Annotated in this window: 41 protein-coding genes and 3 pseudogenes; 14 read left to right on the top strand and 30 right to left on the bottom strand. The window is 71.3% G+C overall.

From position 1 onward, the window contains the following. Positions 1–419: 419 nt before the first annotated feature. The 14 genes from ABZZ79_RS20700 to ABZZ79_RS20635 form a co-directional block, all read right to left on the bottom strand. The gene (locus ABZZ79_RS20700; protein ID WP_356690732.1) at positions 420–1,451 is read right to left on the bottom strand and encodes a glycoside hydrolase family 6 protein; all 1,032 of its coding nucleotides are present in this window, start codon (positions 1,449–1,451) and stop codon (positions 420–422) included. Between the two features lie 112 nt (positions 1,452–1,563). Then, on the bottom strand, positions 1,564–2,226 hold the full coding sequence (locus ABZZ79_RS20695; protein ID WP_356690730.1) for a class F sortase: 663 nt from the start codon (positions 2,224–2,226) through the stop codon (positions 1,564–1,566). 5 nt (positions 2,227–2,231) lie between these two features. Further along, positions 2,232–2,792, bottom strand: a complete 561-nt coding sequence (locus ABZZ79_RS20690) for a hypothetical protein (protein ID WP_356690728.1) — start codon at positions 2,790–2,792, stop codon at positions 2,232–2,234. A gap of 106 nt (positions 2,793–2,898) precedes the next feature. Next, on the bottom strand, positions 2,899–3,678 hold the full coding sequence (locus ABZZ79_RS20685; protein WP_356690726.1) for an HAD-IIA family hydrolase: 780 nt from the start codon (positions 3,676–3,678) through the stop codon (positions 2,899–2,901). A gap of 80 nt (positions 3,679–3,758) precedes the next feature. After that, positions 3,759–5,252 carry an alkaline phosphatase family protein gene (locus tag ABZZ79_RS20680; RefSeq protein WP_356690724.1) on the bottom strand — a complete coding sequence of 498 codons (1,494 nt, stop codon included), beginning with the start codon at positions 5,250–5,252 and terminating at the stop codon, positions 3,759–3,761. A gap of 98 nt (positions 5,253–5,350) precedes the next feature. After that, positions 5,351–6,403, bottom strand: a complete 1,053-nt coding sequence (locus ABZZ79_RS20675; RefSeq protein WP_356690722.1) for a 2-aminoethylphosphonate ABC transporter substrate-binding protein — start codon at positions 6,401–6,403, stop codon at positions 5,351–5,353. A 53-nt stretch (positions 6,404–6,456) separates the two neighbouring features. Continuing rightward, positions 6,457–7,254, bottom strand: a complete 798-nt coding sequence (locus tag ABZZ79_RS20670) for an ABC transporter permease subunit (RefSeq protein WP_356690720.1) — start codon at positions 7,252–7,254, stop codon at positions 6,457–6,459. Next, entirely contained in the window at positions 7,241–8,047 is an 807-nt protein-coding gene (locus ABZZ79_RS20665) for a 2-aminoethylphosphonate ABC transporter permease subunit (RefSeq protein WP_356690809.1), read from the bottom strand. Before ABZZ79_RS20665 ends, ABZZ79_RS20670 begins: the two co-directional genes overlap by 14 nt. Positions 8,048–8,267: 220 nt before the next feature. After that, on the bottom strand, positions 8,268–9,320 hold the full coding sequence (locus ABZZ79_RS20660) for an ABC transporter ATP-binding protein (RefSeq protein WP_356690718.1): 1,053 nt from the start codon (positions 9,318–9,320) through the stop codon (positions 8,268–8,270). Beyond that, positions 9,317–9,997: a phosphonatase-like hydrolase gene (locus tag ABZZ79_RS20655; RefSeq protein WP_356690716.1), complete on the bottom strand. Its 681-nt coding sequence runs from the start codon at positions 9,995–9,997 to the stop codon at positions 9,317–9,319. The genes ABZZ79_RS20660 and ABZZ79_RS20655 overlap by 4 nt, the downstream gene beginning before the upstream one ends. Beyond that, positions 9,991–11,115 carry a TIGR03364 family FAD-dependent oxidoreductase gene (locus tag ABZZ79_RS20650; RefSeq protein WP_356690714.1) on the bottom strand — a complete coding sequence of 375 codons (1,125 nt, stop codon included), beginning with the start codon at positions 11,113–11,115 and terminating at the stop codon, positions 9,991–9,993. Before ABZZ79_RS20650 ends, ABZZ79_RS20655 begins: the two co-directional genes overlap by 7 nt. A gap of 161 nt (positions 11,116–11,276) precedes the next feature. Next, complete coding sequence (locus ABZZ79_RS20645) at positions 11,277–12,032, bottom strand: GntR family transcriptional regulator (protein WP_356690712.1); 756 nt, start codon at positions 12,030–12,032, stop codon at positions 11,277–11,279. Between the two features lie 69 nt (positions 12,033–12,101). Beyond that, positions 12,102–13,079 carry a hypothetical protein gene (locus ABZZ79_RS20640; protein ID WP_356690710.1) on the bottom strand — a complete coding sequence of 326 codons (978 nt, stop codon included), beginning with the start codon at positions 13,077–13,079 and terminating at the stop codon, positions 12,102–12,104. 138 nt (positions 13,080–13,217) lie between these two features. Continuing rightward, positions 13,218–14,576 carry an ROK family transcriptional regulator gene (locus tag ABZZ79_RS20635; RefSeq protein WP_356690708.1) on the bottom strand — a complete coding sequence of 453 codons (1,359 nt, stop codon included), beginning with the start codon at positions 14,574–14,576 and terminating at the stop codon, positions 13,218–13,220. 739 nt (positions 14,577–15,315) lie between these two features. Between ABZZ79_RS20635 and ABZZ79_RS20630 the strand changes: the two genes are divergently transcribed. Beyond that, positions 15,316–16,431, top strand: coding sequence for a Gfo/Idh/MocA family oxidoreductase (locus ABZZ79_RS20630; protein ID WP_356690706.1), 1,116 nt, complete (start codon positions 15,316–15,318; stop codon positions 16,429–16,431). Next, positions 16,428–16,940, top strand: a complete 513-nt coding sequence (locus ABZZ79_RS20625; protein WP_356690704.1) for a heme-degrading domain-containing protein — start codon at positions 16,428–16,430, stop codon at positions 16,938–16,940. Before ABZZ79_RS20630 ends, ABZZ79_RS20625 begins: the two co-directional genes overlap by 4 nt. A 323-nt stretch (positions 16,941–17,263) precedes the next feature. Here ABZZ79_RS20625 and ABZZ79_RS20620 read toward each other — a convergent pair. The 4 genes and pseudogenes from ABZZ79_RS20620 to ABZZ79_RS20605 form a co-directional block, all read right to left on the bottom strand. After that, a pseudogene (locus ABZZ79_RS20620) lies at positions 17,264–17,365 on the bottom strand (2-hydroxyhepta-2,4-diene-1,7-dioate isomerase); the annotation flags it as partial. A gap of 85 nt (positions 17,366–17,450) precedes the next feature. Then, on the bottom strand, positions 17,451–18,146 hold the full coding sequence (gene yidC, locus ABZZ79_RS20615) for a membrane protein insertase YidC (RefSeq protein ID WP_356690702.1): 696 nt from the start codon (positions 18,144–18,146) through the stop codon (positions 17,451–17,453). A gap of 80 nt (positions 18,147–18,226) precedes the next feature. Beyond that, positions 18,227–18,523, bottom strand: coding sequence for a DUF6412 domain-containing protein (locus ABZZ79_RS20610; RefSeq protein ID WP_356690700.1), 297 nt, complete (start codon positions 18,521–18,523; stop codon positions 18,227–18,229). A 57-nt stretch (positions 18,524–18,580) separates the two neighbouring features. After that, positions 18,581–19,386: pseudogene (locus tag ABZZ79_RS20605) on the bottom strand (class E sortase). 219 nt (positions 19,387–19,605) lie between these two features. On the opposite strand from ABZZ79_RS20605, the gene ABZZ79_RS20600 reads away from it, so the two are divergent. The 4 genes from ABZZ79_RS20600 (at position 19,606) to ABZZ79_RS20585 (ending at position 23,336) form a co-directional block, all read left to right on the top strand. Then, positions 19,606–20,625 (top strand): SEC-C domain-containing protein, encoded by a 1,020-nt coding sequence (locus tag ABZZ79_RS20600; RefSeq protein WP_356690698.1) that lies wholly within the window; start codon positions 19,606–19,608, stop codon positions 20,623–20,625. A gap of 90 nt (positions 20,626–20,715) precedes the next feature. Then, positions 20,716–21,117 (top strand): very short patch repair endonuclease, encoded by a 402-nt coding sequence (locus ABZZ79_RS20595; RefSeq protein ID WP_356690807.1) that lies wholly within the window; start codon positions 20,716–20,718, stop codon positions 21,115–21,117. After that, on the top strand, positions 21,114–22,085 hold the full coding sequence (locus ABZZ79_RS20590; protein WP_356690696.1) for a DNA cytosine methyltransferase: 972 nt from the start codon (positions 21,114–21,116) through the stop codon (positions 22,083–22,085). The genes ABZZ79_RS20595 and ABZZ79_RS20590 overlap by 4 nt, the downstream gene beginning before the upstream one ends. Before the next feature lie 87 nt (positions 22,086–22,172). After that, positions 22,173–23,336, top strand: coding sequence for a DNA cytosine methyltransferase (locus tag ABZZ79_RS20585; protein WP_356690694.1), 1,164 nt, complete (start codon positions 22,173–22,175; stop codon positions 23,334–23,336). A gap of 8 nt (positions 23,337–23,344) precedes the next feature. On the opposite strand, the gene ABZZ79_RS20580 is transcribed toward ABZZ79_RS20585, so the two are convergent. Genes ABZZ79_RS20580 through ABZZ79_RS20570 form a run of 3 tightly spaced genes read right to left on the bottom strand, consistent with a single transcriptional unit; the run spans position 23,345 to position 27,341 of the window. Then, complete coding sequence (locus ABZZ79_RS20580) at positions 23,345–24,226, bottom strand: DUF6339 family protein (RefSeq protein ID WP_356690692.1); 882 nt, start codon at positions 24,224–24,226, stop codon at positions 23,345–23,347. Continuing rightward, the gene (locus tag ABZZ79_RS20575) at positions 24,223–25,215 is read right to left on the bottom strand and encodes a hypothetical protein (protein ID WP_356690690.1); all 993 of its coding nucleotides are present in this window, start codon (positions 25,213–25,215) and stop codon (positions 24,223–24,225) included. Before ABZZ79_RS20575 ends, ABZZ79_RS20580 begins: the two co-directional genes overlap by 4 nt. A gap of 5 nt (positions 25,216–25,220) precedes the next feature. Continuing rightward, a complete protein-coding gene (locus ABZZ79_RS20570) occupies positions 25,221–27,341 on the bottom strand; it encodes a helix-turn-helix transcriptional regulator (protein ID WP_356690805.1) in 2,121 nt (706 codons plus the stop codon). A 581-nt stretch (positions 27,342–27,922) separates the two neighbouring features. Between ABZZ79_RS20570 and ABZZ79_RS20565 the strand changes: the two genes are divergently transcribed. The 4 genes from ABZZ79_RS20565 to ABZZ79_RS20550 are packed head-to-tail and all read left to right on the top strand — an operon-like array spanning position 27,923 to position 39,679. Beyond that, positions 27,923–32,683, top strand: a complete 4,761-nt coding sequence (locus tag ABZZ79_RS20565) for a DEAD/DEAH box helicase family protein (protein ID WP_356690688.1) — start codon at positions 27,923–27,925, stop codon at positions 32,681–32,683. Then, a complete protein-coding gene (locus ABZZ79_RS20560; protein WP_356690686.1) occupies positions 32,680–34,593 on the top strand; it encodes a UvrD-helicase domain-containing protein in 1,914 nt (637 codons plus the stop codon). Before ABZZ79_RS20565 ends, ABZZ79_RS20560 begins: the two co-directional genes overlap by 4 nt. Continuing rightward, a complete protein-coding gene (locus ABZZ79_RS20555) occupies positions 34,590–37,844 on the top strand; it encodes a helicase-related protein (RefSeq protein WP_356690684.1) in 3,255 nt (1,084 codons plus the stop codon). Before ABZZ79_RS20560 ends, ABZZ79_RS20555 begins: the two co-directional genes overlap by 4 nt. Continuing rightward, the gene (locus tag ABZZ79_RS20550; RefSeq protein ID WP_356690682.1) at positions 37,841–39,679 is read left to right on the top strand and encodes a DUF1998 domain-containing protein; all 1,839 of its coding nucleotides are present in this window, start codon (positions 37,841–37,843) and stop codon (positions 39,677–39,679) included. The genes ABZZ79_RS20555 and ABZZ79_RS20550 overlap by 4 nt, the downstream gene beginning before the upstream one ends. Before the next feature lie 50 nt (positions 39,680–39,729). Here the strand turns inward: ABZZ79_RS20550 and ABZZ79_RS20545 are convergent, their stop codons facing one another. Beyond that, a complete protein-coding gene (locus tag ABZZ79_RS20545; RefSeq protein ID WP_356690680.1) occupies positions 39,730–40,359 on the bottom strand; it encodes an ATP-binding protein in 630 nt (209 codons plus the stop codon). Positions 40,360–40,574: 215 nt separating this feature from the next. Between ABZZ79_RS20545 and ABZZ79_RS20540 the strand changes: the two genes are divergently transcribed. Both ABZZ79_RS20540 and ABZZ79_RS20535 read left to right on the top strand, forming a co-directional pair. Further along, positions 40,575–41,423, top strand: a complete 849-nt coding sequence (locus ABZZ79_RS20540) for a helix-turn-helix transcriptional regulator (RefSeq protein WP_356690678.1) — start codon at positions 40,575–40,577, stop codon at positions 41,421–41,423. A 2-nt stretch (positions 41,424–41,425) separates the two neighbouring features. After that, on the top strand, positions 41,426–41,650 hold the full coding sequence (locus tag ABZZ79_RS20535; RefSeq protein ID WP_356690676.1) for a DUF397 domain-containing protein: 225 nt from the start codon (positions 41,426–41,428) through the stop codon (positions 41,648–41,650). Here the strand turns inward: ABZZ79_RS20535 and ABZZ79_RS20530 are convergent. Together ABZZ79_RS20530 and ABZZ79_RS20525 are read right to left on the bottom strand one after the other, a co-directional pair. Further along, entirely contained in the window at positions 41,644–42,642 is a 999-nt protein-coding gene (locus ABZZ79_RS20530; RefSeq protein ID WP_356690674.1) for a zinc-dependent alcohol dehydrogenase family protein, read from the bottom strand. The two genes, ABZZ79_RS20535 and ABZZ79_RS20530, sit on opposite strands and share 7 nt — an antisense overlap. Before the next feature lie 146 nt (positions 42,643–42,788). After that, the gene (locus ABZZ79_RS20525) at positions 42,789–43,253 is read right to left on the bottom strand and encodes a DUF2267 domain-containing protein (protein WP_356690672.1); all 465 of its coding nucleotides are present in this window, start codon (positions 43,251–43,253) and stop codon (positions 42,789–42,791) included. A 253-nt stretch (positions 43,254–43,506) separates the two neighbouring features. Here ABZZ79_RS20525 and ABZZ79_RS20520 point away from each other — a divergent pair, with 253 nt between their 5' ends. Next, complete coding sequence (locus ABZZ79_RS20520; protein WP_356690670.1) at positions 43,507–43,809, top strand: hypothetical protein; 303 nt, start codon at positions 43,507–43,509, stop codon at positions 43,807–43,809. A 236-nt stretch (positions 43,810–44,045) separates the two neighbouring features. Here ABZZ79_RS20520 and ABZZ79_RS20515 read toward each other — a convergent pair. The 3 genes and pseudogenes from ABZZ79_RS20515 to ABZZ79_RS20505 form a co-directional block, all read right to left on the bottom strand. Beyond that, positions 44,046–44,483, bottom strand: a pseudogene (locus ABZZ79_RS20515) (helix-turn-helix domain-containing protein); the annotation flags it as partial. Between the two features lie 114 nt (positions 44,484–44,597). Continuing rightward, positions 44,598–46,097 (bottom strand): MFS transporter, encoded by a 1,500-nt coding sequence (locus ABZZ79_RS20510; RefSeq protein WP_356690668.1) that lies wholly within the window; start codon positions 46,095–46,097, stop codon positions 44,598–44,600. A gap of 65 nt (positions 46,098–46,162) precedes the next feature. Then, positions 46,163–47,425: a DUF445 domain-containing protein gene (locus ABZZ79_RS20505; protein WP_356690803.1), complete on the bottom strand. Its 1,263-nt coding sequence runs from the start codon at positions 47,423–47,425 to the stop codon at positions 46,163–46,165. 275 nt (positions 47,426–47,700) lie between these two features. Here ABZZ79_RS20505 and ABZZ79_RS20500 point away from each other — a divergent pair, with 275 nt between their 5' ends. Continuing rightward, a complete protein-coding gene (locus tag ABZZ79_RS20500) occupies positions 47,701–49,095 on the top strand; it encodes an SGNH/GDSL hydrolase family protein (RefSeq protein WP_356690666.1) in 1,395 nt (464 codons plus the stop codon). 477 nt (positions 49,096–49,572) lie between these two features. Here the strand turns inward: ABZZ79_RS20500 and ABZZ79_RS20495 are convergent, their stop codons facing one another. The 3 genes from ABZZ79_RS20495 to ABZZ79_RS20485 all read right to left on the bottom strand — a co-directional run bounded on the left by ABZZ79_RS20495 (position 49,573) and on the right by ABZZ79_RS20485 (position 52,127). Then, on the bottom strand, positions 49,573–50,250 hold the full coding sequence (locus tag ABZZ79_RS20495; RefSeq protein WP_356690664.1) for a DUF1707 domain-containing protein: 678 nt from the start codon (positions 50,248–50,250) through the stop codon (positions 49,573–49,575). A 105-nt stretch (positions 50,251–50,355) separates the two neighbouring features. Then, positions 50,356–51,366, bottom strand: coding sequence for an ATP-binding cassette domain-containing protein (locus ABZZ79_RS20490; RefSeq protein ID WP_356690662.1), 1,011 nt, complete (start codon positions 51,364–51,366; stop codon positions 50,356–50,358). Next, complete coding sequence (locus tag ABZZ79_RS20485) at positions 51,363–52,127, bottom strand: ABC transporter permease (protein WP_356690801.1); 765 nt, start codon at positions 52,125–52,127, stop codon at positions 51,363–51,365. Before ABZZ79_RS20485 ends, ABZZ79_RS20490 begins: the two co-directional genes overlap by 4 nt. Between the last annotated feature and the right edge of the window lie 181 nt (positions 52,128–52,308).

The following is a 52,308-nucleotide window of genomic DNA, read 5'->3' as shown; positions in this document are numbered from 1 at the left end:
GTTCGCGCCGTTCCCCGCGCCCCCAGGAACTTGCTTCCGCGGGAATGTTGTCGGGTGCCGGTCGATTGTGGTTGTTCGCGCCGTTCCCCGCGCCCCCAGGAACTTGCTTCCGCGGGAATGTTGTCGGGTGCCGGTCGATTGTGGTTGTTCGCGCCGTTCCCCGCGCCCCTGAGAGCGCGCTTCCGCGGGAATGTTGTCGGGTGCCGGTCGATTGTGGTTGTTCGCGCCGTTCCCCGCGCCCCTGGGAGCGCGCTTCCGCGGGATTGCTGTCGGGTGCCGGTCGATTGTGGTTGTTCGCGCCGTTCCCCGCGCCCCTGAGAGCGCGCTTCCGCGGGAATGTTGTCGGGTGGCGGTCGTTCGTGGGTTCTCGCGCCGTTCCTCGCGGCCCTTGAAGGGGGGTTTCTGCGGTCGGGGTTCGTTCAGCCCTTGGACAGTTTCAGGGCGTAGTCGGACCACCATTCGCCCGCCTTGGGGCCGCCCTTGCATTCGCCGTCTGATTCTCCTGGGCGTTTGACCCAGAGGTAGGCGTCGACGAGGGGGTCGGCGGTCTTGGTGGTGGGGGTTTCGCCGAGGGCGCGGCCCGGGGGGTTGCACCAGCGTTCGGACTCGTCGCCCTCGGCGTAGGGGCCGTTGCCGTTGCGGCTGGTGTCGATGACGAACGGCTTGTCGCCGACCTTGGCGGAGAGCTGCTTGCCGTAGGCGATGGAGTCCTGGGTCGTGTAGAAGTTCGACACGTTGACGGCGAAGCCGTCGGCCTGGTCCACTCCCGCCCACTTCAGGGGCTCGAAGATCTGGTCGGGGTGGCCCCAGCCGGCGTTGCCGGCGTCGAGGTAGACCCGGGTGGCGGGCAGCGCGCCCAGCTTGCCGAGGGCGTACTTGAGGAGGTCGTAACGCTCCTCGTGGAACTCATCCGGGGTGCAGCCGTCGACCAGGTGCAGGACGGCGTCCGGCTCCAGGACGACCGTGGCGGGCCGGTCCTCGATGCCCTTGGCGACGCCGTCGATCCAGTCGCGGTAGGCGTTGCCGTCGGCGGCGCCACCGCCGGAGTACTGGCCGCAGTCGCGGTGCGGGATGTTGTAGAGGACGAGCAGGGCCGTGCGGTCGGCCTTCTCGGCGGCCTCGGTGAAGCCGCGCGCCTCGTCCTCGGGGCTCTCGGGGCTGATCCACTCGCCCATCGGCTGCTCGGCGATCTTCCGGATGCCCTGCGCCTCGGGCTTCTTGCCGTCCTTCTCGAACGACGCGACCTGACCCGCGGCCTTGCTGTCCGGGTTGACCCAGAACGGGTCGGCGGCCTTGGGCTGCTGGGTTATCCGGGCCGCGCCCGGGTCGTCACCGGAGTCCCCGCCGTCCCCGGAGGAGCAGCCCGCGATCAGCAGCGCCGCCCCCAACGCCGCCGTGGACACCCGCGCTCCGCAGGCGCGCCGGTGCCCCGCCCCCCTCTTGCCAGACATCGAACTCCCCCTCGAAGTGCACTGTTCCAAGGCTCAATCCTGACATAGGAGCCGGGAGGGCCACGAGGTCGGCCGAGCCTTGTCCATGAGCCGTTACACCTCGGTACGCAGGTCATACGCCGGTGCCCGTGAGATACGCCGAGACGATCACGTTGGCCGTGTAGCTGCGGCTGGCCCGGTCGAAGGTGCCGCCGCAGGTGATCAGCCGCAGCTCGGCGCGGCCCTTCTCACGCACGCCGTAGGCCTCGCGGGCGTCGAAGTGGTCGCGGGCGACGACGTCGATGTCGTCGACGGTGAACTCGGCGACCGTGCCGTCGTCCCGGACCACCCGGACCGTCTCGCCCGGCACCAGCGCGCTGACCTTGTAGAAGACGGCCGGGCGGGTCTCGGTGTCGACATGGCCGACCAGTACCGCGGCCCCGGGCGCCCCGGGCGCGGCGCCGCCCGCGTACCAGCCGACGACGCCGGGCTGGTCGAACGGCGGCGGGTCGACGGCCCCTTCCCGGTCGAGGCCGCGGGCCACGACCGGGGCCTGGATGCCGAGGCCCGGGATGTCGACGCGCTGCGGGAGGGCGTCGCCGAGGGGCTTCACCGCGGCCGGCAGCTCGCCCGGGGGGCGGCCGACCGCGGCCATGTCGCCGGTGGCGGGGGCCGCGGTGTCCTGGCGGACACCGGTGATCTGGTGGCCCCACAGCCACAGGGCGAGCAGCAGGACCGCCCAGGCCAGGCCCGTCAGGAGCCGGCCGGTGCCGGGGGCGCGTTCGTGACCGGACATGGCGGTCACTTCCGTCCGCGGCTCCGCCGGGCCTCGGAGGTCTTGCCGGAGCGGGCGAAGCCGAGGGCGCGGGGCAGCAGGACGACGGCCGCGGCGGCGATGCCCGCGAGGAGCAGCCCGGTGATCGTCTCGGCGATGCCGGGCTCGGCGGTGCGGGCCTCGGCGGACACGAGGTGCGCGGCCGCTCCGCCGCCGCCCGCGCGCACGGGGGCGATCGGGGAGGCGGGGGTGGACGGCTGTGTGGCGACGGTGATCGAGCCCTTGCCGCGCAGTTCGCCGCAGGTGATCGTCACGGCGTAGGAGCGGGGCTCGGCGTCGGAGCGCACCTGGGTCTCGCCGGTGAGGGTGCCCTCGGAGCCGGTGAGGCGGGCGTCGGAGACGAAGGCGGGAGAGGCGGCGGTGCCGGTCTTGCCGGAACATCCGGTGACCTTGAACTCGACCTCGGCGCCGGGTGCCGGGGACTGGGGCCGGATCGAGACACCGGGGTCCGCCGCGTGGGCGGCCGGGGTGCCGAGTGCGGTGAGGCCGAGGACCGCCGCACAGAGAGTGACGCGTAGGTAACTCATCGTTGGAACCTCCAGATATCTGGAGACTCCCCCGCCCGGCCGGACCACGCATCCCAGGGCGGGGTCCGGCTGCTCCGAATGGGTGGGTTCGCCTGGTGGGCGGGTTTCAGATCCGCTCGACGAGGTCCGCGATCGAGTCGACGACCCGGGACGGGCGGTACGGGAAGTTCTCGATCTGGCCGGGGCCGGTCAGCCCGGTGAGGACCAGGTAGGTCTTCATCCCGGCCTCGATGCCCGCCAGCACGTCGGTGTCCATGCGGTCGCCGATCATGGCGCTGGTCTCGGAGTGGGCGCCGATGGCGTTGAGGCCGGTCCGCATCATCAGGGGGTTGGGCTTGCCCGCGAAGTACGGCCGCTTGCCGGTGGCCTTGGTGATGAGGGCGGCGACGGCGCCGGTGGCCGGGAGCGGGCCCTCGGTGGAGGGGCCGGTCTCGTCGGGGTTGGTGCAGATGAACCGGGCGCCGGCGTTGATCAGGCGGACGGCCTTGGTCATGGCCTCGAAGGAGTAGGTGCGGGTCTCGCCGAGGACGACGTAGTCCGGGTCGTGGTCGGTGAGGACGTAGCCGATGTCGTGCAGCGCGGTGGTCAGACCGGCCTCGCCGATGACGTAGGCGGTGCCGCCGGGGCGCTGGTCGTCGAGGAACTTCGCGGTGGCCAGCGCGGAGGTCCAGATGTTCTCCACCGGCACGTCCAGGCCCATGCGGTTCAGTCGGGCGTGCAGGTCGCGCGGGGTGTAGATGGAGTTGTTGGTCAGCACCAGGAAGGGCTTGCCTGAGTCGCGGAGCTTCTTCAGGAACGCGTCGGCGCCCGGGATCGGGACGCCCTCGTGGATCAGGACGCCGTCCATGTCGGTGAGCCACGACTCGATGGGCTTGCGGTCTGCCATGTTGCTTCGGTCTCCTGGCGTTGCGTACGGGCACTGCTGGGGGCGCCGGAACCACGGCGTACCGACGCCCCCAAGAGTAGTCAGGAGCTGGTGATTCGTACCCCGTCGATCACCCAGTACCAGTTGTTGCCCGCGGTGTAGCGGAAGCGGACGCGGGCGGTGGTCACGCCCGCCGGGACCTGGAGGGTGACGGTCTCGGTGCGCGAGGGGACGTCCGCGGTGTAGGTGCGGACGAGGACCGGGGCGGCGCCGTCGTAGGAGACGAACACCTCGCCCTTCTGGGGGGCCTCCTGGCGGTAGTAGGTGGTGTAGCTGAGGGTGGCGGTGGTGCCGCCGGTGACCGGGTAGGCCGGGCTGACCAGGGTGGAGTCGAAGGTGCCGGTGAACGCCTTGTCGCACCACTCGTCGCCGTCGGCGACCGCGAAGACACCGCGGGCCCGGACGTTGGACTCGCGCTCCTGGTCGCGCTGGGACTGGGTCCAGAACTCGTCGGTGGTGAAGGACCAGCCGCGCCACTCGGTCATCCCGCCGCCGCCCATCGCGGAGTTGTCGACCGACCAGCCGGCCGGCGGGGTGTGGGTGTAGCCGAGGATCGTGGCCGGGATGCCGGTCTCGTCGGTGCGGGTGCTCAGTTGGGCCCGCAGGGCGTCGAAGTCGTCGGGCTGGGGCTGCTGGAGCGGGCGGCCGTCCAGGTTCCAGGCCGGGTTGAGGGCGATGCCCAGGTGGGCCAGGGCCGAGGCGGCGACGTCCGGCATCTTCACGTCGTAGCGCGTCGAACCGGGGGTGATGCCGGGGCCGGTGGCGATCAGGAAGGTCTGGCGCTCCTGGAGCGTGGAGCCGCCGTGGCCGCCGGCGTCGGTGTGGCCGTGGTCGGCGGTGACCATGATCAGCCAGTCCTCGTTCGCGTACGTCGGACGGGCCCGGACCGCGTCGACGATCTGGCCGACCTGGCCGTCCGCCGTGTTGATCGCCGCGAGGTACTGGTTGCTCGCGGCCCCGTAGCTGTGCCCGGCGTGGTCGATGTTGTCGATGTGCACGAACGCCGCGTCCGGGTTGCCGTAGCGCAGGGTGGCGACCGCGCGGGAGGTGGTGCCCGTGTCGTACTCGGCGCTCGGGGTGGAGACCCGGGTGTCGACCTTCGAGGAGAAGATCGTGTCGGTGATCGGGGCCCAGGAGGCGACGGCGTACGTCGTCAGGGCGGGGTTGGCGTTCTCGACGCGGGTGAGGAAGTCGGGGTACTGGGCGAAGCGGCTGCCGGTGAAGGTGTTGTCCTTCACGTTGTGCTTGTCGGGCCAGACGCCGGTGATCAGCGTCGACCAGCCGGGGCCGGAGCTGGTGGGCGCGAGCGGGTTGGCGTAGATGCTGCTGGGGGCGGTCAGGCCCTCGGCCATCAGGGCGTCCAGGCGGGGGGCGTTGGCGTCCTTGATGCGGGTGAGCAGGGCGCCGTCGAGGCCGATGACCAGCACCTTGGGGGTGCGGACGGCGGCCCTGGCGACCCCGGCGAGCGGGCCGGCGGCCGCGGCGACGGCCGCGGCGGAGAGCAGGAGGGAGCGGCGGGAGAGGTGGGACGACACGTGATACTCCGTGGGGTTATGGGGTAGCGCGGAGGTCGTGCGGGCGTACGGACGTGCGGGCGTGCGGGGGGGTGCGGGGGCGTTGCTGCGGGGCGGGCTCAGCTGCCGGTCGCGGACTTCCAGGCGTCGACGTAGGCGCTGAGGTTCTTGTCGATGTCGGCCCAGTCCGGCTCGAAGATCTCGACGCCGTCCATGAGCTTGTCCAGGGCGATGGCGTTGGCGTCGGTGGCCTTGATGTCCTGGCGGGCGCTGAAGCCGCCGCCGATCTCGCTGACCTGGCGCTGGGCCTTCTGGCCGAGCATGAAGTCGAGGAGCTTCTTGCCGTTCTCGGTGTGCGGGGCGTCGGTGACCAGGCCGCCGGCGTAGGGCAGGGCGAAGGTGGTGGGCTTGCCGCCCTCACGGGCGGGGAACCAGATGCCGAGGTTGGGCATGTCCTTGGCCTGGGCGAAGTTCATCTGGACGTCGCCGTTGGCGACGAGCAGTTCGCCCTTGTCGACCTTGGGCGCGAGCTTGCCGGTGGAGGCGGACGGGCCGACGTTGTTGGACTGGAGCTTGCCGAGGTAGTCCAGCGCGGGCTGCTGGCCACCGAAGTCGTGCATGGCCTTGATCAGGACGGCCGTGCCGTCACCGGCCACGCCGGGGGTGGAGTACTGGAGCTTGTTCTTGTACGAGCTGTCGAGCAGTTCCTCCCACGTGGTGGGGGCCTTCGACAGCTCCTTCTTGTTGTAGATGAAGCCGAAGTAGTTGTTGACGACCGAGGTCCAGGTGCCGTCGGCGGCCTTGTCGGCGCCGCTGACCTGGTCGGAGCCCTTCGGGGTGTACTTCTGCAGCAGACCCTTGCCGTCGGCCTGCTGGATGAAGGGCGGCAGGGTGACGAGGATGTCGGCCTGCGGGTTGCTCTTCTCGCGGACGGCGCGCTGCACCATCTCGCCGGAGCCTCCCTCGACGTACTCGACCTTGATGCCGGTCTCCTTCTCGAAGTCCTTGAAGACCTGGTCGTACCAGCCGTCGCCGTTCTCCCCCTTGAGGCCGTCGGCGCTGTAGACGGTGACGACGTTCTCCTCGGAGGCGGCGGTGTTGCCGCCACAGGCGGTGAGCGGGGCGGCCAGCAGGGCCAGGGCGGCGATCGGCTTGAGGGCGTGCTTGGGCATGACGAGACAAACTCCTTGCGTGGATGGGCAGAACTGCGGTGGGTCCGCAGGGGTCAGCGGTAGGAGGCGCGGTTGCGCAGACGGTTGACGGCGAGCAGGACGAGCAGGGTCGCCGCCATCAGGACCACGGCGAGCGCGGACCCTGCGAACAGGGCGCCGCGGTCGGTGGCCGCGTAGATGAGGACCGGAAGCGGGGTCCAGTCGGGCGGGTAGAGCATCATCGTGGCGCTCAGCTCGCCCATGGACAGGGCGAAGCAGAGGCCGGCGGCGGCCGTCAGGGACGGCAGCAGCAGGGGCAGCCTGACCCGCCACAGCACGTACGAGGGCCGGGCGCCGAGAGAGGCGGCGGCCTGTTCGTAGACGGGGTCGAGGCGGACGATCGCGGCGGACACCGACTGGTGGGCGAAGGCGGTGACCAGGACGGTGTGGGCGAGGATCACGATCTCGCGGGTGCCGTTGAGCAGGAACGGCGGCTTGGAGAAGGCCACCAGGATCGCGAGGCCGACGACCACCGAGGGCACGGCGACCGGCAGCACGAACAGGGCGTCCATGACCCGGCGGTAGCGCTTCCTCAGCGCGGCTGCGGCGAGCGCGGCCCAGGTGCCGATGGCCAGGGCGAGCAGGCTCGCGGCCAGGGCGGTGACCAGGCTGGTGGTGAGCGCCTCAAGGGCCTCGCCGCGGGTGGCGGCGTCGTAGTGGCCGGTGGTGAAGCCGGAGGGCAGCGCGCTGGACCAGTTGGTCGCGAGGGACGCGGCCAGGACCACCAGCAGGGGCAGGGCGAACAGGGGGAGGAAGAGGACGAGGAAGACGGCCCATACGGCCCACCTCGCCCCGCGGCTATGCACCAGCACGGCGGCTCACCACCCGGTAGAGGCCGTACAGGCCCACGGAGATCAGGACGTTGACGACGGCGACCACACAGGCGCCCGGGTAGTCGGACTCCAGGATCGCCTTGCCGTAGACGAGCATCGGGAGCGTGGTGACGCCCTTCGCCCCGGTGAACAGGACGATGCCGAACTCGTTGAGACACAGCACCAGTACGAGGCTGCCGCCGGCGGCGAGGGCGGGCAGGGCCTCGGGGAGGATCACCTGACGGATGATCCTAGGCGCCCGGGCACCCAGGGAACTCGCCGCCTCCAGCTGGGCCGTCTCCAACTGGGCGAAGGCGGCGAGCAGCGGCCGCATCACGAACGGGGTGAAGTACGTGATCTCCGCGAGCAGCACGCCCCAGGGCGTGTTCAGGAAGGCGAACGGCCCCTCGGCCGCCCCGGTGACGTCCGTCCACAGGCCGTTGGCCATGCCGACCGTGCCGTAGACGAACAGCAGCGCCAGCGTGATCAGGAAGGACGGGAAGGACAGGAAGACGTCGATGAACCGGGAGACCGCCTTGGCGCCGGGGAACGGCACGAAGGCGACGACCAGCGCGAGGGCGAAGCCGAGCACCAGACAGCCGGCGGTGGCGGCCAGGGCCAGCCAGACGGTCGTCCACAGTGCCTCGCGGAACGCCTCGGAGGCGAAGACGTCGGCATACGGCTCGAAGGACGTGCCGCCGGTGTCCGGTTGCAGCGACTGCTGGACGACCAGGGCGAGGGGGTAGAGGAAGAACACGGCGAGGAGCGCGACCGGGGGCAGTGCCCACAGCAGTCTCCTGGCCGTCGCCGACGCCTCGGACGTCTTGTTCGGCTCGGTCGGCCCGGTCGGCTCGGTCGGCTGGGTCGCTTCGGGCGTCTTTGCCCGCGCGGGTGCCTCGGCCACCAGGGCGGGCGCTCCGCCGGCGGTGCCGGGCCGTGCCGTCGGCCGTCCGCCGCGCCGTCGTGGCTGGTCGCCCAGTTCCCCGCGCCCCGCCGGGGCGCTTCCCTCCTGCTCAGTCATGGCCCGCTCCGGCCGCCAGCAGGATGCCGTCCTCGGGCGCGAAGTGCAGGGTGACCGTCTCGTCGAGGGCGGGCGGGGTGCGCAGTTCACGCAGGTCCGCCATGACCCGGTGGCCGTCGACGTCGACGTAGAGCCGGTGGGTGGAGCCGCGCCACTGGATCTCCCGTACGGTCCCGGTGAGCGGGTTGGGACCGTCGCCGAGGCCGACGAGGTGCGGGCGCAGGCACAGCGTGGCGCGGGCGCCGGGGGCGACGCCGGAGGTGTTCACCTTCAGTTCGCGCCCGCCGAGGGCGACCCCGCCCGCCTCAACGGTCACCGGCAGCAGGTTGGCGTTGCCGACGAAGGAGGCGGTGAACTCGTTGGCCGGGGCCCGGTACAGCTCCTGCGGGGTGCCGCAGGCCTGGAGCCGGGCCTTGTCCATGACCGCGATCCGGTCGGCGAGGGTGAGCGCCTCGACCTGGTCGTGGGTGACGTAGAGGATCGACACGTCCGGCAGTTCGCGGTGCAGCCGGGCGAGTTCGGCGAGCATGCCGGAGCGCAGCTGGGCGTCGAGCGCGGACAGCGGCTCGTCGAGCAGGAGCACCTCGGGCCGGATGGCCAGCGCGCGGGCGATGGCGACGCGCTGCTGCTGACCGCCGGACAGCTCGCGCGGGTGACGGCGGGCGTAGGCGGCCATGCCGGTCATCTCCAGCGCCTCGGCGACGCGGGTGCGGATCTCGGCCTTGGGGGTCTTGCGGGCCTTCAGTCCGAAGGCCACGTTGTCCTCGACGCGCAGGTGCGGGAAGAGCGCGTACTGCTGGACGACCATGCCGATGCCCCGTTTGTACGGCGGCAGGTCGGTGACGTCCCGGTCGCCGAGGTGGACCCGCCCGGAGGCGGGCCGCACGAATCCGGCGACGGCCCGCAGGGCGGTGGTCTTGCCCGACCCGGACGGGCCGAGCAGGGCCATCACCTCGCCCGGGGCGACGGTGAGGTCGAGGCTGTCGAGGACCACGTTGCCGTTGTAGGCGACGGTGACGTGGTCGAAGCGGATGCCGCTGCTCACGTGAGTACTCCGGGCAGCTGCGCGACGGAGTCCAGGACATGGGTCGCGCCGGCCGACCGCAGCGCCTCGGTGTCGTGCGCGCCGGTGAGCACACCCGCGACCAGACCGGCGCCCGCACGCACGCCGCTGAGCATGTCGTACGAGGTGTCGCCGACGACCGCGACCTGACCGACGCCTTCGGCGGCGGCCGTGCGCAGGAAGGCGGTGAGGACCATGTCCGGGTAGGGGCGGCCGCGGCCTCCCGCGTCGGCGGGGCACAGCGTCAGGGGCACCAGGTCCTGCCAGCCGAGGGCGGCGAGGATCGCGTCCTGGGTGGTGCGGGCGAAGCCGGTGGTGAGCACGACCGTGCGGCCCTGGGCCTTGAGCTCCTCGATGGTCTCGCGGGCGCCGGGCAGGGCCTCGACACTGCCGCCGTCGACGAGTTCGGCGTAGGCCGCCTCGAAGGCCTTGTTGGCCTGCTGGGCCTTGGCCTCATCGCCGAACAGATGCCGGAACACGGAGATCTTGGACTCGCCCATGGTGGCGCGGACGTGGCCGATCATGTCGGCCGGGTCGGCGCCGAGGTGCCGGGCGGCGGCCTCGAAGGCACGCTCGACGAGGCCGCCGTCGGCGACGGTGGTGCCGGCCATGTCGAGGACGACGAGACGGATGTCCTTGGGGTTCAACTTCTTCACCATCCCAGTGTGTTCGCGGTGGTCTCGGCTATTGCGGGCGAGCAGGTCATACCGCGCCCACCGGGCCCGGTGACCAGCCAGACCCCGTCGCGCACCTGCTGGCGGTGCACCACGCGGGTGGTGTCCGTGCACTGCGCGTACACCCCGGCCCAGCGGCGGCGGATCTTCGGCAGCGGCCGGCCGAGGAAGGACTCGACGACCTCGACGAGGTGGTCGTAGGGACCCTCGACCGTGTCGAAGGCGAAGGGGTGCTCGTACTCGTGGGTGTCGCCGATGGTCAGGCCGCCGTCGGCGCGCTGGACCATCAGCAGCTGCATCGCGTTGCGCGCGGCGGTCTCCGCCTGCGGCTGCCCGGCGTTGAGCTCGTCGAGCGCGTCGCTCTTGTACGCCGGGTAGTAGCGGAAGCTGTCGGCGTCGGCGACCGAGGTGGTCAGCGGTTCGCCGAGCGGGTCGGTCTGCATCATCTGCAGCCGGACCCGGCGCACCGGCAGGTCGGGGCCGGCCAGCTCGCGGACCAGACCGCCGAGCCAGGCACCGGTGCACAGCACGACGACATCGCCGTGGTGAACATCACCGTGGTCGTCGCGTACGGCGTTCTCGCCGATGACGTCGCGGACCTCGCGGCCGGGCAGGAAGCGGTAGAGCGGCGACTTCAGCAGCTCGGCGCGCAGGGCGAGCTGGGCGGTACGCGGCTCGACGGCCGCGTCGCGCTCGCAGTACAGGGCGGCGGTGAACTCGCCGCGCAGGGCGGGGTTCAGCGCGCGGGCCTCGCTGGGCAGCAGCAGCTTGTAGCCGCGGGCGGCGGCGTCCTCGCGGGCGACGGCGGCCTCGGCGACGGCCAGTTCGAGATCACCGCGTACCGGGGTGAGGGAGCCGTTCGGGCGGAAGCCGAGGCCCGGCACCCGGGTGCCTATCTCTTCCCACAGCTCTCTTGCCCGCAGGGCGGTGTCGAGCTCCTCCCCGCCCGCTCGGCCACTGACCCAGATCTGGCCGAAATTACGCAGGGAGGCTCCTCGTGCCTCGGCCTCGCGTTCGATCTGTACGACCTCATGGCCGCGCTGGACTGCTTGCCAGGCGTGCATGGTGCCCACAACGCCTGCTCCGACGACTATCACTCTCACGACGCCAACATTCCTTGAGGTCGGGGAACCGGAGGGGTCCGGCTGACAACGAGAGCGTGAACTGGTCATCACGCTTGGGCTAGACCCGTTACCTTTTCGTGACGTTAAAAGTGCGAGTCCGAGGTCGCTTTCCAGCCAAGTGGACGGAGGGAAACGGGAGTTCAACCGCGGAGGTGGGTGGTGAAGGAAAAGCGGTCCCCGCGGTAGAGAGTGCGGACCCGCTCCAGGGGGCGCCCCTCGGTGTCCCGGGAGACGCGGTGGATGAGGAGCATCGGCAGGGCGGGCGGAGTGCCGATGAGGAGGGCTTCGCGCGGGGTGGCGAGGACCGTCTCGATGCGCTCGTCCGCGTCACCGAAGCCGATGTCCTGGGAGTGGAGGTAGGCGTAGAAGGAGGAGTCCGGATCGAAGCCGGCGTCCAGCTCGGGCACCCGCGCGACGGCGACGTACGTGCTCTCCAGCCCCACCCGCTCGTCGTCGGCGAGCAGCACGCGCTCCATGTGCCAGACGGGTTCGCCGCGGGTCAGCCCGGTCTCGGCGGCCAGGGCGTCCGGGCAGGGGAAGCGGTCGAGGGTGACCAGGTTTCGCCCCGGGGTGCGGCCCTGGCGGCGCACGCCCTCGGTGTAGCTGGCGAGGGACAGCGGCTGTTCGAGCTTGGGCCCGGCGACGACGGTGCCGCGCCCCTGGCGGCGCAGCTTGCCCTCCAGCACGAGTTCGCGGATCGCCTGCCGCAGGGTCTCCCTGGCGACCTCGTACCGCTCCGCGAGATCGCGCTCGGTGGGCAGCGGATCACCTTCCCTCAACTGCTCTACGAGCCGGTCGATCTCCGCCTTCACCGCGTAGTACTTCGGGATCCGGCCGTGCTCGGGGATGCCGCGGCGCACGGGGGCGCCGGGGGCCTGCTCGTTCGGGTACTTCACGCAGTGATCGTCCCAGATGGAGGTGACGGGCCGAAGAGGCGGTCCGCCCTGACCGGGTGCCCGGGGTGATCAGCGGCGCCCCCGGCCTCTGGCCAGTACGGCGGCACCGGCGGCCAGCAGCAGGGCGGCGCCGGCCGCCAGCACGGTGGGCAGGGAGGTGAGGCCGGTGCGGGCGAGCTCCGCGGCCGAGGGGAATCGGTCGGGGCGCGGCGGCGGCGAGGCGTCGGCGGGGCCGGTCGGCTGCCCGGAGGCGTGCGAGGAGGCGGCCGGATCCGTGGGTGCCACCGCGGCCCCCGAGTCCTCCGGCTCCCTCGGACGCTCCGGCTCCCCCGGACGCTCCGGCTCCTCCGGATCCCCGGGTCCGTCCCGGACGGTGAAACGGTAGTCGTTGGAACGCCCCACCCATTCGCCGTCGTCGTCCTGCCGCTGTACGACGGCCGCGGTGGCGGTCACCTCGTTGGCCACGGCGTCCCCGGCGAGCGCGAGCCGCACCTTCACGGTGACCGTCCTCCCCGGGCCGACACCGAACCCGGGAAACCCGGCCGCGTCGTCCGCGAAGGCCCCCACCAGCTCGTCCTCGTCGGTGATCTCGAAGCGGACCGGGTGCGGGCGGCCGTCGGCGTAGAACTCCAGCCGCGGCTGGGCGGCCCGCAGGGCCCGTTCGGCGTCGGCCAGCACGACGACCGGGTGGATGCCGGTGCAGGGGCGGTCGGTGGTGTTGGTCAGATCCACGTACCAGACACCGGCTCGCCCACCGGGCTCGTACGCCTCGGGCCCACCGTGGATCCGGGTGGTGAGCGGAAACGCCCGTCCGTCCTCCGCGGTGCAGGCGGGGGCGACTCGGGTGGGGGCGGAGTGCGTGGAGACCGGGGCACCGGTGAGGGGGGTGGTCGCGGGGGCGGTTGCCGGGCGGAGGAGCGGGGCGGCTGCGGCGGCGGACGCCGGGGCCAGGAGCGGGGCGGCTGCGGCGGCGGACGCCGGGGCCAGGAGCGGGGCGGCTGCGGCGGCGAGGCAGAGGGTGGCGGATGTGGACAGTCGCATAAACACATGAGCATCACGGCTGGGGTAGGGGGGTGGGGGGTGCCGCACCGTGGGGAGGGGGGAAGAACGCTCGATCAGCGGACGGGGAGTAGGGACGCGGGCGGAGGCACACTCCCCGACCACCCCGCCGCGCCCGCAGCCCCGTCACCTCTCCCCACGCCCGAACAGCGGCGCGAGCAGAAGCTGAGCCGCGCCCTCGGCCACCCCCCGCATGCCATTGGGAGCGATGAGGACGGGGACCGGGGTGTCCTGGTCGCTCGCGCGGTGGGCGTGGGCGGCGAGAACCTCGCCGACGCCTAGGACGAAGGCCCCGGGCGCGGAGTCGACCGTCCGGCCGCCGAGCAGCACCGCGTCGATGTCCAGCAGCCCGACGAGGTTGGCGGCGCCGACCCCCAGCACCCGGGCCGCCTCGGCGACCTCGCCGCGCGCGACGGCCGCCAGGCACAAGGCCTCCACACAGCCGCGGTTGCCGCAGGTGCAGGGCGGGCCGTCCAGGGCCAGGACCTGGTGCCCGAACTCCCCCGCCCCCGTACGGGCGCCCCGGTGCACGACCCCGCCGATCACGAGGCCGGCTCCGAGACCCGTACCGAGGTGCAGATACGCGAACGAGCCGCCCGCGCCGGCCACCGAGAGTCCGAGAGCGGCGGCGTTGGTGTCCTTGTCGACGACGACCGGCACGCCGAGCCGCTCCGCGAGCACGTCCCGCAACGGGAAGCCGTCCCACTCCGGGAACCCGGTCACCCGGTGCAGCACGCCATGAATGTGGTCGAGGGGGCCGGGCAGGGCGACGCCGAGGCCGAAGAGGGTGCGGGCGTGGGAGAGCAGGCCGGGTGGAAGGTCGGCTTCTTCAGCCGGGGAACGGCCGGCGCCGGGGAACGGCCCCGCCTCCCGTAGCAGCACCTCGGCTTCCCGGCCCACCGCGTCGAGTACGACCTCCGAGCCCGCGCCCAGGTCCAGCGGGGCGCGGCGTTCGGCCACCACCTCGCCCGCGAGGTCGACGAGGACCGCGCGGAGTTCGTCGCGGTCGAGATGGACACCGAGGGCGTGGCCCGCGCCGGGGACGAGGCGGAGGACGGTGCGGGGCTTGCCGCCCGTGGAGGCCCGGCGCCCCGCCTCCTCGGCCAGGCCGTCCGTCCGCAGCCGTGCCGTGATCTTGCTGACGGCCTGCGGGGTCAGCCCCGTACGCTCCGCGAGCTCCAACCGGCTGATCCCGTCGGCCCCGGCCGCCCTCAGCAGCCCGAGGACGAGGGCGGTGTTGTGGCTGCGCAGGTCGGGGAGGTTCGCCCCGGCAGCCGACCGGGAGCCACCGGCCGAGCGGCCGGACCCGGCAGCACGGGAGGCTGTGACACGGCGGCCGGGGCCCAGCGTGCGGGCCGCGCCGATGCCGCGCATCGGGGCGGTGCCTCGCGCGGCGACGGCCTCGCCTTCTCCCCCGGAGCCCCGCGACGAGGCGCGGCCGTGGCGCCCGCTCCCGCCCTCGCCCGTGGAGCCACCGATGCGCATGGCCCGCGAGCCCCGCGGGCCATCGGACCCGGCCTCCCCCGCCCCGCCCGCCGACCCCTCGGCCCGCAGGGCATCCGCCTCGCCCCCGGCCGTACCGGCGACCCCCTGAGCCCGCGCAGCCCGGTCAGCCCGCGCAGCCCGTGGGGCATCGGACCCGGTCGGCGCCACCGACTCCGCCTGCCCACCGGCCGGGGACCCACCGATTCGCGGGGCCCGCGAGCCCCGTCGGCCATCAGGCCCGGCCTCCCCCGCCGCGTCCGCCGACCCCTCGGCCCGCACCGCCCCCAGGGCATCCGCCTCGCCCCCGGCCCCGGCCGCCACCACCGCATCCGCACCCGCGGCCCCCCGAGCCCGCTCAGCCCGCGGGGCATCGGACCCGGTCGGTGCCACCGACGCCGCCTGCCCGCCGGCCGGGGACCCACCGGCCCGCGAGGCATCGGGCTCGGTCTCGGCCGCCGCGTCCGCCGACCCCTCGGCCCGCACCGCCCCCAGGGCATCCGCCTCGCCCACGGCCCCGGCCGCCACCACCGCATCCGCAGCCGCGGCCCCCTGGGCCGACGAGTCCCGCGGCGCACGCGATCCGGCCCCGGCCGCCGTACTCCCCGCCGCGCCCGAGCCCCGCTCGGCCCCAGTTCCGCCGTCCTCGCCGCTCTCGTCGGCCGCGTCCATCCTCGCCCTGTTCACCCCTCCATTCTCCTCCGCGCTTGCACTTTGGCAACAGCGTTGCGAAAGTGGCTTTATGACTGGCACTGGCACCACACCCCTCGGCGGCCCCTCCGGCGGCTCCTCCGGCCCCCTGCGCGTCGGCCTCATCGGATACGGCCTGGCCGGTTCCGTGTTCCACGCCCCGCTGATCGCGGCCACCGAGGGCCTGGCCCTCGACACCGTCGTCACGTCGAACCAGGAGCGGCAGCAGCAGGCCCGCGCGGAGTTCCCGGACGTCCGGGTCCTGGCGACGGCCGACGAACTCCTCGACCGCGCCGACGAGCTCGACCTCGTCGTCATCGCCTCCCCCAACAAGACGCACGTCCCGCTGGCCACGGCCGCCCTGAAGGCGGGCCTCGCGGTCGTCGTGGACAAGCCGATCGCGGGCACCGCGGCCGAGGCGCGCGAGCTGGCGGCTCTCGCCGAGGAGCGCGGCCGTCTCCTGTCGGTCTTCCAGAACCGCCGCTGGGACAACGACTTCCTCACCCTGCGCAAGCTGATCGCTGAGGGCGCCCTCGGCGACATATGGCGCTTCGAGTCCCGCTTCGAGCGCTGGCGCCCGCAGCCGAAGGGCGGCTGGCGGGAGTCCGGCGACCCCGCGGAGATCGGCGGTCTGCTCTACGACCTCGGCAGCCACGTCGTCGACCAGGCACTGGTCCTCTTCGGCCCGGTGGTCTCGGTGTACGCCGAGGCGGTCGTCCGGCGCGAGGGCGCGCAGACGGACGACGACACGTTCATCGCGCTGACCCACGCCGGCGGCGTCCGCTCCCACCTCTACGTCTCGGCGACGGCCGCCCAGCTCGGCCCCCGCTTCCGGGTCCTCGGCTCACAGGCCGGCTACGTCAAGTACGGCCTCGACCCGCAGGAGGCGGCGCTGCGCGACGGCGCCCGCCCCGGCGACGGCTCCGCCTGGGGCGTGGAGCCCGAGGAGCTGTGGGGCGCGGTCGGCTCCGGCGAGTCCCCGCTGACCCGCGGCGGCAACCCCGTGGAGACGCTGCCGGGCGACTACCCGGCGTACTACGCTGCCGTCGCCGCCGCCCTGCGCGACGGCGCCCCGAACCCGGTGACCGCGCCGGAGGCGGCCGCCGCCCTCGATGTCCTTGAGGCGGCCCGCCGTTCGGCCCGAGACGGAGTGGTGGTGTCCCTGTGACCGGCACGCACAAGACGGCGACCGTGACGCCGAGGATCGCGCCCGAGCTGACGCCCGGCGTGGAGGAGCTGCAGGCGCAGGAACGGCGCCTGGTCTTCCCCGAGTTCACCCCCGACGACGCCTGGCGCCTCGGCTCCCTCCTGGTGGAGCTGGCCCGGGAGCGCCAGGCCCCCGTCGCCATCGACATCCACCGCGCCGGGCAGCAGCTGTTCCACGCCGCCCTGCCGGGTGCCACGCCCGACAACGACGCGTGGATCGCCCGCAAGCGCCGGGTCGTGGAGCGCTACCACGCCTCGTCCTACCTGGTCGGCGCACGCTTCCGCGCCAAGGGCACGACCTTCGAGGACTCCTCCCGCCTCGACCCCGACGAGTACGCGGCCCACGGCGGTTCCTTCCCGATCACCGTCGAGGGCGTCGGCGTGATCGGCGCGGTGACGGTATCGGGTCTGCCGCAGCTCCAGGACCACCGCATGGTCGTGGAGGCCCTGGAAACGTTCCTGAAGATCTGACAGCCCCAGGGAGCCCCTGAGAGGCACACCCCGAACGAAACGCCCTGAAGGGGCGCGGGGAACGGCGCGACAAGCCACAGACAGCCCGCACCCACCGACGACCCGCAACGCCCCCGAAGTCAGGGGCGCGGGGAACTGCGCGACAAGCCACAGACACCCCGCACCAGCGGACAATCAGCAACTCCCCCAACCTCCCCCGAACTCCTCAGACACCCCCGGCGAAAACGCCCCAAGGGGCGCGGGGAACGGCGCGAAAAGCCACAACCGCCCCGCACCCACAACCGAAGCGCAACTCCCCGCCCCACCGCACAGCCCCGCAGGGACTAGGCGTTCTTCAACTCCTGCCGCTGCCGCCCCAACCCCTCCACCACCAGCTCGACCACATCCCCGGCCCGCAGATACGGCTTGGGCTCGGGCTGCCCCAGCCGTCCACTCCACAAGACCCGGTTCACGTACTGGACCGCAGGCCCGAGGGCGCACCCCCGGACCCACGGAGGGATCGACCCGGGCCTACGGGTAGAGCAGCGCCCGCTCCGCCGCGCTCCAGGCCGTACTGGTCACCACGTACAACGCGGCCGCGAGCGGTACGACGGCAACGGTGATCAGCGTGAAGAAGGACATGTACGGCATGACCTTGGCGACGGCCACGGCGCCCGGGGCGTCGACGGGCGCGCTGTCGGCGAGCGAGACCTTGGCCCGCCGGAAGTTGAAGACGGCCACGGCGACGACGACGGCGAACAGCGCGAGGTACACGAGCCCGGCGCCCCCGAGCAGCCCGCCGGCGCTCAGGGCGTCGGACCAGCGGTCGCCGAGGGGCGCGGCCAGCAGCCGGTGGGCGAGCAGGGCGTTGGGCTCGCCGCCGATGTCCGAGCTGGAGAACAGGTGGTAGAGCAGCAGGAACGCGGGCGCCTGGAACAGGCTCGGCAGACAGCCCGACAGCGGCGACACCTTCTCCCGCGTGTGCAGGTCGAGCACGGCCCGCTGAAGCTTCTCGGGATCCTTCGCGTGCTTCGCGCGCAACTCGGCGATCCTCGGCTGGAGCGCGGCCCGCGCCCGCGCGCCACGCGCCGAGGCCCGGGACAGGGGGTGGACGAGCAGCCGTACGAACGCGGTGAACAGGACGATGGCGGCCGCGGCGGCCGAGCCGTGGAACAGGGGCTGGAGCAGATCGGCGAGCTGCTCCACCAAGGTGGCGAAAACGGACATGGGTGAGCCCTCCGGGGGTCTCGTCGTGCCGGATGCGGACATGGCGGCATGACGACCCGAGCGCGCGGGATGCGGGTGATCTACGCGACGGTCGCCGGGAGGGCGTGTCCGGGTGCTCGTGGCCGGCGGCGGCCCCGGGCGTCGGGATCGCGTTGCGGCAGGAACGCCGTACGCCGGTCGCGGTCGCGGATCGCCGTACGGACGCGGGTACGCGGCACGGACGGCGCGCAGCGCGCGGCGATGACGGCACAGAAGGCGAGCGCGGCCCCCGCGGCGGCGGTGGCGGCGAGCGCGACGGTGGCGAACAGACCACCGGAGTCCAGCAGGGCGACGCCGAGCAGAAGCAACAGCAGCACACCGGCGGACCGCTGGATCATCGGCTGCTCCCCTCTCCTCGTCGTCTCGTCTCCTGTTCTGGCTGCCCCCACGCTACTTCAGCGGAGCCGGACGGCGGTGCGCTTTCCCCACACGATGAGGCGGTGCGCGTAGGAATGGGCGGGCGTGCAGGTGGTGAGCGTGAGGTAGTACCCGGGTTCCCGGTAACCCCGGCCGGGGTGCGTGAGGCTGTCCGGCACGGGCCGCAGGACACCGGAGTCGCGCGGGGAGGTGCGCGGCAGGGTCCGGTCGACGGTGTACGCGTACACGGCCGCGGCCGTCTCCACGACGACCCGGTTCCCCGCGTCAGACGGTCGAGATGCCGGAAGGGCTCCCCGTGGGTGTTCCGATGCCCGGCGAGCGCGAAGTTGCCCGCCCGGCCCGGCTGTTGGGTACCGGGGTAGTGCCCGGCGTACCCGAGATCGAGGACGTCGGCCCTGCGGATGCCTTCGGCGACGGGGACGCGGAGGTTCAGACGGGGGATGGTGAGGATGGCGTAGGCGGGGTGGGGGCTGTGGGAGAAGGTCGCCTTCCGGCTGCCGCGCGGGGTCGGTTCCCCTTCGGGAACGGGCCCGGATCCCCCGTCGTCGGAGAGGCCCGGCGGGCCGGGAGCCGGGGACGCGCCGGCGGACGGGGCAGCACCGGCGGGCGGGGATGTCTCGCCGCGCTCCCACTCCCGTTCCAGGGCCTGGACCTGACGCGCGGCACCGGCGCGGGCCTGCCGGTTGGTCCACCACAGCTGATGGACGACGAGGAGCAGCAGGACGACGCCGAGAGTGACAAGAACCTCACCGCCGCCCCACAGGACGCGTCGCCGCCGGGCGCGCAGCCGGAGGGTGCGGTGCTGGACGACGGGCACACGCATGGGAGCCTCCCGGGACGGGACCGCCCGCACGATAAGGGGTGGGGGTGGAGGTCACCAGGCCCATGCGTGTGCGAGGGGGCACGGGGACGAGTGGGGCACGGGGACGAGTGGGGGCGGGGGTGGGGGAACGACGGAGGTACGGGGAGGATCGAGGCGGGGAGACGATCGGGGTAGAGGGATGACTCTCCTTCGACGGCGCCCGGCGCTACCGTGTGGACCATGCGCCCCGACACGCCCGCCGAGAACGTCGACCACTCCGCCGAAGCGGCACGCCTGGAGCGAACCGCCGACCTGTACCCCGAGGACACCGAGGCCCTGCTGCTGCGCGCCGCGGCCCACCTGGAACTGGCCGGCGAGCGCCCCGCGGCGACCGCGCTCTACGACCGCCTCCTGACGGCCGAGGAGACCCTGGACAACCCTCCCCTGATCCGCGCGCTGAAGGCGTCGAACCTGTGGGAGTACGGTCACGAGGCGGAGGCCAGAGCGATCATCGACGGCATCCGCGCCTCGGCCCCCCGGGACCCGGCTCCCTGGGTGATCGTCGCGGAGTCGCTGGAGTCGCACGACGAGCTGGAGGCGGCGCAGGAGGCGTTCACGGCGGGTGTCGGGCTCCTGATCGAGGACGGACAGGACGACCCCGCCCAGCCGACGCACGCGCTCCTCTTCGGCCGCCACCGGGTGCGTCGGATGCTGGGCCTGCCGCACGACGCGTGGGACACGCTCGCGGACTCGGTCCACTCCTCCCCGGTCTCCCTGGACGAGCTCCACGACCCCAAGCGTGTGTGGTCCCTGGGCTCCGACAACCCGGCCGAACTGGAGGCGGAGATCACCCGCCTGCGCGCCGAGCTCGGCACCTACCGGGAGGCCCTGTCCCGCCCCTTCCCGGTCGCCGTCCTGCACTGGCCGGCCCTCGAACTCACCGAACTGGTCGAGGCCTACCCGTCCCTCTCCTCGGAGTACCCGTCCCACCCCGAGCACCTGTCGACCATAGAGTCCTCCCTCCGCGAACTCTCCGCCTCCGGCACGGGCAACCTGGGCATCGTGACCGGCACGGTCCCGTCCTACGAGGCCTTCGCCGCCTCGGAGGGCACCTCACCTTCCGACGCGGCCCTGCTCCCCCAGTACGCGACGACACTGGCGGCCCGCGGCCGGGCGGTGGCGTGGCCGCCCCGGGGGGAGGCGGGGTGCTGGTGCGGGTCGGGGAGGGGGTATGGGGAGTGTCATGGGGCGGGGGTCTGAGGACGAACGCCCGCACGGCACGATCCACGATCGCGAGGCGCATTCGCGTTGATCACCATGAAGCCGCTGTCCCCCGCCGTCTCGGCCCGGATGAGCCGGCAGGCCAGCAAGGACACGGCTTGCGAGTTGGCAGTCCGGCGCCTGCTCCACGCCGCCGGACTGCGCTACCGCGTCGAGTTCCCGGTGCCGGGGATGGCCCGACGTCGGATCGACGTCGCCTTCACCTCGGTCAAGGTGGCCGTGCTGATCGACGGCTGCTTCTGGCACGGCTGTCCGCAGCACGCCACACAGCCGAAGTCGAACGCCGAGTGGTGGCGCCAGAAGCTGGACCGCAACATGACCCGGGACCGCGAGACGACCGAGCACCTCACCTCGGCCGGGTGGGAGGTGCTGCGGTTCTGGGAGCATGAGGCTCCGGAGGATGTGGCTCTGCGGGTCGCGGCAGCGGTCGAGCGGCGGAGGGGCTTCTCGGCACGGGGGAGGAATCGTTGAGCGAGTTGACCTTTGTCGACGTGTGCTCGGGGGCGGGTGGGCTCGCTCTGGGGCTGGAACGGGCCGGGTTCGAGCCGCGGCTGCTGCTGGACGAGGACGACGACGCGTGTCGGACGCTGCGCGCCAATCGCCCGAACTGGAACGTGCTCCAGGCGGATCTTCTGGACTTCGATCCGAGCGAGCATCCGGAGAGTCATGACGTGGACCTGCTGTCCGCGGGGCTGCCGAGGGTGAAGTCGAACGCCACGGCCGCTCGGGCCGAGTCGGGCGAGGAGGAGCGCCTGTTGAAGGCGGCCGTCTACCTCGCCCACGCGATCGGGCCTCGCGCGCTGCTCGTGGAGAACGTGCCCACGCTTGCCCACTCGGACCGGTTCGGCGACTTCCGCGAGTTCGCCCGCGCCGAACTGGAGCACCTCGGTTACGAGTTCAGCTGGTTCGTGCTGAACGCCGCCGACTTCGGGGTGCCGCAGGATCGCGGGCAGGGTGTACTGGTGGCGATCAAGAAGCAGTGGTTCCCGTCGTTCCGACCGCCGGCCGCGACCGTGACGGATCACGTGTCCGTCGGGACGGTGCTGGGCCCCTCCATGCGGTCGCGCGGCTGGGCGGATGCCGACGTATGGGCGGCCCGAGCCGACACCGTGGCGCCGACGCTGGTGGGCGGGTCGAAGAATCGTGGCGGAGCGGACCTGGGCCCGGCCGGGACCAAGAAGAAGTGGGAGCGGCTCGGGGTCAACGCCCACTCTCTGGGCAACGAGACCCCGGGGCCGGAATTCGTATGGGCACCCGAGCTGGGCAGAGACGGGCTCGTGCGGCTGACCGTGGACCAGACAGCCCTGCTTCAGGGTTTCCCCCGGGATTGGGAGATCACCGGCAGGAAAACCGCGCGATACCGACAGATCGGGCACGCTTCCCCTCCCGCGGTGGGCGAGGTTCTGGGCAGGGCGGTCGCCGAGGCCCTTCGCTCCTGAACGGGGAAGGTGATCCACTCCCGCCGGCTACACTTCCACCTCATGACCCCAGCACCTCGTCCCGATGTAAACCAGGACAAACCCCCCGTGATTGTTGATCTCTTCGCAGGGCCGGGCGGTCTGGACATCGCGGCGGAGGCGCTGGGAGTGCCCTCGATCGGCGTGGAATGGGAGGAATCGACCCGCGCCACCCGCGAGGCCGCAGGGCTGCGCACCACCGCGGTCCGTGACGTCGCCCAGGTGAACCCGCTCGACCCCGAGGTCGCCTCGGCGAGTGTCCTCACCGGTGGTCCGCCCTGCCAAACGTACTCGGTGGCGGGCAATCGAGAGGGGCACAAGGCCCTCGACGAGGTGATGGATCTCGCCGGGCTGGTGGGACGGAGTCAGAGCGTCACGGACCTGGAGGATGCCTGGGACGTGGTGAACCTTCGAGCCGAGAAGCTGTCGTGGACCGACGAGCGCACAGGGCTCGTCCTCCGGCCTCTGCGTTGGATCGTCGAGAAGAAGCTCAAGGCGGAGCCCTACGAGGTGGTCGTCCTGGAGCAGGTGCCCACGGTTCTGCCGGTCTGGAAGCGGTACCGCGACATCCTTCGCACCCTCGGATACGACGCGGACTGCCACATCCTGCACACCGAGGAGTACGGGGTGCCACAGACGCGACGCCGGGCGGTTCTGATCGCCCGGTATCGGGGTGGGACGGGTCGAGGCCTGGAGTTCCCGGCGGCAACGCACCAGCGCTACCGCAAGGGCGAGGAGCGCCTCCCCGAGCAGGCGCCCCGGACACCCGATCACGCCGCCGAACAGAGCTCGCTCTTCGACGCTCCGACCGTGCGGCGCTGGGTCTCCATGGGCGACGCCCTCAGAGACACCCGCCCCACCGACTTCGTCGTCCGCTCCAACTACGGATCGGGCGGGGACCCCAAGAAGCGCGGACTGCGCACCTGCCACATGCCGTCCGCCACGGTCACCGGCAAGGTGCGTCGGAACAAGGTGTTCGACCTCAAGGGCGACGCGAACGGCGATCCCGAACTCGGCCCCGAGCAGGAGCGTTTCACACTTCAGGAAGCCGGCCTGTTGCAGACCTTCCCCGCCGCTTATCCCTGGCAGGGCTCCGACATCGCGCAGCAGATCGGCAACGCGATCCCGCCGCGCCTGGCCGTCCACGTCCTGTGCACGGCCCTGGAGCTGGGCGAGGAGCGGAAGCTGCAGGCGATCGAAGCACTCCGGACCTGGACCCCGCATCGCTCGTAGGGGGAGGGTCAGTCCACCTCCGCGTCCTCGTCGCTCTCTTCCTTCCCTCGCACCGGCGCGTCCGCGAACAGCTCCGCGAAGAGATCGGTCAGACGCTGCACGGACTCCTCCGGGGCGCTGCCGTCGGCCGGCCCGTCCGGAAGCGCGCGGTGATGCACGGATCCGCCCTCGTCCCCCTCGTCGATCCATCTGCGTACGGCGTCGGCGTCCCGCGGGGTGTCCGGCGCGATCACGTCGTACACGAGGGTCGCGGCCGCCGCGTTGACGGCCTTGCCCAGGGCATTCGCCTCGCGGCCCGTGCGCACGACATCGCTCTGCAGCAGCCGGACCAGCGCCTGCGCGGTCGGTCGATGGTCGATGACGTCCAACCGCAGCACCGTGTTCAGCATGTCCTGATTCCCGCAGGCCACGACGACGGGGCCGTAGTCGGACCCATTGCGGAAAAGCTCGGCCGACCACCACAGCCGCGCGAAGGCCTGCTTGTAGTGAGGGCCTTTGAAGTAGCGGGCGTTGACGGTCCTCCGCGTCTCCGAGATATGGCGGTGGACGACGAAGTCGGGCGCGACGCCCAGGGCCAGGTAGTTCCACAGCGCGGGGTCCGCCGCCTCGGCTCGTGTGAGGCGCAGAATCGCATGAAGGCGCGGCGCGAGCCAGGCATCCACCTGGGTCTGCTTCTCGTCCCGGTGCATGTACATCGCGTCTTCGATCAGGTCCCGAACGGCGCGCAGCCGCCGACGGGGAGTCTCCGGCAGTGGCTCGGTCGACTGATTGAGGGCGATGGCGGGGACGTTGTCCTTCCCGGACAGCAACCCGTCAGTGATGAACCGCGCCGCCTCCTCGTCCGCGAGCCGAGCGAGGTACTCGGGCAGGTGGTCGGGCTTGTCCGTCATGCCTCGTCCTCACGATTGAGCTTGTCCAGGCCGCGTACGGTCTCCGACAGGGCCCGCGGCACCTCGGCTCTGCGCATCGCCGCGTACTGGATGCGCGGCTGCAGTTCGGTCCATCCCGTGGCGCCCACGCGTCGACGGTGCACTTCGCGCAGCCCGTCCTCCAGTGTCCGTTCGGGCACGACGTCAGGGAGCATCTCCCTGAGCACCTCGCCCTGCCAGCCGTAGGGAAACAGCGGCGTGCCGTCGTCCTCGATCTCCAGGTCTCCGATGGCCGAGTGGAACACGGCGATCCAGACGTCTGCGGCCATCTGGGACACCATCATCTCGTTGACCAGGCCCTCGGCACCCCGCCCTCCGGCTTCCAGGAGGTCTGTCATGCCCTCGAAGTCGGTGTTGATGTGGACGGTGGGCAGCGCCCCCGACGCGTTCACGATCCATGGGGCGTCGTTGAAACTCCGCAGCCAGAGCGGCCCCTTGGCGAACCCGACCTCCTTGATCTGGAAGCTCTGTTCCCGGGTCGGGGTGTCGCTACCGACATCGACGATCCAGTTGTCCGTCGCTTCCCCCACGATCCGGCCTGCCGTCCCGTCGACGGACGCGACGACCTGAACCGTCAGGTCGGCACGGTCGTACAGGTCGCAGCGCAGGACATGTAGTTCACCGCGCCATTCGCGGCCACCCTCCGCCTCGGGAGCGAGCCGAGAGGTGACACGGGTGTTGGTGCTCCGTTCCGTCAGCACGGCGAACACCGCGACCTCCGACCACGGCCCACCCGTCTCGGTCGCCTTGGAGGGAATGGTCGCCGACACGGTGAGCGTGGCCGTCTCCCAGTCCTCCGTCTCCGCCGCACCGAGAGCGACGACACGTTCGATCACGGACCGCGCACGGGAGTCGAGCAGTTCGCGGGGCTGCTCGGGCGCCTTCACGCGCGCCGCGTCCACCCGCAGTGAGACCGTGCCGCGCAGACGCGCGTACGGGAACCGCTTCATGACAGCTACTCCCCTTCACCGGTGCGGAGTTCGACGATCAGACCGCTCAGACTCGTCCGGACGGCATGCGTGGAGGCATCGGTCACCCCACGAAACGTGGCCGTGCCCGTGTCGGAGAACCGCAGAGTGCCGTCCACCACCTCGCAGTTGTCCAGTCCCGTCAGCTCCGCCCACCCGACATTGGGGCGAGGCCCGGAGCGCACGTCGAACTTGGCCACCGGCACCAGACGCCAGTCCTGCCCTCCGGCGGGAACCTTGATCTCGCCGATCACCTGCCAGGCACCGCCGTCGAGCACCTGAGCGTCGAGTTCCTCCAGCACGGGCATGGTCGCCGCCGTCGGCCGCCGCCGCTTCTTCGTCGTCGCGCCGACGGTCAACGTGCGGGCCAGGCGCCCGCCCCCCTGTTTGGGGCCCTTCTTGGGCCGGGCGATCAACCCCTTGATCGCCAAGTTGGTCTCCTTCGTGAGGGCGTTGATCCGCCGGAAAGCCGAAGGCGAGTAGGTGAGCGTCAGCTCCTCCGTCTGACCCCACTTGTTGTGCTCCGGGGGTTCGGCGGCGCGCAGGAACTCCTCGGCCTCGGCGGCGAACGGGGCGGTGGGGCCCGCGGCCTCTCCGGCGAGCAGCACGGCCTGGAACGGATTGACCGACAGCGACAGGCCGGGAACAGTGGCCTCCCGCACCATCATGCGGTTGCCGCGCATCGTCACGACACGATTCTTCCTGACGTCGTCGTCGACGGCGTCGGTCACCAGGAGCACGGCTCGGTGCTCGCCGAGGGACGTACGCCCTCCCCCACGGGCGGGCAGATTGAGCGGCACGGTCGCCGCGGCGACCTGGCCGGCCTCTGTGAGCTGATCGACGGTCGTGCCGTCCAGGAAGGCCTTGAGGGCACGCGTACGGGAGGGCTCGACGGCAGCGGGGTCGACGCGTTGCTCCGCGATGATCTCCCTGCCGTTGCGCAGAGTGCGCACGGAGGCCTCCAGAAGGGGCAGTCGCTCGCCCCCGCCCGTCATGGCTGCCCAGAAGTTCTTGCCCAGGGCGTGCAGAAGTCGGCGATGCATCCGCTGGATGGTGTCGTCGTCCTCGCTCTCGTCGCCCTCGGGCTCGGTGTTGTCGTCGGCCAGACTCGCCACGTCGTGGGCTCCGACGATCAGGAACGACGTACCCGGCTCGCTGCTTTCGCGAGTCAGATACAGGGACTTGACGATCTCCTCGTCCGCCCACCAGGAGCGCACCACCTTGGCTCCCGGCACATCGGGGTCGGGCCGCCCCAGCCATGCCGGCCCGGCGCAGTCCTGCCCGTCCACATGCCGCCACGGCAGATCGAGGCGTCCGATGAGCCGACGCTCGGTGCGGCCCTCGTGCGCCTGCGACAGCGTGGAGTTGATGAGCACCAGGCCCAATCGACTCGTGGCCCAGAGGGTGGCCTTCCCCAGGCCGTACGAACCGCCTGCGGAACTGCCGGACTTGTGACTGTCGAGCTGGCGCCGCACCACCGCCGCGAAGCGCCCGTCCCTGTAGTCGTCGCCGGTCAGACCCGCCGCGTTGTAGTCGTCCACCCGCAACAACACCAGACGATCGCGCTCGTACATGTCACGAAGCCCGGCGTCGATCACCCGGCCGACCTTCTGGTTCTGCGCGCGTGCCGCCTCGTAGTGCGGGTAGAGGTCGTCCCACTGGATCGCCTCACGAAAGCGGGCGAGCGCCTCCCCTGTCAGTTCGTGCAGGGTGTAACGCACGCGCACCGGCTGCCCATTGGCCGTCAGCCGCTCGTCCAGGCTGTTCTGGCAGGTCTCGCGCGCCAGCACCGAGACGTCGGCGTCGAAGGCGAACGCTGCGGCATTCCCCAACTCCCGTCCTCCGTCAGCGTGTCCGGGACGGTGATACCAGCCGACCGGCAGGCCGGCCTGGGTGTCGGTCGTGCGGGTGTGCACCGTGGCCAGGTCGGTGTTCAGGGCCAGGGCGATGCGTTCGATCGTCTCGGGCCGAGGGGTGGCCCGCCCCGTGATCCACGCCGAGACGGCAGCGCGTGTCACCTCGACGGCCAGCGCCAGCTCGGTCTGCGTCATGTCGGCGAGCTTCAACTGCCGCGCCAGCCATGGACCGAAGTCCTCGCCTGCTTCCACGGTCACCTGCTCTCGGGTCCTGCTCAACTGCGTCGGACGGCACCCATCCTAACCAGCCGTTTGACAGAAAGTGTTCCGTCAAACAATCTTTGACACGGGCTCGAATCCCGAAGGGGAGGACCGAGGGGCGATCGCTACAGATTGTCCCGATTGTCCAGTTCTTCGGCTGGTGAACGCCTTATCGAATTAGCTCTTGCATCCGCTCGACACAGCCGGGTACGTTCCTGGCAGCGGCCCCACCCGCATCGGCAGAAACCATTCTCCGACGCCTTGGCAGAAGTGTGCCGTTTTCCCATCGGCTGGTACGCCCGATTCCACCAAGAGCCTTCTCCGCCGCGATTCCCTCACCCAGGAAACACAGGGTCACAGTGCTGCATCGCCATACCCCGAGCGGTACCCACCATCACCCCTCCCGTGGCTACGCTGCGAACACTCGGAACCACTGCCACAGCAGCCGCGTCCGTGTCATCGCCCGTACACGAAACGGGATCTGACGTTCCATCGAATCGGTCCCACTGTGCAGACACAGCGTCGTCCGCACCGTCTTCCCACACCAGGTCGTCGTCCAGAATCGGAGTTCCGTGTCTCCCGAACTGACCCCCGTGCTCAAGACCGTGATCGATCAGTCCTCTCGTGTGCTGAGGACGTACGCCGTCGATCCCGGACTCATTCCTGAGCACGCGAACGGAGAAAGGCGGATCGCGCAGGGCGGATACGGCGACCGGCAACTGTTCGAACTCGTGCAGAACGCCGCGGACGAAATTGCGGCCCATCCCGGCGGCTGCGTCCATGCCGTCCTCACGGACACCCATCTCTACTGCGCCAACGAGGGGACACCGGTCAGCCCGGAAGGCGCCGAGACCATTCTCCGGATGAGCATGTCGCGCAAGCGCGGTGGTCAGATCGGTCGGTTCGGCGTGGGTGTGAAGTCCGTCCTCGTCGTGACCGACGCCCCGCAGTTCTTCAGCAGCACCGGCTCCTTCGGCTTCGACCGCGCCTGGTCCCACGAGAAGATCCGCTCCGTCGCCGAGGTCACGGCCCGGCTCGGCGAAGAGTTCGAGACCCCCGTGCTCCGTATGGCGCGCCCGCTGGACGAGGCGGCCGAGCGGGCGGTCGATCCCGTCCTCGACGAACTTCTGGGCTGGGCCACCACGGTCGTCCGGCTTCCGCTGCTCGCGGGCGCCCCCGATCGACTGGGCCAGGACATGCACGGCGGACCGTCGGCCGGCGCCCGCGAGGAGTTTCCAGTCGGGTTCCAGCTCTTCTCGCCGCACGTCGCCAAGGTGATCCTCGAGGACCGTCGCCCCCGCCCCGTCGTGCGCCGGACTCTGACCGTCGAAGGGAACCGGGAGCTGCACACCGTACGGGAGGAGCGCCCCGGCAGGCACCCTTCGGCCAGCAGCTGGCGGGTTTTCACCCATCGCCACGAACCGACCGCCGCCGCCCGTTCCAGCGCGGGCGAGCTGCACGACCGGGTCTCACTCGACATCTCCTGGGCCGTGCCCGAGTACACGAAGGACACCAAGACCGGTCTGCTCTCCTACCAGAGCGGCCGTGGACGATTCTGGTCCTTCTTCCCGACCAAGTACGAGATGACGCTGAGCGGCATCCTCAACGGCGCCTGGAAGACCAACGAGGACCGTCAGAACCTGCTGGACTCCTCCCCGTTCAACCAGGAGATGATCCGGGTGGGCGCCCGACTCGTGGTGAAGTCGCTGCCCGAGCTGGCTCCCGCCGAGGACCCGGCGGCGTACCTTCCGCTCCTTCCCGGACGTTCCCGCGAGTCCGAGACGGTCAGTTGGGCCGACCGCTACCTCACCGAGCGGATCTGGGAGGCCACCGCCCACGAACCGTCGCTGCCGGACCAGGACGGCCGGCTGCGGGTGCCTCGCGACCTCAACATCCACCCGTCGCTCGGCAAGGACAACAAGTCGTTGGTCCGCTGGCTGACCCTGTGGAACGCCTTTCCCGGCCGACCCGCGAACTGGCTGCACCCCTCCGTGGAGGCAACCGACCTCCGCTCCGGCAAGGTGGAGCACATTCTCAAGGCCGCAAAGCGTGAACGCGCCTCCGTCCGCGAGTGGTTGGAGGCGCTCGTCGCCGACGGCACCGCCGAGGCGTCCGCCACCGCGATCCGCATCGTCGCCGACATGATCCAGTCGTCCTCGCCGTTCGCGGACGCGGCACGGGAGGCACGGGTCGTGCTGACCGAGGAGCACGGCATGGTGGCCCCCGTCGTCGGCAAGGTGTTCCGCCGCACCGACCAGGACGGGCTGCGCGAGTCGCTCGTCTACGTCGACGGCGCCCTGTCCGACGACCCGTCGCTCGCGAGCGCTCTGACCGTGCTCGAAATCCGTGAGGCCGACGTCCGAGGCCGCTTCATCAGCGTCCTCGACCAGGGCTTCACCTCGTACGGCCCGCAGGAATGGACACGCTTCTGGGAGCTGTTCCACCAGGCCGGCAGCGACCGGCTGTCGCACGAGGTCGTCCACCGCGTGCCGGTGCCGCTGTCCACGTTGTGCGTGCGAACCTCCGAAGGGCACTTCCGGCCCATGCGGGACTGTCTGCTGCCCGGTCCGGTCGTGACGCCGGAGTCGGACCCCGCACTCACCGTCGACGTCCGCTTCCACTCCGACGACATGGCGTTCTTCCGTGAGGTGGGACTGCGCGACCGACCCACAGGGGGACACCGCCCCGAGGAGGAGTCGTGGTTCGAGCAGTACCGGGAGGTCGTCCACAAGGAGTACTGCGCCATCCTGCCGAACCAGGCGGCCCGCCCGACGCTCGCCCGGATCAAGCTGGAGGGCGCGGCGGTCGGCGGCCCGCTGCGCCTGCTCCCCGTGCTCTCGGACGTGGCCCGCGCGAGGTTTCTGAAGGCGCTGCCCGAGGACGCCCTCATCGACAACTGGACCTTGCAGGTCGGGGCACAGGTCGGCACGCGCCGGCCCATCGCCTCGCCCGTGCGCTGGATGCTCAACCGTCACGGCCTCGTTTCGACCTCGCAGGGCCTGCGTCCGATCGGCGAGGCGGTCGGTCCCCAGCTCACCGCCTACAGCGACGTGCTGCCGGTGGCGGAGATCAGCGCCGAGAAAGCCCGCAAGCTGCGCCTCGCCGCAACCGTCGAGGAGGTGCCCGACTCCTTCTGGAAGCAGCTCCAGGACAAGCTCCAGGACAGCGAGGACGACGTCTTCGTCGGCAACACGTACGTGTTGCTGACCCGCTTGGAGGTGACCTTCCCCGAGGACACGCTCACCCGGTGCCGCATCGGCGACGAATGGGGTGTGCGCCCCGACGGCGAGATCGCCGTCGCCGCGTCGCAGGAGGAGTACCGGGCCCTGCGCGCCGAGCGGCTGCCCGCCCTGCTCACGGCGTCACCGGCGGACGCGGAGCTGCTCGTCAAGCAGTGGGGCATGCTGCCCTACGCCGACGTGATCAGCCGCGAGACCCGCTACGAGGCCGCAGGTGAGTCGGTCCCGCTCAAGGAGGCCTACCCCGCGCTGCGTCAGATGCACGGCTCCAAGGTCGACCAGTACACCCTGCAGCGGTGCAAGGTGCTCGAAGAGGTGACGCGCTCACCCAACGGCATGAAGCCCAGGACGCTGAACAGCAGCGTGCAGGGATCGGTGATCCTCGTGCTCGAACCTGCCACAGCGCTCGAAGCGCTGGTGGCCGTCGACCGTGAACTCCACTGGCGAATGGGCGAGTCCGGCTGCCGGCAGGTCCTGGAGGCTCAGCGGCGCCAGGAGGAGGACCAGAAGGTCAAGGATGCGCTGAAGGCCGTACGTGAGGCCGACGACGTCGTGGACAAGCTCCTCCTGCTGCTGGGGGCAGAGGCGCTGCGGGACCGACTGCCGGCGGGCCTGATGGACGGTGAGCGCGCGGAGAACGGCGGGGCCGAGCCCGAGGGCTTTCGCATCGCGCAGATGGCGTTCAACGCGCACGGGGACGGCATTCTCCAGGTGCACGCCCGCGACCTGCAGAACTTCTACCCGAGCCACGCGCCCACGTCCTTCACGGGGGCCTCCACGGCGGTGGCGTTCGTGGCGGACCTCCGTTTCCCGGACGCCTTCGCCGGATTCCGGGCGCCCTCCTTGGAGCCGCGGATCGACGTCGACGGACCGCGGCACTTCCCGCGCCTGCACGACTACCAGGAGCGGCTGGCGGCCAACGTCTTCACGATGCTGGATCGCATCGTCCCCCAGCGCGGCATGCTGTCCCTGCCGACCGGTGCGGGCAAGACGCGAGTCACAGCCGAGGCGGTGATCCGTTGGGCGAAGCAGGTCGGCCGGCTCGAAGGCCCGATCCTGTGGATCGCCCAGACCGAGGAGTTGTGCGAACAGGCCGTGCAGAGCTGGAAGTTCGTCTGGGAGAAGGTCGGTGCCGAGACCCCGTTGGCGATCAATCGGCTCTGGTCCTCGAACGAGGCGGGCCCTGTCACGGATCGACCGCAGCTGGTCGTCGCGACGGATGCCAAACTCCAGCAGCAGAACTGTCTTGCCGCCGACTCCTACGCCTGGCTCCGGAACGCCGCCCTCGTCATCGTCGACGAGGCACACACCGCCATCACGCCCCGCTACACCGAGATCCTTGCGCATCTGGGTCTGACGGCCTCCCGCACCGACCGTCATCTCCTCGGACTCACCGCGACGCCGTTCCGCAACACCAACCAGGACGAGACGCGCCGTCTTATCAACCGTTTCGGTGGCCGACGTCTTGACGACGGCGTCTTCCCCGACGGCGACGCGTACGGCGAGCTGCAGCGACTCGGCATGCTGGCGCAGGTGGAGCACCGGATCCTGCAGGGCGGAACGATCACTCTGAAGCCCGAGGAGAAGCAGCGGGCCGAACAGCTGAGCATGCTGTCCCGCGCGGCGGAACAGCGGCTGGCCGGCGACCAGGACCGTAACGCCCGCATCCTGGACGAGATCTCGGGCATGCACGACAGCTGGCCGGTGCTGGTGTTCGCGACCTCGGTCGACCACGCCAAGTACTTGGCGGCAAAGCTCCGCGACCGGAACATCTCCGCCTCCGCGGTCGACTCCACCACGTCGGCCAGCGACCGCCGCCGCCGTATCGACGACTTCCGGGCGGGCCGCACCCGCGTCCTCACCAACTACGGCGTCCTCACCCAGGGCTTCGACGCTCCCGCCACCCGAGCGGTCGTCGTCGCGCGGCCGGTGTACAGCCCCAACGTCTATCAGCAGATGATCGGGCGCGGCCTGCGCGGCCCCCTCAACGGTGGCAAGGAGACCTGCCTGATCCTCAACGTCGAGGACAACATCCAGAACTTCGACACCGCCCTGGCCTTCACCCAGTTCGAGCATCTGTGGAGCAGCAAGTGACCGACTCCTACGACGACAGCCCTCCGCTCACCGAGGAGCAGCGGGCCGTCGTCGACCTCCCCTGGGACACCCGCCTCCTCGTCACCGCGGGAGCCGGTTCCGGCAAGACCCATACGGTGGTACGCCGCCTCGACGCCCTGGTGGGCCGCGAGCATCCCGAGGAGGCGCTGGAGGCGAGCGAGTTACTCGTCCTCAGTTTCTCCCGCGCCGCCGTCCGCGAACTGCGGGACCGGATCGCCCGACACGGCGACCGGGCCCGCAGGGTGCGAGTCCAGACCTTCGACGCATGGGCGTATCAGCTGCTCGTGACGGCCTACCCCGACGAGGACTGGGCTGCCCGCAGCTTCGACGAACGCATCCGCGCGGCCACGGACGCGATCATGAACGGCGCTGTGGAGGCCGGAGAACTCGGCGCGCCCTCGCACGTGGTGATCGACGAGGCGCAGGACCTGGTGGGCGATCGTCGAGACCTGGTCGAGACCCTGCTCGACCGCTTTCAGCGCTCGTGCGGATTTACCGTGGTCGGCGACTCCGCACAGGGCATCTACGGCTTCCAGATCGAGGACGCTACGGAGCGAGCGGGGGAGACGGACAGGTTCCTCGTCTGGCTGCGGACGTCCTACGACGACCTCGTCGAACGCGAACTGACCCACAACTTCCGGGCGAGGAGCGCCGAGGCACGCACAGCCCTCGTTCTCGGCCCCCGTCTGCGGAGCCTGGCCGACTCGACCGCCGACCAGGAGGTCGCCGCCACGGCGCTCCATGCCGAGTTGCGTGACCGGTTGCTCGACCTGCCCGGTCTCGGCGACCTCACCGACGAGTTCACTCTGACGACACTGAAGGCGTATCCCGACACCTGCGCGATCCTGACCCGCGACAACCGACAGGCTCTCGCCGTCTCCGAGTTGCTGCATGAGCACGGGGTGGAGCACGCGCTGAAGCGCTCGCTGCAGGACCGGTCCGTGCCCTACTGGGTCGCCGAGCTGCTCCGCCACGCCGAGACCGCGACGCTCACGGAGTCCCGCTTCCTGGAACTGCTCAGGAGTGTTCCGCTGCCCGCCGGTGTGGATCCCCAACGGTGCTGGCGGTCGTTGCGTGCCGCCACCCGCCGCACCGGCCGCGGACTCGTCGACGTCGCCGCCGTCGGCCGTCTCGTCGCCCAGGGGCGGTTCCCCGACGAGCTGGCCGACCCGGAGCCGGCACGGTTGATCGTCTCGACGGTGCACCGGGCCAAGGGTCTGGAGTACGACCGGGTGCTGCTGCCGGTTCCCCCGACCGTCGCCGAGCTGCGCAAGGCACACGAGACCCTCGACGTGCCCGCCGAGGCGCGGGCGCTCTACGTCGCCATGACGCGCGCCCGCGAGGACATCTACCACGTGACCGGACCCGACACCTCCCGCATACGGCGCCACCGCCCCACCGGGCGTTGGTATGTGGGCGGTTGGCGGAAGCACGAGCGGTACGGCGTGCAGGTGATCGCGGGAGACGTACATCGGGATCACCCTCCGGGCTCGGACGGCCCGAACCTGTCCGCCGCCGAGACGCAGACCTACCTGCTCGACCAGGTGCGTCCGGGCGACACGGTGACGCTGCGGATGCGCCACGCGCTCCCTGCCGGCCCCGACCAGAGCCCGCCGTACGACCTGGTCCACGGCGACCGCGTGATCGGCGAGGCGTCCGAGCGCTTCCGCAGGGACCTGCACGCCGTGGAGACGATCTCACGCTCGTGGGACGTCAGCTGGCCGTCCGAGATCGTCGGTCTGCGGGTGGACACCCTGGAGACGGTCGCGGGCAGCTCGGCAGCCGCCGCCAATGCGGGACTCGGCGGCCATGGGGTGTGGACAGCCCCTCGAATCACGGGAATCGGAAGGTATCGACGCGGCGGACGCGCCGGGGAGGAAGAGGCATGACGCAGACCACCGGTGCGCACGCCGAGCACTACCGGGTCCGGGAGGAGATCGTGGCCCGCTTGCGGCGCGAGCTTCTGGGACCGGACGCCGAGGCGGGGGACGACGCGGTCGAGGTCCTCACCCAGGACGCTCCGATCACTCGCTATCCCATCGGGGTGCTGTTCCCCCGAGCCGCCGATGCCGAGGCCCGGCTTCGGCAGAAGGAGGACGCAGCCGAGGAGGAGGGCCTGGACGAGCACCCACTGCTCGGCGACGACAGGTCCGACGACACCGGGGCCTCCTTCGAGCCGCCGGCGTCCGGGGATCGCCGCCCGTCGACCATGGGTCTCACTTTCGCCGTCGACCCCGGTATCGCCTCCGAGATCGTGGTCTCCACGCGAGCCGCCGTGTACATCCCTGTCGACTCCGAGGGCCGCACGGTGTCGGCCCGGCGGGCGGAGGCCAGGACCACGGTCGGCCAGCGTGAGCACTGGCGACGCCGGGAACTGGAGCTGCCGGAGACGCCGATCGACGTCGTGCGGCCCGGGGCCCGTAAGGAGGAACTCGTCCGCGACAAGGTGGAGCTGCACATCCTCGTACGACCTGCGGACGTGACCTCCGGCACGGTGACCGTCACCGTGACGTTGATCAACGCCCAGGTCGTCGGCGAGCGGGAACTCCAGGACGCGTTCGCCCTGTTCCAGCCTGTTCTGCGGGTCCGGGCGGTCGACGGCGCGTCCGCCTTCGTCGAGCGCGCTCCCGATGTGTCCCCCGACGACATCGAGTTGGCCACGAGCCGCCTGCTGCACCGCCACGCCCCCACCTTCGCGGTGGGTCACGGCTGCTCCGCGCACTGGGACTGGACTCCCCCTCCGGTCGGTCTGACCGAGATAGTGCGTGCCGCGATCTGCGAGATCCGCACCGAGTTCCTGCCCACGCACGAGGTGCTGCTGACCGACTCCAACCCGGAGATCGAAAGAGCGCTCGGCAGCTCGGCCCTCGGCATGCTCGGCCTCGCCGAGCGCCCCGCCGCCGAGGTGTTCGCCGCGTTGCGCGGACTGGCCCTCGGCTACGAGCAGTGGATCGAGGCCAAGGCCTCGGACGCGGCCACGCTCGCCGGAACCCCCTACGAGGGGGCCGCGCACGTACAGCTCGACGCCTGCAGGGAGGCCCTCGGTCGGATGCGAGAGGGCATCAGGATCCTGACGGAGAAGCCGGACGCCATGGAGGCCTTCCGACTGGCCAACCGGGCCATGGCCGAGCAGCGTGCGCGCAGCGCCTGGGTGAAAGGCGGCCGCAGAGCGGACCTCGACCTCTCGGCCCAGCGCTGGCGACCGTTCCAGATCGCGTTCATGCTCCTCTGTCTCAGCGGCATCGACGACCCGAAGCACCCCGATCGCAAGATCTCCGACCTGCTCTGGTTCCCCACCGGCGGCGGCAAGACCGAGGCCTACCTCGGCCTGATCGCCTTCACCACGTTCCTGCGCCGGCTGCGCCGAGGCGCCGACGGAGGTGGGGTCACCGTGCTCATGCGGTACACGCTGCGTCTGCTCACCCTCCAGCAGTTCGAGCGTGCCACGATCCTCATCTGCGCGATGGAGTCGATGCGGCGGGCGAACCCCGAGCGCCTGGGCCACGAAGGCGTCTCCATCGGAATGTGGGTCGGCAGATCGGCCACACCGAACGACCTGAAGACGGCCGGTGAGAAGCTGCTGAAACTACGCGGGGGGCAGAACCTGCAGACGGAGAACCCGGTGCAGCTCCACGCCTGTCCGTGGTGCGGCACGGCGCTGGACGCCCACAATTACGCCGTGGACGAGGACGACGTCCGCATGGACGTCCGGTGTCCCGGCTCCGACTGCGACTTCGCCTCCGGCCTTCCCGTGCACCTGGTGGACGAGACCGTCTACAAGGCCCGTCCCACCCTGGTCATCGCGACGGTCGACAAGTTCGCCTCCATGCCATGGCGCGAGGAGACCGCCGCACTCTTCAACCGGGACCGCCCCGGTGACGCGACCCCGCCCCCGGAACTGATCGTCCAGGACGAACTCCACCTGATCTCAGGACCGTTGGGCACCCTGACCGGCCTGTACGAGACCGCTGTGGACGTGCTCGCGGACCGACCGAAGGTGATCGCCTCCACGGCAACCATCCGCCGCGCCTCCGACCAGGGACGCAACCTCTTCGACCGGGACGTACGCCAGTTCCCGCCGGCCGGGCTGGACGCCCGGGACTCCTGGTTCGCCGTGGAGACCGACCGCAGGACCAAGGCCAGTCGCCGCTACGTCGGTCTGCTGGCCCCCGGCACCAGCCAGTCGACCCTCCTCATCCGCACGTACGCGGCCCTGCTGCACCAGGCCATGTGCGCGGACACCAGCGACGAGGTCCGGGACGCGTACTGGACGTTGGTCGGCTACTTCAACAGCCTCCGGCTGCTGTCGGCGGCCGAGCTCCAGGTGAACGACGACGTCGAGGACTACCTGCGGCTGCTCGCCGACCGAGACGGCACCGAGGTACGTGTCTCCAACCGCTACTCGGAGCTGACGAGTCGAGTGGATGCGAGCCTCGTCCCGGCCCGGCTCAAGGAGATCGAGAAGAGGCTCCCGGATCCCGACGTCCGCGATGTCCTCCTGGCCACCAACATGATCGCCGTAGGCGTGGACGTGGACCGCCTCGGCCTGATGGCGGTGATGGGGCAGCCCCAGACCACGGCCGAGTACATCCAGGCCACCAGCCGCGTCGGCCGTGCCCATCCCGGCCTGGTGGCCGTGATGCTGAACTCGGCCCGGCCGCGTGACCGCTCGCACTACGAGGGCTTCCTGCACTTCCACTCCGCGCTCTACCGCGAGGTGGAGTCGACCTCCGTCACGCCGTTCTCCGCCCGATCCCGTGACCGCGGTCTGCATGCCGTGGTGGTGGCCCTGGCTCGCATCCTCATCCCCGAGGCACGGGAGAACGACGCCGCCGGCCGAATCCACGCGTACGTGGATCGCCTGTACACGGAGATCAAGCCCATCCTGACGAATCGCGTGTCCGAGATCTGCGGCGAGGAGCTGAGCGACACCTCCGACGCCTTCGACGAGTTCGTCGACTGGTGGCGGGCAATGGCGGACGGACACGGCGGTCTGTTGTACAAGCCGGTCCGCGGCAATCCCGCCCCCGCGCTGCTCAAGCCGTACGACGACGAGTCGGACAGTGACGCCTGGCCCACCCTGTGGAGTCTGCGCGATGTCGACGCCGAGTCCGCTCTCTTCCTGGAGGCTTCCCGATGACCCCGCCCCGCGAGCGCCGCCGCGGCTCGGCCGCACCTCGACTCGCCCTCCCCCGCCGCGGCTCGGTCCGGCGCTCCCAGATGATCACCACGTACGGGGTCGGGTCGCTGATCGCCGTCGACAACGAGTCGTTCATCGTCTCCGGTATCGACGACGCCTACCGGAGCTGGCCCCTCGACGAGGCCCCGATCGTCCACGAGCACCGTCTGGCCCGGGTCCTGGGGGTGAACCATTTCCGGCTGCCCCCGGCCTCGGAGGACACGAGCAAGGACGGGGTGCGTGTACGGCGTTTCCCGCTGTGGCACTCGTGCCCGAAGTGTCTGTCCCTCCAGCACGTGCGAGGCTTCAACCCACCCCCGGGCAGGAACGTCTGCACTGACTGCGACGACGAGCCGCTCGTACCGTCCCGCTTCGTCATGGCGTGCGAAGACGGGCACCTGGACGACTTCCCCTACTGGAAGTGGCTGCACCGTCGGAACCGCGACGACGGCGCCAAGGGTCACTGCGGCGGCGAGATGAGCATGCGGTTCTCCGGTCAGAGCGCCTCGCTGCGCTCCATCCTCATCTCGTGCGGCTGTGGGGTGCCGGAGGTGTCCATGGAGGGGGCCTTCCGCCGCTCTGCCCTGTCCGACCTCGGCGTGCGCTGCGAGGGCAAGCGGCCCTGGCTCAAGGACGTGCCCGCCGAGCACTGCGCACAGGCGCCCCGTACGCTCCAGCGCGGTTCGTCGGCGGTCTGGCAGCCGGTACTGAAGTCGGCGTTGTCCATCCCGCCATGGAGCGACGGTCTGGCCGACCGACTCGCGGAGCACTGGGAGAACCTGCGCGCCTATTCGTCCCGCACGGAGATCGAGATCTACCTCAAGGGAGCGTTCAGGGGCGAAGACTCGATCTCGGTCGACGCCGTCATGGCACTGCTGGACGCGGAGCAGGCGGAGGATCCGACCGAGGAGAGCGCCGGGAACACAGCCGCGGCGAGCCGTTACCAGGCGCTTCGGCGCCAGGAGTACGAGCGGCTGTGCGCGGGCAACGCCCTGCGGGACAAAGGGCGGGAGGAACAGTTCGTGTGCGAACCGCCGGTCTCGGACCCCGGAGAACTCGCCGCGTTCGGTCTGCGGAGGCCGATGCTGGTGAAGCGTCTGCGCGAGGTGCGGGCACTCAAGGCGTTCACGCGCATCGCGGATCCGGAGTCCAGTTCCGAGGGCCACGAGGCCGCGCTGTCCCTGACGCCGACCGACTGGCTCCCCGCGATGGAAGTGCGCGGCGAGGGCGTCTTCGTCCGCCTCGACGAGGACCGCCTGGACGACTGGGCGCGGTCGGTCGCGGTGGCGGCCCGTGTGGAGCGCATGCGCACCAACCACGAGCGCATGCTGCGCGAACGGGCCACCGATCCCGCCGAGGTGCCCCCGTCCCCGGCGACGCCCCGTATGGTGCTGCTTCACACCCTGGCGCACGTGCTGATCAACGAGTGGAGCCTGGAGGCCGGTTACCCGGCCGCAGCACTCCGCGAGCGCCTGTACACGGACGCCGGCATGGCCGGGCTCCTCGTCTACACGGCGACCAGCGACTCCGCCGGCAGCCTCGGTGGTGTGGTGGCCCAGGGCGAACCCAAGCGCCTCGGTGCGGCACTGCTCTCGGCGCTGCGGCGCGCAACGTGGTGCTCGGCCGACCCCCTGTGCGTCGAGGCCCGGTCCGCGGGCGCGAACCTGGCCGCTTGCCACGCCTGCGCGATGCTCCCCGAGACGAGCTGCGAGCACAACAACATCCTGCTCGACCGGGCGCTGTTGATCGGCACCCCGAACGAGCCCCAATTGGGGTTCTTCTCGCACATACGCTGACGTCGTGCACTCGGGAGGGCCGTCGGTGCCGACAGCCCTCCCTCGGACGCTCACCCGGCGACCTCCCCCTCGAACCGCGTCTGTGCCAGGTCGAGGACCTCGTCCCCGTCCCAGCCATGAGCGCGGAGCCAGTGCAGGAAGTCCGTCACGGCGTCGATCACAACCTCTTTTGCGACGGTGGTGCTCAACCTGCCCGGGCCAGGGGAACAGTCAGGCCAGGCGTGCGAGTAGAGGCCCAGGACGGACGCGGCGCGGGTGACGCGAGGGCTGTCGACGTGGCCATCAGGTGAGGTCAGGTCGGTCGAGAGCTCGCACCACGTCACCTTGCGGTCGCCGTGGAGCTGGACCCCCCACGCGTCGGCCACGGCATCGACGAGTGCCATTCCGCGGCCCCGCTCCGCGTCATCGGCCGAATCGGCGAGGACGGGGATCGCGCGGGTCTCGGGATCGTGGACCTCGATGCGCAGACGGGTGCCGCGCATGGAGACGGCGAGTGTGGTCGGGGCGCCGGGACCCACGTGCTTGACGACGTTGGTGACCAGTTCGCTCACGCAGAGCTGCGCCTCGTCCACGACTCCGTGCAACCCCCAGGTGCTCAGGTGCAGCCGCATGATCCGACGCAGGGCGGCGACCTCCCTTCGATCGGCGGTGAAGGCGATGTCCCACGGCTCGCGTGACATACACGCCTCCTGGCTCATACGGACCCCTCTCGTCACGGTCGTCGCCGAGTCGGCGGAGCGTTCGCGGGCACTCACGATGAGTTGCGCCATGGCAACAGAATGTGGCCGGCTCGTCCCGTCATGCAATGTGCACGGCGGGAATCCCACTTCCGAGTGATTGGCATCCCCGGCTCTTGGCGCGAGACTGAACGCCTGTTACGGGAAAGAGGGTTGGGATGCCCGGATCACCGACGGCCCGCCGTCGCCGCCTCTCGTTCGAGCTGAAGCGGCTCCGGGAGCAGAGCGGCCTCACCTGTGCCCAGGTCGGCACGGCTCTGGACTGGAGCGGTTCCAAGGTCAACCGGATGGAGACCGGGAGCGGGCGGGTCCAGCCGTCGGACATCGACGCCCTGTGCCGCTTCTACGACACCGGCGACGAACTGCGCGATTTCCTGAAGTCGTTGGCCCGACAGGCCAAGGTCCGTGGCTGGTGGCAGACGCACGGGGCCGGGGTGCCTGAATGGTTCAACATCTACATCGGTCTGGAACAGGGGGCCTCCACGTTCCGCCAGTACCAGTGCGAACTGGTCCCCGGACTCATGCAGTCCGAGGCGTACGCCGGTGAACTCCACCGATCCGGTGGGCACATGTCCGCGGAGGACATCGTCCGGGCCGTGCGGGTGCGGATGGAGCGCCAGGCCATGCTGCGGCGATCGGACGCCCCCGACGCGTGGTTCATCGTGAACGAGGGCGCCCTGCGCCATGTCATCGGCGATCGTTCGGTCATGCGCGAGCAGCTCGACCGGGTCCTGGAGGCCGCGGAACTGCCGAGCGTGACCCTTCAGGTGCTGCCGTTCGACGCGGGCACCTATCCGGCCACCGGACCGTTCACCATGCTGGGCTTTCCCGCCCCCGAGGATCCCGACCTCGTCTACCGGGACGGCATCACCGACGCCGTCTATCTGGAGGGCGAGCATCATGTCCGTGAGTACACGCGGGCGTTCGACGGTCTGCGGGCCGCGGCCCTGAGCCCTCAGCGTTCGGCTCTGCTGATCGAGACGATCCGGAAGGAGTACACGAGTTGAGCGTGGCAGAGGCGGTTGACGGCGGTCCCGCGTGGTTCGCCTCGTCGTACAGCAACGGGGCGGGCGGTGAATGCGTCGAGTGCGCATTCACCGACGGTGGAACGCTGATACGTGACTCGAAGACCGCCGACGCGGGTGTGATCGCGGTGACGGCCGTCGCCTGGCGTGCCTTCGTGCGGACCCTGCGGGACGTCGAGAGTACGGGCCGAGCCGTGGCCCGTCACTGATCCACCCGCACCACGACCTTCCCGACCTGCCCGTTGCCCTCCAGGTACTCGTGCGCCTTCACGATCTCCGCCAACTCGAACACCCGGTCCACGACCGGCCGTAGCGTCCCGTGGCGGAGCCCCGTTTCGATGAACGCGCGGGCGCGGCGCAGACGTTCGGGGGAGCGGGTGATCTCCAGCATCGTGAAGGTGCGCAGGTTCACCGCGGGCATGCCGAGGTCGAAGGCCGGGTACGGGGTCGGTTCGCCACTCTGGGCGCCCCAGAGGAAGAGGGTGCCGTCGGGGGCCGTTGCGCGGACCAGGTCCGTCACGCCGGGGCCGGCGACCGCGTCGAGGACGTACTCCGCGCCCCTGCCGTCCGTCAGGGCGAGGACACGGGAGGCCACGTCCTCCTCCCGGGAGACGATCACCTCCGTCGCGCCCGCGGCGAGGAGTTGGCGCCGCTTCGCGCGCGTGCGGGTGACCGCGATCGGGGTGGCGCCGACGCGGTGGGCCGTCTGGATCGCGGCGAGGCCGACGCTGCTCGACGCCGCCGTGATCACCGCGGTGTCGCCGGGGCGCATGCCGCCGACCTCGACCATCGCGCCGTACGCCGTGAGGTACGGCATCCAGGTCGCCGCGCCCGTGACCGCGTCGGTGTCCTCGCCCCGGGGCAGGACGGCCGAGGCCGGGACGAGGGCGCGTTCGGCGTAGACGCCGTAGTCGTTGTGGGAGAAGCTCGGGATCACGCTGACGGGCTCACCGACCGAGAGGCCGGTGACGCCCGGACCCAGCGCCTCGACCACGCCGGCCGCCTCGTTGCCCAGGCGGGAGGGCAGTTGCCTGACAGGCTCGATGTAGCGGCCCGTACGGAAGAGGACTTCGGCCCGGTTGACGCCGATCGCGTCCACCCGCACGCGCACCTCGCCGGGGCCCGGCTCACCCGGGTCCAGGTCCTCCAGGCGCAGCACCTCGGGGCCGCCGATCTCGTGGAACCGCACGGTTCTGGCCATGGCTTCGCCACTCCCCCCACCTGAACGCCTCGTACGGACTCGTACGGGAACGACGTCCACCCTGGACCCGAACTACGACGACTGTCAAACTTTGACGCCCATCAAATGAGGCGCCTTGGTCGCGCGCCCGGCGACTGGACCTGAGGTCAGGTCCGTCGGCCCAGGTCGGCGCGGCCGAAGAGCAGGGCGTAGCCCGGCGGGAGGGCGGCGAGGAGGCGGCCGGTCAGGCCGTTGCCAATGAGGGGAGGCAGCGAACTCAGCACGGAACTGACGTCCCAGCGGGCGGTGGCCGGGGTCGCGCCCTCGACGCGTGCCGCGACCGAGTCGACGAAACGGGGTGCGGTGAGCGGTTGCGCGAGCGGGATCTGTCCGGCCACCAGCCGGGCCGCCTCCTCGGGCAGCGCTCCCGCCAGGGCCACGCGCTCGTCGCCGACCACCTGCCCGCCGAGCAGGGACAGGACGATCCGGGTGACGCGCTCCGCCTCGGGTCTCGTGGCGTACTGCCCCGACTCCCGCACGGACTCGACCAGTCGGGACCAACCGCTGTGGTCGGCCGCCGTGGACCGCAGCCCGTCCTCGGTGCTGTCCCGCTCCGGCATCGTGGTGCTCATCTACGGACTCCTCCTCGCCGAATGCTCAGTCGCCACTGCACTCAGTCACCCGGCGCGCGGAAGTCAAACATGCGGCCGTCGACAACGGCCGCCGTCGGGGCGTACGAGCGCAAGGGCGAGTGACTCACGGGTGGTTGTGAGGCTGAGAACCCGACGATCCCGGACTCGGGTCCGGGGAGCCGTGCGACACGCGCGTAGCTTTGGGGCGGGATACGACCCGTTCCCGTCCACCGCCCAGTCACAGGAGGCAGTCATGGCCCAGGTCCCCAGCGCGCTCGTCGCCGCGAGCGGTCTCGTCGGCGGATACGCCGTGGCCCGGTGGACCAGGAAGCGGCAGCTCGGCGGGGTCGTACTGGCCGCCGCGGGGGTCGCCGCGGCCCAGCAGTGGCGGCAGCAGGCGGGCGCTCCGGCGGCGGGTGCGCTGAGCGCCGCATACGTGGCCGCGTTCGCGGGCTCGCACCCGCTGGCGAAGAAGGTCGGGGCCTGGCCGGCGGTGTTCGGGGCGGCCGGGGCCGTGGCGCTGGCGTCCTGGGCGGTGGCGGACCGACGGGGCTGAACCGGCCCGCGGCCGTCCCGGACGGTGGCGGACCGACGGGGCAGGCCCGGCCCGGCACGCGGCCGTCCCGGGCCGGGCCCGACCAACCGACCGACCGACCGACTACCCAACCGACCGACCGACGAGGCTGAACCGGCCCCCGGTTGTCCTGGCGCGCGGGCCGCGAACTCCCGGCGGCACTGCGACTCACACGACTCCGGCCTCCCGCCGCGCCCAAAGCGCCCTCCATACCCCCGCGGACTCACCCCCACCACCCTGCGAAACCGCTCCCGGAACGCCCTCGGTGAGCCGAAGACCGAGTCCAGGGCGACGCGTTCGACCGGGGTGTCGGTCGTCTCCAGGAGGTGCTGGGCGTGGTGGACGCGGGCGCGGTGGAGCCACTGGAGAGGCGTCGTGCGGGTCTGGTCGCGGAAGCGGCGGTTGAGGGTGCGGGTGCTCATGCCCGCCTCCGTGGCGATGTCGGCGAGGGTCAGGTCGCGGGCGCAGTTGGAGGAGACCCAGGTCAAAAGGGGCTCCAGGGTCGCTCCCGACGGGGCCGGGGGCAGTTCCCGGACGATGAACTGGGCCTGGCCGCCCTCGCGTTCCAGGGGCATCACCGACATCCGGGCCGTGTGCGCCGCCACCGCCGAACCGTGGTCCGCGCGCACCATGTGCAGGCACATGTCGAGCGCGGCGCGGCGGGCGGGAACATATGACCGGGGTGTTCAATCCGCTGTGGCGACGGTGACGGTGCTGATGATCGTGCGGCCGGGGTCCGGCACCGGGGCGTGAGGGCCCAGGAACCCGGCCTACGCCATACGGCGTTCCCGCGCCGACTGCCCCACTCGCTCCTTCGCCGCCGTCAGCGGCCGGGCGATGTCCTCCAGGGAGCGGCGCTCCGCGTTGACGGCGAGGACCGCCGCGACCAGGCCCGCCGCGCACATCAGGCCCGCGCCGATCTGGAAGGCGAGAACCGTGTCGCCGACCTTGCCGGTCCCGGTGAGCTCGGCGAACAGCAGCGGGCCGCTGATACCGCCGGCCGCGGTGCCGAGGGCGTAGAAGAAGGCGATGGACATCGCGCGGGTCTCCATCGGGAAGACCTCGGAGACCGTCAGATACGCGCTGGACGCGCCCGCGGAGGCGAAGAACAGCACGACGCACCAGCAGGCGGTCATCGTGGTGGCGCTGAGCGAGCCGCGGTCGAAGAGCCAGGCCGTGCCGAACAGGAGCAGCCCGGAGAGCAGATACGTGGAGGAGATCATCACCCGGCGGCCGACCGTGTCGAACAGCTTGCCCAGCAGCAGCGGGCCGCAGAAGTTGCCGACGGCGATGACCGCGAAGTAGTAGCCGGTGTCGCCGGTCGGCACGTCGAAGAACGTGGTGAGGATCGCGCCGAAGCCGAAGGTGATCGCGTTGTACAGGAACGCCTGGCCGATGAAGAGCGAGAAGCCGAGCACCGAGCGGCGGCGGTACTTCCCGAACACGGTCCGGGCGATCTCCGCGAACGACACGCTGCGGCGCTGGTGGATGGTGAGTTCGCCCTCCGGGCGGGGCAGTTTCTCGCCCTTCTCGGCCTCCACCCGCTCCTCGATCGACGTCACGATCTCCTCCGCCTCGCGGTCCCTGCCGTGGATCAGCAGCCAGCGCGGGCTCTCCGGGACGTGTCGCCGTACGAGGAGGATGACCAGGGCCAGCACGGCGCCGAGGGCGAAGGTCAGCCGCCAGCCCACGTCGATCGGGAAGATCTCGGTGTCCAGCGCGACGATCGACAGCAGCGAGCCGCCGACCGCGCCCAGCCAGAAGCTGCCGTTGATGATCAGATCGACCCGGCCCCGGTAGGGCGCCGGGATCAGCTCGTCGATCGCGGAGTTGATCGCCGCGTACTCACCGCCGATGCCGAAGCCGGTCAGGAAGCGGAACAGGAAGAACCACCAGGCGTCGAAGGAGATCGAGGTCAGGGCCGTCGCCGCGAGATACACGGCCAGGGTGATCATGAACAGCTTCTTGCGGCCGAACCGGTCGGTCAGACGGCCCCAGAACAGGGCGCCCGAGCATGCGCCGGCGACATAGAGGGCCGCCGCGACGCCGGTGACCTGGGCGGAGGTGATCGGCAGCCCGCTGCCGGACTCGGAGAGCCGGCTCGCGATGTTGCCGACGACCGTGACCTCCAGACCGTCCAGGATCCACACGGTGCCGAGGCCGATGACGATCGTCCAGTGCCAACGGGACCAGGGGAGACGGTCGAGGCGGGCGGGGATGCTCGTGGTGATCGTGCGACCGGTTCCGGCCGTGGCTCCTGGGCTGGTCATGGGCTCCCTCTTCGTCGGGCGGAACGCCGGACCGAGTGCCCTCGGTCGACCGTCTCACGCCCGGCCTACGCCCCCAGCCCCCGCGACACCGTGTAGATCAGCAGCCCCGCCAGTGAGCCCACCACCGTGCCGTTGATGCGGATGAACTGCAGGTCACGCCCGATGTTCGCCTCGATCTTGCGGGTGGTGTGCTCGGCGTCCCAGCCGGCCACCGTGTCGGTGATCAGGGAGGTGATCTCCTTGCGGTACGTCGTCACCACGTGCACCGCGGCGCCCTCGACCCAGCGGTCCACCTTGTCCTGCAGGCGCGGCTCGGTGGCCATGCGGGCGCCCAGCGACAGCAGTGAGGCGCGTACCCGCAGACGCAGCTCGCTGCGCTCGTCGTCGGCCGCCGTGACGATCATCGACCGTACGGCGGTCCAGGCGGAGGCGATCAGGTCCTGGACCTCGCCGCGGCCCAGTACCTCGCCCTTGAGCCGCTCGACCCGCGCGCGCGTGTCGGTGTCGGACTGCAGGTCGGAGGCGAAGTCGGTGAGGAACCGGTCGAGGGCGCCGCGCGCGGGGTGGGTCGGCATGTCCTGCATCTCGGCGCAGAAGCGCAGCAGCTCCTTGTAGACCCGCTCGCCGACCTTCTTGTCGACGAAGCGGGGGGTCCAGCCGGGCGCGCCGCCCTGGACGGCGTCCATCACGGAGTCGCGGTGCAGCACCAGCCAGTCGTGGGCGCGGGTCACCACCAGGTCGACGACGCGCCGGTGGCCGCCGTCGGCGACGATCTTCTGCAGCATCTTGCCGATGCCGGGCGCGATCTCCTGGGCCTCGGCACGCCGGGTGATCGCCTCGCCGACGACCGCCTGGACATCGGAGTCGCGCAGCACGGTCAGCGCGCCCCGTAGCGCGGTGGCCAGTTCGGCGGTGACCCGGTCGGCGTGCTCGGGCTCGGCGAGCCAGGCGCCGAGGCGGCTGCTGATGCCGACGGACCGCAGGCGATCGCGCACGACGTCCTCGGACAGGAAGTTCTCGCCGACGAAGTCGCCGAGCGAGACGCCCAGCTGGTCCTTCTTGGTGGGGATGATCGCGGTGTGCGGGATGGGCAGGCCGAGGGGGTGCCGGAAGAGGGCGGTGACGGCGAACCAGTCGGCGAGCGCGCCGACCATACCGGCCTCGGCGGCCGCGGCCACATAGCCCGCCCAGGGGCCCGCGCCCTCATGGGAGGCCCATTTGGCGAGGACGTAGACGACGGCGACGAACAGCAGCAGCCCGGCCGCCGTCAGCTTCATCCGGCGTACGCCGCGCTGCTTCTCCTCGTCGGCGGCGCTGAAGACGTCCATCGTGCGCGCCGGGCGCTTCGCGTCACCCGGGCGCCGCGAACCCGCGGCGGCCTCCGCGGAGGTTCCCCGAGCCTTCACGCCGGGTTCATCCAGTCCCGTATCGCCGGTGTCATCCGGTTTCGTACGTTCCATGCACTCCACCCGTTCACGAGCCCCGACTTCGACATTGTCCCTTCCTGACCGACTCCCGGAACGGAACAAGAGTTCCCGGCGTTGGTCACAGTGATCACACCGGAGCCCCGGCGGGCTCCCCCGACCGAGGAGAACCGCACCGTATGACCAGGCGCCACCGGGGTGGTGCGCCGCTAGCCGCGATCACCGCGCTGATCGTGGCCCTGTCGGCCGCCATCTACTTCGCCGTCGCCCTCGACGACGGCACGCGCCGCCGTACGGGCGACGGCGGCCGTTCGTACGGCTCCGCGGTGCCGGCCTCGTCGGGCGTCTGGGTCGGCACCTGGTCGGCGTCCCCGGTGGCCGCCGAGCCCGGTACGGAGGTCTCGGGTCTGGCGGGACGCTCGGTGCGCAACGTCGTGCACACCAGTGTCGGCGGTACGAGTGCCCGCGTGACGCTGTCCAATCTCTTCGGGCGGGCGCCGCTGTCCCTCACGCACGCCTCCGTGGCGCTGGCCGACGGTGCGGGCGCGGCGGCCGAGAGCGGGACGATGCGCCGGCTGACCTTCGGCGGCCGTACCACCGTCGTCGTGCCGCCGGGCGCACAGGTGGTCAGCGACCCGGTCGTGCTGCGGGTGCCGTACGACGGTGACGTGCTGGTCACCACCTACTCGCCGACCGCGTCCGGGCCGGTCACCCACCATCCGCGCGCACGGCAGATCAGCTACGGCGCGGCCGGTGACCGCACCGAGGACCTCACCGGCGCCGCGTTCACCGAGCAGGTGGACGCCTGGCGCTATCTGACCGCGCTGGACGTGCTCACCGACGAGGCCGACGGCACGGTCGTCGTCCTCGGGGACTCCCTCACCGACGGCTCCTCCTCCAGCGTGGGCGAGAACCGCCGCTGGACCGACGTGCTCGCGCGGCGGCTGCGCCAGGCCGCCGAGGACGGGCGGGACGCGCCGCGCTACGGCGTGGTCAACCAGGGCATCAGCGGCAACCGCGTGCTCGCCGACGGCTTCGTCGGCGGGGTCACGAGCCCGGTCGGCGAGAGCCTGCCCCGGGGCCGCGCGGGCGGCCGCGTGGAGCGCTTCGCCGTCGACAACCCCAGCGGGCTCAAGCGCTTCGAACGGGACGCCCTGGGCCGCGCGAACGTCAGGGTCGTCGTCATGGACCTCGGCGTCAACGACATCCTGCGCGACCCGCGCCTCGCCGACCCGGACCGGATTCTCGACGGACTGCGCGCGATGGCCGACCAGGCCCACGGGCACGGCATCAAGATCGTCGGCGCCACTCTGATGCCCTTCAAAGGCCACCCCGGCTACACCGACGCCCGCGAGGAGGTACGGCAGCGGATCAACGCCGGGATCCGCGACGGCCGGGTCTTCGACGCCGTCGCCGACTTCGACCGGGCCCTGCGCGACCCGTACGACCCGCGCCGCCTCGCCTCCGACTACGACTGCGGCGACCATCTGCACCCCAGCGACCGCGGCTACGCGCGCATGGCCGCGGCCCTGGACCTGGCCGATCTGGCGGGGGCGGTACCCGCGCGGCTGTGAGCGGCAGGCTGCTCCCGCCGCGCCCCCGGCCCGCGGAGAGCGTCCGGACAGCCCCGGTCATCCGAAGCCCGTGGCCGTCCACAGCCGGAGGTCGTCGACAGTCCGTGGCCGTCCACAGCCCGTGGCCGCCCGAAGCCCGAGGTCGCCCACAGCCCGAGGTCGTCCGAAGTCCGTGGCCGCCTACAGCCCGAGGTCGCCCGAAGCCCATGGCCGTCCACAGCCGGAGGTCGTCGACAGCCCGTGGAAGTCGACAGTCCGTGGCCGTCCGAAGCCCGAAGTCGCCCACAGCCCGTGGCCGTCCACAGCCCGTGGCCTCGAAGTCCGTGGCCGTCCACAGCCCGAGGTCGTCCGAAGCCCATGGCCGTCCACAGTCTCTAGTCGTCGTCCCGTCGCTGCCGTTCCCGCGTCAGGTCGCCGTGTCCGTCCAGCCGCTTGCGGTGGGCGTTCTCGACGTCCTCGGGGAAGTCCTCGTGCAGCTCACGCGTCGCGCTTGCGGTCCTGCTTCGCCTGTCTGCGCTCCAGCCGGCGCCGCTCGCGCTCGGCGCGGGTCAGCTTGCGCTCGACGCCGACGCCGCCCCAGAAGGCGAAGCCGGTGATGACCACGCGCGGGGCGCCGGGATCACCCGGCACGCCATCCTCGCTGTGGTCGAAGCCGCCCATCACGCCGATGCCGCGGACGACGACCTCGACGCCGGGCGGCACGGTCACCTGCATCCCGCCCATGATCGCCACGCATCTGATCACGACCTCGCGGTCGGCGAAGTTCGCCTCGCGCAGGTCGAGCTCCCCGCCGCCCCAGAAAGTGAAGGCGGTGAACCGCCGCGGCACCGTCCAGCGCCCCTTGCGCTGGAAACCGCCCATGATCGCGAAGGCGCCCGTGGAGGAACCCTCGCCGCCGACGATCCGCTCGGCCCAACTGCCCGGCTCCGCGGCCCCCTTGGACAGCGACATCGACGGCGGTGTCACGCCCGGCGCGGGCAGGTCGCGGGTGATGGGGGCCAGTTCTCCGTAGGTGCGCGCGGTGTACGTGGCCTCCAGCCGATCCTCGAACTCCGGCATGTCCAGCCGGCCCTCCGCGAGGGCGTCCCGCAGGACTTCGGCGACTCGCTCACGGTCCGCGTCTGAGGCCCGCAGCTCAGGGGCATCGTCGGTCATGGGAGCAGCCTACGAGTTCCACGCGCCGGACACTATGCCGCAACCCTTTCCCGCCTACGCGCCGCGCGAGGTCACCGCGCCCCGTTCCCCCGCGTGCACCTGGGGTTACGCCGAGGCCCGCCCCGCGTACATCTTCGCGATCACCGCCTCGATGTCGGGCTCCCGCACCGACAGGTCCACCAGCGGATAGCGCGCGGCGATCTCGGCCACCAGCGGGGCCGCCGACTGCGACGCGGGGAACGAGAGCCACTGGCGCGGGCCCTCCACCCGGACCACCCGGGCGGGCGCGGCCTCGATCGGCGGCAACTCCCGCTCCAGATCGACCACCAGGGTCCGCTCGCTCTCCCCCGCCTCGTGCAGGCCCACGAGCGGACCGTCGTACATCAGACGGCCGTGGTCGATGACCATCACCCGGGAGCACAGCTGCTCGATGTCGGTCAGGTCGTGCGTGGTCAGCAGCACCGTCGTGCCGCGCTCGGTGTTCAACTCCCGTAGGAACTCCCGCACCTTGGCCTTGGAGATCACGTCCAGCCCGATCGTCGGCTCGTCGAGGTAGAGCACCTCCGGGTCGTGCAGCAGCGCGGCCGCGATGTCGCCGCGCATCCGCTGGCCGAGGGAGAGCTGCCGTACGGGCACCTCCAGCAGGTCGGCGAGGTCGAGGAGTTCGACGAGCCGGTCCAGACGGGCGCGGTAACGGGCGTCGGGGATGCGGTACATGCGGTGCATCAGCCGGTAGGAGTCGATCAGCGGCAGGTCCCACCACAGGGTGGTGCGCTGCCCGAACACCACCCCGATGCGGTGCGCGAGCCGGACCCGCTCACGGGAGGGGTCGATGCCGGCCACCCGCAGCCGGCCGCCGCTGGGGGTGAGGATGCCGGTCAGCATCTTGATCGTGGTCGACTTCCCGGCGCCGTTCGGGCCGATGTAGCCGACCATCTCCCCGCGCTCGACCGTGAAGGACAGCGAGTCGACGGCCCGTACCTGGCGCCGCTCCCGCTTGAGGAACCCGGTCCTGCGGTACACGTCGAAGACCTTCTCCACACCGTCCAGTTCGATGAACGCCCCGGCCCCGGCCCCTGTCCCGGACCCCGTCCCGACCCCAGCCACACGCCTCAACTCCCCGTGCTCCGATACGACCTCAGTCCCGCCCGCCACGCCACCCCGGCCAGCGCGCAGCACGCCGCCGCCACCAGCGGCGGGGCGAACGCCGCCCCCTCGGGCAGCCCGACCGGGTAGGGCCGCCCCATGATGTAGGTGGCGGGCACCCAGTTGACGAAGGCCAGCGGCAGCATGAAGGTGACCGCGCGCACCAGGTCCTTGCCGAACACGCTCGGCGGATACTGGAGCAGCGTGGTGCCGCCGTAGGTGAACGCGTTCTGCACCTCGGCCGCGTCCTGCGCGAGGAACTGGAAGGCCGCGCCCGCCACGAACACCGCGCCGAAAATCATCACGCCGCTGACCAGCATCACCGGCAGCAGCACCGCCTTCGCCGGCGTCCAGTCGACGTCCACGGCGAGAAGCCCGTACGCCAGCACCAGCGCGCCCTGGGTGACCCGGCCCAGCCGGCGCAGCGCGAAGTGGTCGGCACCGACCTGGGCGAGCACCGGCACGGGCCGCACCAGCAGCGTGTCGAAGGAGCCGTCGCGGATCCGGGCGCCCAGCGCGTCCATCGAGCCCAGCAGCAGATCGGCGGTCCCGAACGAGGTCGCGGACAGCCCGTACAGGAAGGCGACCTCGGGCAGGCTCCAGCCGCCGAGGGAGTCGACCTGCGAGAACATCAGCAGGATGCCGACGAAGTCCAGGGCGGTCAGCAGCAGGTTGCCGACGACGGTGAGGGCGAAGGAGGTGCGGTAGGTCACCGTGGAGCGGATCCACATCCCGGCGATCAGCCGGTAGGCCCGCAGTCCTTCCCCGAGCCGCAGGAGACGCCCGCCCGCGGCCCACGCCCCGGCCGGTGCCTCACCCGCGGCCCACGCCCCGGCCGGTGCCTCACCCGCGGCCCACGCCCCGGCCGGTGCCTCACCCGCGGCCCACGCCCCGGCCGGTGCCTCACCCGCC

Origin of the sequence: Streptomyces sp. NPDC006458, from assembly GCF_040612135.1 — a bacterium.
Taxonomy (GTDB): Bacteria; Actinomycetota; Actinomycetes; order Streptomycetales; family Streptomycetaceae; genus Streptomyces.
This window is presented reverse-complemented; position numbering and strand designations above follow the sequence as displayed.

Excerpts from the sequence above, each read along its gene's own strand:
- ABZZ79_RS20485 (WP_356690801.1), bottom strand. The coding sequence starts at position 52,127 with ATGTGGATCCGCTCCACGGTGACCTACCGCACCTCCTTCGCCCTCACC.
- ABZZ79_RS20505 (WP_356690803.1), bottom strand. The coding sequence starts at position 47,425 with ATGGACGTCTTCAGCGCCGCCGACGAGGAGAAGCAGCGCGGCGTACGC.
- ABZZ79_RS20595 (WP_356690807.1), top strand. The coding sequence starts at position 20,716 with ATGAGCCGGCAGGCCAGCAAGGACACGGCTTGCGAGTTGGCAGTCCGG.
- ABZZ79_RS20510 (WP_356690668.1), bottom strand. The coding sequence starts at position 46,097 with ATGACCAGCCCAGGAGCCACGGCCGGAACCGGTCGCACGATCACCACG.
- ABZZ79_RS20555 (WP_356690684.1), top strand. The coding sequence starts at position 34,590 with ATGACGCAGACCACCGGTGCGCACGCCGAGCACTACCGGGTCCGGGAG.
- ABZZ79_RS20495 (WP_356690664.1), bottom strand. The coding sequence starts at position 50,250 with ATGACCGACGATGCCCCTGAGCTGCGGGCCTCAGACGCGGACCGTGAG.
- ABZZ79_RS20690 (WP_356690728.1), bottom strand. The coding sequence starts at position 2,792 with ATGAGTTACCTACGCGTCACTCTCTGTGCGGCGGTCCTCGGCCTCACC.
- ABZZ79_RS20630 (WP_356690706.1), top strand. The coding sequence starts at position 15,316 with ATGACTGGCACTGGCACCACACCCCTCGGCGGCCCCTCCGGCGGCTCC.
- ABZZ79_RS20530 (WP_356690674.1), bottom strand. The coding sequence starts at position 42,642 with ATGGCCAGAACCGTGCGGTTCCACGAGATCGGCGGCCCCGAGGTGCTG.
- ABZZ79_RS20540 (WP_356690678.1), top strand. The coding sequence starts at position 40,575 with ATGCCCGGATCACCGACGGCCCGCCGTCGCCGCCTCTCGTTCGAGCTG.
- ABZZ79_RS20675 (WP_356690722.1), bottom strand. The coding sequence starts at position 6,403 with ATGCCCAAGCACGCCCTCAAGCCGATCGCCGCCCTGGCCCTGCTGGCC.
- ABZZ79_RS20500 (WP_356690666.1), top strand. The coding sequence starts at position 47,701 with ATGACCAGGCGCCACCGGGGTGGTGCGCCGCTAGCCGCGATCACCGCG.
- ABZZ79_RS20695 (WP_356690730.1), bottom strand. The coding sequence starts at position 2,226 with ATGTCCGGTCACGAACGCGCCCCCGGCACCGGCCGGCTCCTGACGGGC.
- ABZZ79_RS20685 (WP_356690726.1), bottom strand. The coding sequence starts at position 3,678 with ATGGCAGACCGCAAGCCCATCGAGTCGTGGCTCACCGACATGGACGGC.
- ABZZ79_RS20525 (WP_356690672.1), bottom strand. The coding sequence starts at position 43,253 with ATGAGCACCACGATGCCGGAGCGGGACAGCACCGAGGACGGGCTGCGG.
- ABZZ79_RS20610 (WP_356690700.1), bottom strand. The coding sequence starts at position 18,523 with ATGATCCAGCGGTCCGCCGGTGTGCTGCTGTTGCTTCTGCTCGGCGTC.
- ABZZ79_RS20700 (WP_356690732.1), bottom strand. The coding sequence starts at position 1,451 with ATGTCTGGCAAGAGGGGGGCGGGGCACCGGCGCGCCTGCGGAGCGCGG.
- ABZZ79_RS20575 (WP_356690690.1), bottom strand. The coding sequence starts at position 25,215 with ATGAAGCGGTTCCCGTACGCGCGTCTGCGCGGCACGGTCTCACTGCGG.
- ABZZ79_RS20550 (WP_356690682.1), top strand. The coding sequence starts at position 37,841 with ATGACCCCGCCCCGCGAGCGCCGCCGCGGCTCGGCCGCACCTCGACTC.
- ABZZ79_RS20635 (WP_356690708.1), bottom strand. The coding sequence starts at position 14,576 with ATGCGCATCGGTGGCTCCACGGGCGAGGGCGGGAGCGGGCGCCACGGC.
- ABZZ79_RS20545 (WP_356690680.1), bottom strand. The coding sequence starts at position 40,359 with ATGTCACGCGAGCCGTGGGACATCGCCTTCACCGCCGATCGAAGGGAG.
- ABZZ79_RS20600 (WP_356690698.1), top strand. The coding sequence starts at position 19,606 with ATGCGCCCCGACACGCCCGCCGAGAACGTCGACCACTCCGCCGAAGCG.
- ABZZ79_RS20580 (WP_356690692.1), bottom strand. The coding sequence starts at position 24,226 with ATGACGGACAAGCCCGACCACCTGCCCGAGTACCTCGCTCGGCTCGCG.
- ABZZ79_RS20655 (WP_356690716.1), bottom strand. The coding sequence starts at position 9,997 with ATGGTGAAGAAGTTGAACCCCAAGGACATCCGTCTCGTCGTCCTCGAC.
- yidC (WP_356690702.1), bottom strand. The coding sequence starts at position 18,146 with ATGTCCGTTTTCGCCACCTTGGTGGAGCAGCTCGCCGATCTGCTCCAG.
- ABZZ79_RS20520 (WP_356690670.1), top strand. The coding sequence starts at position 43,507 with ATGGCCCAGGTCCCCAGCGCGCTCGTCGCCGCGAGCGGTCTCGTCGGC.